General features: G+C 63.5%; 45 protein-coding genes and 2 pseudogenes (2 of these 47 cut by a window edge). 32 read left to right on the top strand and 15 right to left on the bottom strand.

Translation table 11 applies throughout. From position 1 onward, the window contains the following. A protein-coding gene (locus CO675_RS22425; protein WP_158231291.1) for a filamentous hemagglutinin family protein crosses the window boundary here: on the top strand, positions 1-7229 show its 3' portion. Its footprint begins 4792 nt before the window's first position; 7229 of the gene's 12021 nt are visible here — the last part of the coding sequence; the start codon falls outside the window, past its left edge; it ends in the stop codon at positions 7227-7229. An 88-nt stretch (positions 7230-7317) separates the two neighbouring features. Here CO675_RS22425 and CO675_RS22420 read toward each other — a convergent pair whose 3' ends face one another. Continuing rightward, positions 7318-7854, bottom strand: a complete 537-nt coding sequence (locus tag CO675_RS22420; RefSeq protein WP_198964704.1) for a tetratricopeptide repeat protein — start codon at positions 7852-7854, stop codon at positions 7318-7320. 13 nt (positions 7855-7867) lie between these two features. Further along, the gene (gene gspD, locus CO675_RS22415) at positions 7868-10246 is read right to left on the bottom strand and encodes a type II secretion system secretin GspD (RefSeq protein WP_198964703.1); all 2379 of its coding nucleotides are present in this window, start codon (positions 10244-10246) and stop codon (positions 7868-7870) included. 325 nt (positions 10247-10571) lie between these two features. Here gspD and CO675_RS22410 point away from each other — a divergent pair, with 325 nt between their 5' ends. From CO675_RS22410 to CO675_RS22365, 10 genes are read left to right on the top strand one after another with little or no spacing between them, the layout of a single operon-like run. Further along, positions 10572-12248 carry a GspE/PulE family protein gene (locus CO675_RS22410; protein WP_097674018.1) on the top strand — a complete coding sequence of 559 codons (1677 nt, stop codon included), beginning with the start codon at positions 10572-10574 and terminating at the stop codon, positions 12246-12248. 4 nt (positions 12249-12252) lie between these two features. Further along, entirely contained in the window at positions 12253-13464 is a 1212-nt protein-coding gene (locus CO675_RS22405; RefSeq protein ID WP_097674017.1) for a type II secretion system F family protein, read from the top strand. Between the two features lie 17 nt (positions 13465-13481). Continuing rightward, positions 13482-14003: a type II secretion system major pseudopilin GspG gene (gene gspG / locus CO675_RS22400; protein ID WP_097674016.1), complete on the top strand. Its 522-nt coding sequence runs from the start codon at positions 13482-13484 to the stop codon at positions 14001-14003. Positions 14004-14018: 15 nt separating this feature from the next. After that, positions 14019-14483 (top strand): type II secretion system protein, encoded by a 465-nt coding sequence (locus CO675_RS22395; protein ID WP_097674108.1) that lies wholly within the window; start codon positions 14019-14021, stop codon positions 14481-14483. Next, on the top strand, positions 14464-14868 hold the full coding sequence (locus CO675_RS22390; RefSeq protein ID WP_097674015.1) for a PulJ/GspJ family protein: 405 nt from the start codon (positions 14464-14466) through the stop codon (positions 14866-14868). The genes CO675_RS22395 and CO675_RS22390 overlap by 20 nt, the downstream gene beginning before the upstream one ends. After that, positions 14865-15572: a PulJ/GspJ family protein gene (locus CO675_RS22385; protein WP_097674014.1), complete on the top strand. Its 708-nt coding sequence runs from the start codon at positions 14865-14867 to the stop codon at positions 15570-15572. The genes CO675_RS22390 and CO675_RS22385 overlap by 4 nt, the downstream gene beginning before the upstream one ends. Then, the gene (locus CO675_RS22380; protein ID WP_097674013.1) at positions 15572-16486 is read left to right on the top strand and encodes a type II secretion system minor pseudopilin; all 915 of its coding nucleotides are present in this window, start codon (positions 15572-15574) and stop codon (positions 16484-16486) included. Before CO675_RS22385 ends, CO675_RS22380 begins: the two co-directional genes overlap by 1 nt. Then, positions 16486-17559, top strand: coding sequence for a PilN domain-containing protein (locus tag CO675_RS22375; protein ID WP_097674012.1), 1074 nt, complete (start codon positions 16486-16488; stop codon positions 17557-17559). Before CO675_RS22380 ends, CO675_RS22375 begins: the two co-directional genes overlap by 1 nt. After that, complete coding sequence (gene gspM, locus CO675_RS22370; RefSeq protein WP_245452863.1) at positions 17556-18119, top strand: type II secretion system protein GspM; 564 nt, start codon at positions 17556-17558, stop codon at positions 18117-18119. Before CO675_RS22375 ends, gspM begins: the two co-directional genes overlap by 4 nt. Continuing rightward, entirely contained in the window at positions 18119-18763 is a 645-nt protein-coding gene (locus CO675_RS22365) for a hypothetical protein (RefSeq protein WP_245452862.1), read from the top strand. The genes gspM and CO675_RS22365 overlap by 1 nt, the downstream gene beginning before the upstream one ends. 54 nt (positions 18764-18817) lie before the next feature. On the opposite strand, the gene CO675_RS22360 is transcribed toward CO675_RS22365, so the two are convergent. After that, complete coding sequence (locus CO675_RS22360) at positions 18818-19249, bottom strand: MAPEG family protein (protein WP_097674010.1); 432 nt, start codon at positions 19247-19249, stop codon at positions 18818-18820. A 165-nt stretch (positions 19250-19414) separates the two neighbouring features. Continuing rightward, positions 19415-20014, bottom strand: a complete 600-nt coding sequence (locus CO675_RS22355) for a prepilin peptidase (protein ID WP_245452861.1) — start codon at positions 20012-20014, stop codon at positions 19415-19417. A 126-nt stretch (positions 20015-20140) separates the two neighbouring features. On the opposite strand from CO675_RS22355, the gene CO675_RS22350 reads away from it, so the two are divergent. From CO675_RS22350 to CO675_RS22335, 4 genes are all read left to right on the top strand, one after another. Then, entirely contained in the window at positions 20141-20926 is a 786-nt protein-coding gene (locus CO675_RS22350; protein ID WP_097674008.1) for an EfeM/EfeO family lipoprotein, read from the top strand. After that, positions 20923-22299, top strand: a complete 1377-nt coding sequence (locus tag CO675_RS22345) for a cytochrome c peroxidase (protein WP_097674007.1) — start codon at positions 20923-20925, stop codon at positions 22297-22299. The genes CO675_RS22350 and CO675_RS22345 overlap by 4 nt, the downstream gene beginning before the upstream one ends. 238 nt (positions 22300-22537) lie before the next feature. Beyond that, entirely contained in the window at positions 22538-24595 is a 2058-nt protein-coding gene (locus CO675_RS22340) for an alkaline phosphatase family protein (protein WP_245452860.1), read from the top strand. A gap of 174 nt (positions 24596-24769) precedes the next feature. After that, a complete protein-coding gene (locus CO675_RS22335; RefSeq protein ID WP_245452859.1) occupies positions 24770-25414 on the top strand; it encodes a hypothetical protein in 645 nt (214 codons plus the stop codon). Positions 25415-25426: 12 nt separating this feature from the next. On the opposite strand, the gene CO675_RS22330 is transcribed toward CO675_RS22335, so the two are convergent. Further along, entirely contained in the window at positions 25427-26854 is a 1428-nt protein-coding gene (locus CO675_RS22330) for a cytochrome c peroxidase (RefSeq protein ID WP_097674005.1), read from the bottom strand. A 308-nt stretch (positions 26855-27162) separates the two neighbouring features. On the opposite strand from CO675_RS22330, the gene CO675_RS22325 reads away from it, so the two are divergent. After that, positions 27163-28932: an alkaline phosphatase family protein gene (locus CO675_RS22325; RefSeq protein ID WP_097674004.1), complete on the top strand. Its 1770-nt coding sequence runs from the start codon at positions 27163-27165 to the stop codon at positions 28930-28932. Between the two features lie 69 nt (positions 28933-29001). Here the strand turns inward: CO675_RS22325 and CO675_RS22320 are convergent, their stop codons facing one another. After that, positions 29002-34734, bottom strand: a complete 5733-nt coding sequence (locus CO675_RS22320) for a DUF5801 repeats-in-toxin domain-containing protein (protein ID WP_143279069.1) — start codon at positions 34732-34734, stop codon at positions 29002-29004. Positions 34735-35049: 315 nt separating this feature from the next. Here CO675_RS22320 and CO675_RS22315 point away from each other — a divergent pair, with 315 nt between their 5' ends. Both CO675_RS22315 and CO675_RS22310 read left to right on the top strand, forming a co-directional pair. After that, a complete protein-coding gene (locus CO675_RS22315; RefSeq protein ID WP_198964702.1) occupies positions 35050-35706 on the top strand; it encodes a FecR family protein in 657 nt (218 codons plus the stop codon). 73 nt (positions 35707-35779) lie between these two features. Then, positions 35780-36646, top strand: a complete 867-nt coding sequence (locus tag CO675_RS22310; protein WP_097674001.1) for a tetratricopeptide repeat protein — start codon at positions 35780-35782, stop codon at positions 36644-36646. Here the strand turns inward: CO675_RS22310 and CO675_RS22305 are convergent. The 4 genes from CO675_RS22305 to CO675_RS22290 are packed head-to-tail and all read right to left on the bottom strand — an operon-like array spanning position 36643 to position 40281. Next, a complete protein-coding gene (locus tag CO675_RS22305) occupies positions 36643-37509 on the bottom strand; it encodes an efflux RND transporter periplasmic adaptor subunit (RefSeq protein ID WP_097674000.1) in 867 nt (288 codons plus the stop codon). The genes CO675_RS22310 and CO675_RS22305 overlap by 4 nt on opposite strands. Beyond that, positions 37506-37712 carry a DUF1656 domain-containing protein gene (locus CO675_RS22300; RefSeq protein ID WP_097673999.1) on the bottom strand — a complete coding sequence of 69 codons (207 nt, stop codon included), beginning with the start codon at positions 37710-37712 and terminating at the stop codon, positions 37506-37508. Before CO675_RS22300 ends, CO675_RS22305 begins: the two co-directional genes overlap by 4 nt. Next, positions 37709-39760, bottom strand: coding sequence for an FUSC family protein (locus CO675_RS22295; protein ID WP_097673998.1), 2052 nt, complete (start codon positions 39758-39760; stop codon positions 37709-37711). Before CO675_RS22295 ends, CO675_RS22300 begins: the two co-directional genes overlap by 4 nt. A 2-nt stretch (positions 39761-39762) precedes the next feature. Beyond that, positions 39763-40281 (bottom strand): MarR family winged helix-turn-helix transcriptional regulator, encoded by a 519-nt coding sequence (locus tag CO675_RS22290; protein ID WP_097673997.1) that lies wholly within the window; start codon positions 40279-40281, stop codon positions 39763-39765. A gap of 90 nt (positions 40282-40371) precedes the next feature. Here CO675_RS22290 and CO675_RS22285 point away from each other — a divergent pair, with 90 nt between their 5' ends. The 4 genes and pseudogenes from CO675_RS22285 to CO675_RS22275 all read left to right on the top strand — a co-directional run bounded on the left by CO675_RS22285 (position 40372) and on the right by CO675_RS22275 (position 44504). Next, positions 40372-41640, top strand: coding sequence for an MFS transporter (locus CO675_RS22285; RefSeq protein WP_097673996.1), 1269 nt, complete (start codon positions 40372-40374; stop codon positions 41638-41640). Between the two features lie 378 nt (positions 41641-42018). Further along, a pseudogene (locus CO675_RS41495) lies at positions 42019-42176 on the top strand (ABC transporter ATP-binding protein); the annotation flags it as partial. A gap of 57 nt (positions 42177-42233) precedes the next feature. Next, a complete protein-coding gene (locus CO675_RS22280) occupies positions 42234-42500 on the top strand; it encodes a helix-turn-helix domain-containing protein (protein WP_097673995.1) in 267 nt (88 codons plus the stop codon). A gap of 450 nt (positions 42501-42950) precedes the next feature. Further along, positions 42951-44504 carry a porin gene (locus CO675_RS22275; protein WP_097674106.1) on the top strand — a complete coding sequence of 518 codons (1554 nt, stop codon included), beginning with the start codon at positions 42951-42953 and terminating at the stop codon, positions 44502-44504. A 158-nt stretch (positions 44505-44662) separates the two neighbouring features. Here CO675_RS22275 and CO675_RS22270 read toward each other — a convergent pair whose 3' ends face one another. Beyond that, complete coding sequence (locus CO675_RS22270) at positions 44663-45199, bottom strand: MarR family winged helix-turn-helix transcriptional regulator (RefSeq protein ID WP_158231290.1); 537 nt, start codon at positions 45197-45199, stop codon at positions 44663-44665. 414 nt (positions 45200-45613) lie between these two features. Between CO675_RS22270 and CO675_RS22265 the strand changes: the two genes are divergently transcribed. The 3 genes from CO675_RS22265 (at position 45614) to CO675_RS22255 (ending at position 46627) form a co-directional block, all read left to right on the top strand. Beyond that, positions 45614-45838, top strand: a complete 225-nt coding sequence (locus tag CO675_RS22265; protein ID WP_097673993.1) for an ABC transporter permease subunit — start codon at positions 45614-45616, stop codon at positions 45836-45838. Positions 45839-45933: 95 nt separating this feature from the next. After that, entirely contained in the window at positions 45934-46170 is a 237-nt protein-coding gene (locus tag CO675_RS22260) for a CopD family protein (protein ID WP_097673992.1), read from the top strand. Between the two features lie 247 nt (positions 46171-46417). Beyond that, the gene (locus CO675_RS22255; protein WP_097673991.1) at positions 46418-46627 is read left to right on the top strand and encodes a hypothetical protein; all 210 of its coding nucleotides are present in this window, start codon (positions 46418-46420) and stop codon (positions 46625-46627) included. An 83-nt stretch (positions 46628-46710) separates the two neighbouring features. On the opposite strand, the gene ppk2 is transcribed toward CO675_RS22255, so the two are convergent. Next, entirely contained in the window at positions 46711-47505 is a 795-nt protein-coding gene (gene ppk2, locus CO675_RS22250; RefSeq protein ID WP_097673990.1) for a polyphosphate kinase 2, read from the bottom strand. A gap of 115 nt (positions 47506-47620) precedes the next feature. Then, entirely contained in the window at positions 47621-47818 is a 198-nt protein-coding gene (locus CO675_RS22245; protein ID WP_349644030.1) for a hypothetical protein, read from the bottom strand. 238 nt (positions 47819-48056) lie between these two features. On the opposite strand from CO675_RS22245, the gene CO675_RS22240 reads away from it, so the two are divergent. The 3 genes and pseudogenes from CO675_RS22240 (at position 48057) to CO675_RS41875 (ending at position 51008) form a co-directional block, all read left to right on the top strand. After that, the gene (locus CO675_RS22240; RefSeq protein WP_097673989.1) at positions 48057-48740 is read left to right on the top strand and encodes a Spy/CpxP family protein refolding chaperone; all 684 of its coding nucleotides are present in this window, start codon (positions 48057-48059) and stop codon (positions 48738-48740) included. A 40-nt stretch (positions 48741-48780) separates the two neighbouring features. After that, positions 48781-50226: pseudogene (locus tag CO675_RS22235) on the top strand (DUF3141 domain-containing protein); the annotation flags it as partial. Between the two features lie 425 nt (positions 50227-50651). Next, complete coding sequence (locus CO675_RS41875) at positions 50652-51008, top strand: FtsX-like permease family protein (RefSeq protein WP_349644029.1); 357 nt, start codon at positions 50652-50654, stop codon at positions 51006-51008. Positions 51009-51076: 68 nt separating this feature from the next. On the opposite strand, the gene CO675_RS22225 is transcribed toward CO675_RS41875, so the two are convergent. Continuing rightward, entirely contained in the window at positions 51077-53374 is a 2298-nt protein-coding gene (locus tag CO675_RS22225; protein ID WP_097673988.1) for a heavy metal translocating P-type ATPase, read from the bottom strand. Further along, on the bottom strand, positions 53364-53486 hold the full coding sequence (locus CO675_RS41785) for a hypothetical protein (protein WP_283808117.1): 123 nt from the start codon (positions 53484-53486) through the stop codon (positions 53364-53366). The genes CO675_RS22225 and CO675_RS41785 overlap by 11 nt, the downstream gene beginning before the upstream one ends. Positions 53487-53683: 197 nt before the next feature. Here CO675_RS41785 and CO675_RS22220 point away from each other — a divergent pair, with 197 nt between their 5' ends. The 4 genes from CO675_RS22220 to CO675_RS22205 all read left to right on the top strand — a co-directional run. Further along, complete coding sequence (locus CO675_RS22220; protein WP_097673987.1) at positions 53684-54109, top strand: DUF3775 domain-containing protein; 426 nt, start codon at positions 53684-53686, stop codon at positions 54107-54109. Positions 54110-54844: 735 nt separating this feature from the next. Then, complete coding sequence (locus tag CO675_RS22215; protein ID WP_097674105.1) at positions 54845-56251, top strand: GH1 family beta-glucosidase; 1407 nt, start codon at positions 54845-54847, stop codon at positions 56249-56251. After that, positions 56248-57255, top strand: coding sequence for a glucokinase (glk, locus tag CO675_RS22210; RefSeq protein ID WP_097673986.1), 1008 nt, complete (start codon positions 56248-56250; stop codon positions 57253-57255). The genes CO675_RS22215 and glk overlap by 4 nt, the downstream gene beginning before the upstream one ends. After that, positions 57252-57671 carry the beginning of a 1-phosphofructokinase family hexose kinase gene (locus CO675_RS22205; protein WP_097673985.1) on the top strand. 519 nt of this gene lie beyond the right edge of the window, so only the first 420 of its 939 coding nucleotides appear in the window; it begins with the start codon at positions 57252-57254; the stop codon falls past the right edge of the window. The genes glk and CO675_RS22205 overlap by 4 nt, the downstream gene beginning before the upstream one ends.

Here is a 57671-nt window from a genome sequence, read left to right as displayed (position 1 = left end):
CATCCTCGCCGAACAGCATGTATGCGCCCGGCTTTGGCGATATCAGGTTTGTGAGCAAGGGCGACATCCGTTTCCTCGCCACCGGCGAGGGGCAGACGACGCGGCTCTCGACCGACTGGAATCTCGATCTTATTGCTGCCCAGCTCTATCCGGCCACGGGCGTTGTCGCGATCGTCACCGCCGGGCAGAACAATTCTACGGCTGCGCAGTCCGATCAGCCGCCCACGCTGACCATCGGCCGCAGCACCGATACCATACCGGACGCACCGCTGTCGGTGTTCGGCAGCCTCGCGCTCGCCGCGCCTGTCGTCGAGCAGGGCGGCATCGTCCGCGCGCCGTTCGGCGCCATTGTACTCGGCAACAACAATCCTTTCGACAACCGCATTCCGACGCAGCGGCTCGACGTGCTGCCGGGCAGCCTGACCTCGGTCTCGATGGCGGGCATATCGATTCCCTATGGCGGCACCATCGATGGCGTGACCTACAACTACAACGGCTCGAGTGTTCGTCCAAAAGGACTGACCAACCTGACCTCGGACGGCTCGCCGCTCTCCGGCATCATGCTGGACGGGCAATCCATCAACGTTCAGGGCGGCGCCACGCTTGACCTCTCCGGCGGCGGCAATCTGACCGGCGCGGGCTTCATCTCGGGCCGCGGCGGCTCGGTCAACGTGCTCAACACGCCGCTGATCAATGCCAATCCGGCGACGCCAGTCAGCAAGGCAAGCGACAAGGTCTATGCCATCCTGCCCGGTTACGCGTCCGGTTATGCGCCCGTCGCGCCCGAGAACGGCGCCGGCGATCCCGCGATCGGCCAGCAGATCACCATTCCCGCCGGCGTGCCGGGCCTGCCTGCCGGCACCTACACGCTGCTGCCGTCGAACTACGCGCTGCTGCCCGGAGCCTATCGCGTCGAACTTGGAGCGGTCACGCGCACGCCGATCAACGGCACGGTTGCGATCGGCAACGGCACCTACGCGATGTCCGTCCACACGGGCGTTGCCAATACCGGGATCAGCAGCTCGCTTGCGTCGCACGCGCTGATTACGGCTGGAACGGCGGTGCGCAAGTACTCGCAATACAATGAGCAGAGCTACAGCGACTTCCTGATCGCAAACACGACGCAGTTCGGCGGCGTGCGGCCACTGCTGCCTGCGGACGGCAAGACGCTGGTCGTCGCGTTCGAGATGCCGTCGACGACGCCGGCTGCCGAGGCATTATCGTTCGAGGGGACCGCATTGTTCCAACCCGGCCAAGGCGGCTTTGCCGGCCAGCTGGTCACCCGCGGCGTCGGTGAGATCTACGCCGATGCTCCGACCGCGGGCTTTGCCGGCGTATCGGTCCGCGCAGCAGACCTGGATACGATCGGCGCGCCGCGGTTGATCGTCAACGGCTACGACAGCATCGTCAACGGCACGGTGACCTATATCGGCGGGAGCGACATCTTCATCCGCGACGGCGTTATGCTGACGGCAAGTGAAGTGTTCCTGGTCGGCGGCAACATCACGATCGGCAACAACGTCACGCTCAGCACCATCGGGCAGGGGCCGGCGCCGTTCGACTCCACTTCCCTCGGCATGAGCTACACCACAGCCAGCGGCACCACGGTGCTGGCGCTGTCAAACGGCAACCTCAACTTTCTCGGGTCGAATGGAGGTTCGGGTTCGTTCACGATCGGCGCCAACTCACAGCTCTATTCCGAAGGCACGCTGGTGTTCGCCACCAACGGCGCTTCGAGCATCGATCCGTCCGCGCATTTCGGATCGCGCAACATCACGCTCGCGGTCGGCAGCATCAATATCGGCGACAGCGGCACGATCGCCGCGGCCGGCGCGCCGGCAGGATTCCTTTTCAATCAGGCCCTGTTCGATACGCTCGTGCACGGCGACCCCACCCATGCCGCGCCCGCGCTGGAGAGGATCACGCTGAGCGCGGCGAGCTCCGTCAACCTGTTCGGTTCGGCCGGACTCGATGCGACCGGCACCGGCATCGATCTCGTGCTGAATACGCCGGCGATCTATGGCTACGGGAGCGCCGGCGACACCGCGACGATCGCCGCGGGCAAGATCACCTGGAACGGCATCGCCGGCGCGACGCCGCCGGCGCTCGGGGCCGGCGGGCTCGGGAGCGGCCTCGGCACCCTCAATCTCGTCGCGGGCGAGATCGACCTCGGCAAGTTCGCCTCGCTGGATGCGACGGCTCCGAGCCGCGTCATCTATGGCTTCGGCAATGTCAATTTCACCGCCAGCTCGCAGATTGTCTCCGCCGGCAACAGTTCGCTGTATGTCTACCAGACGCCGAGCACAGCGGCCGGCGCGGTGTTCGGCCAGAGCGGCACCGGAGGCAATTTGACACTGTCGACGCCGTTGCTGACCGGCGTGCAGAAGTCGATCATGAAATATACCACCGGCGGTGCGCTTGATGTCACCGTGCCCGCGGGGCTCGCGCCCAGCACTGCGACCTCCACGGTCTCCGGCGCCGAGATCGATCTGACCGGCGACAGCGTCGCGATCGCCAGCACCATCCTGTTGCCGAGCGGCAAGCTGGTGGTGAACGCGACCAACAACATCACGCTCGGGGGCGGCGGCCGCATCGATCTCTCCGGCCAGCCCTCGATGATCCAGCGCGCAACCGTCTACGGCTTCGGCGGCACCGCGATCTTCAACAGCGGCCAGGGCAGATTCACGCAGGCGGCCGGCTCCGTGATCGATGTGTCCGCCACCAACGCCAGTGCGGGATCGATCAGCATCAGTGCGCGTAACGGCACCGTTTCGTTCGGTGGCCGTCTCGTCAGCAGCGCCACCGGCCGCAACATCAGCGGTGATTTCAGTGTCACCGCCGCGAGCATGAGCAGCGTCGACTTCGCCGCGCTCAATGCTCTCCTGACCGAAGGCGGCTTGTTCGACGCCCGCAGCTTTGACATCAGGACCGGTGACCTTGTGATCGGCGACGGCGTCAAGGCGCACAGCGTGACAGTGTCGGTCGACGGCGGCGGCCTGACTGTCGCCGGCACGATCGACGCCAGCGGCGCCGCACCCGGCACCATCCGCCTTTCGGCCGGCAACGGCCTCACGCTTGCATCGAGCGCGGTGCTCGACGTCTCCGGCACGGTGCTGCAGACGGATAGCTACGGCCAGCCGATCGAGGCCAAGAATCGCGGCCACATCGAGTTGACCGCCGCCCGCGGCACGCTGACGTTGATGCCAGGCGCAACCCTGGATCTCACGGTGCCGGATCCCAACGGCATCGCTTATGGCGACGTCGTGCTGAACGCGCCGCGCGTCGACGAGACATCGGGTAACATTGCGATCAACGCAGCCAGCTCGCTCACGATCAAGGGAGCGAACAGCATCGCGCTGAATGCGTTCTGGACCTACGACCTGCCTACTGGCAGCACCATCACCCAGGCGACGCTCGATGGCTACGATACGGCGAGCACGGCGTTCATCAACGCCGCGCTTGGCGATGCGCGCCTGTCGGCGAAATTCGCCGGCCTCTCCGCCTATGGCGCTGCATTCCATCTGCGTCCGGGTGTCGAGATCACCTCCAGCGGCGATCTCTCGACGTCAGGCGACATCGACCTCTCTAAATATCGCTACGGACCGAACGCGGATACCAACCCGGCGTCAGCGACTTACGGCGCCGGCGAGGCAATGGCTCTCGTGGTTCGCGCCGGCGGCAACCTCTCCATCAATGGAAGCATCTCGGATGGCTTCCAGATGGCGAGCGATACTCCGGCGCTCTATTCTCCAGTTGCCAACATCACCGTGAGTTCTGCCTTCAGGGTCGTCAAGACAAACTATCTCTTGAGCATTGGTCAGACCGTGCAAACGAGCGCCGCCTGGACCGTTCCAAAGAGCTGGGGACTGCTGCTCCCCTTCTATCCGAGAGACCTGAGCGGCCATCGCTATGCTCCCGGGCAGACCATTCCGGCGGGAACTATTCTTAACCTCGTGGTCATTCCGGTCACCGAGGCAGCTTCCGTCGGCGGCGTGTTCGCCGCGCCGTCGGGGCCCGCCATCCCGGCCGCACTCGGTACGTCGCCCTGGGCCGTCATGTTGGCCAGCGGTTCGCAATCGGCATCGCTGCGCCTGACGGCTGGAGCCGACCTCTCCGCTGCCGATCAGCGCGCCCTGCAACCGGCTCGCGCACTCAATGGCGGGGGCAATCTGACGCTCAATGATCCCGCCTATAGCGACTCGGTCAATGGCGTCTTCTTCAGTGTGGTTCGCACCGGCACCGGCAGCCTCGAGTTGCTCGCGGGCGGCAGCTTTAGCGAAGCGACGCCGTACGGCGTTTATACTGCCGGCACGCAAGCCGCCCCGGCTCTGGTCAACGGCAGCAATCCCTACGATTTGGTGGGCGCGATACGAAGCGGCGTGACGCATGCCTGGTATCCGGAGCACGGCGGCGATCTGCTGCTCGTGGCGCAGCAGGATGTCACGGGTTACATCGCGACCGCGGACAATACGTCCCACTATGTCGACACGGATCGGATCGGCAACTGGCTGCAAACCCAGGGCGGCGGCGGGCTGTCGCCGGATCCGACCGCGTGGTGGGTCAACTTCGGTACCTTCGTCAAGGCCGATCAGGCTGCATCGAGTGCCTCCCTCGTCGGCTTCCAGGGAATCGGCACGCTCGGTGGCGGCAACCTGACGGTGATCGCGGGCCGCAATGCCGGCGCATCCGACGGCAGCGGGGCAAATATCTCGACCGGCCTCGATCTTGCGGTCGCTTCGACCGGGCGGCTGTTGCCGAACGGGACGTTGTTGCAGACCGGCGGCGGCGACCTGACACTGAGCGTCGGAGGCGTTCTCAATCCCATCAATGCGCTCACCGCGTCGGGCGGCCTGGTGCCGGATTATTTCGGCTCGGTGGCCGATCTGCGCGGAAACGTCGACGTTCGTGCCGGGTCGGTCGGAGTCGTGGTCCAAAATGGGCGGAGCAGTGGCGTCTCGTCGGTCGATCCGCGCACGCTCGATCCATCCACATTCAAGGATTCGATGAAAACGCCGGGCCCGACATTCACGCCGGGCGACGGCAGCGTCAGTGTCACCACGCGCGGCGACCTCGTGATCAGCGGGGCGAGCGACGCCGGCATGGCGGCATCGGTCAATTTCAATGGCGGCCCCTACACCCAGGTCAACGGCGACGGAACGACCACGCTGATGAGTTCGGCCGGGCGGACCAATTTCACGCTGTGGACGTCGGCCACTGCCATCAGCCTTTATGCGGCGGGCGGCGATGTGGCGCCATTGGCGGGAGACCCCGCCGGCAGGCAGAACGCGAACGGCTTCTACCCGGGAACGCTGATCGTTGCAGCGGCCAACGGCGACATCCGCTTTGGCGGGGGTCTCTCGATCGAGATGATGCCGTCGCAGTATGGTCAACTCGAATTGCTGGCGGCAGGATCGATCTATGGGCAAGGCCAGGTGCTGTCGATGTCGGGCGCCGACATGAGCGCACTGGCGACGCCATTCCATCCGGTGCTCTACATCGGCTCGAGAAACACCAACGCGTCGCTGGACGCAGCCTACCGCAACAACAATTTCAATGCGATCGCCTTTGGCGAGGACACGCCCGTCTCCAATCTGCATCAGGGGGATACCCAGCCAGCGCTGGTCTATGCCGGCGTCGATATCGACGATCTTGGCCTCGGCGCGACACTGACCATGATCCGCAGTGGCTCCAGCGGCTTCAATCCTCTCCATCGCACCTGGTATCTCGCGGCCAAGCCGTTCGAAGTCATCGCCGGCCGCGATATCGTCGGCCTCGGTGCGACGCCGGATGTGTTCTTCAACACCGGCCCCATAGGGGTTTCGCTGATGCAGGCCGGCCGCGACATCATCTACCAGTCGGTCAACGTGGTCGGCCCGGGCCTGCTTCAGATCCAGGCCGGCCGCAACCTCTACCAGGGCTATTATGGTTCGCTGACCAGCGTCGGGGATGTCGTCAACCCTGCCAACAGCGCGGGTGGCGCCGACATCGCGGTGCTGACCGGCGTCGGCGCGAACGGCCCGGATTATGCCGATTTCGCCAAACGCTATTTCAATCCTGCCAATCAGCTGCCGAGTAATGGCACACCGCTTGCCGGCAGCGGCAAGGTGGTGCACGCCTATGGCGCTGAGTTGTTGGCATGGCTCCAGAAGCGTTACGGCTACGCCGGAAGCGCGGCCGACGCGCTCGCCTATTTCCTGGCGCTGCCGAGCGAGCAGCAGGGTGTCTTCGTCCGCCAGGTCTTCTATGAAGAACTGACCCTCGGCGGCCGCGAGTACAATGATGCGAACGGGCCGCGTTACAAGAGCTATCTGCGCGGCCGCGATGCGATCGCGATGCTGTTTCCCGACCAGGATGCGAACGGCAGGCCGCTCACTTACTCGGGCGGGCTTACGATGTTCAGCGGCTTCGCGAAGGACCCTTCCAACAATCCGTATCAGGCCGATACCGGCAACCACACCCAGTACGGTGGCGCGATCCAGGTCCTCAATCCGGGCGGGCGGACCATCCTCGGCGTGGAAAGCGTCACGCCTGGCGCGGGGTCCGGCCTGATCACGCAGGGACGCAACAGCCCGATCGACATTTATTCGCTCGGCAGCATCCTGCTTGGCCAGAGCCGCATCATGACGACTTTCGGCGGCAACATTCTCGCATGGTCCGCCACCGGCGATATCAACGCCGGCCGCGGCTCGAAGACCACAACGATCTTCACGCCGCCGCTGCTGAGCCAAGATAGCTACGGCAACGTCACACTCTCGCCGGCTGCGCCCTCGAGTGGCGCCGGCATCGCCGCGCTCGCGAGCATCCCCGGCACTCCGCCGAGCGACGTCGACCTGATCGCGCCGCTCGGCACCATCGATGCGGGCGAGGCCGGCATCCGTGTCTCGGGTAACGTCAACCTTGCCGCGCTGCAGGTGGTCAACGCCGCCAATATCCAGGTGCAGGGCACCTCGACCGGGATTCCGACGGTGCAGGGGCCGCCGGTCGGGGCGCTGACATCAGCGTCAAACACCGCCGCCGCCAGCCAGCAAGCCGCGGCGCCGCCGCCAAGGAACAATGACCAGCCGTCGGTCGTGATCGTGGAAGTGCTCGGCTATGGCGGCAGCGACGGAAGCCCGCCGCAGGATCCGGCGGAGCAGCAGCGCAAACCGCGCGAAAAGCAGAGCTACAACGAGAACAGCGCGTTCCAGGTCATCGGGCTCGGCGATCCGGCGGGCTCGTCCGGCAGGTGATGGCGTGCGAATGGGCCGCTTCCGGGACAACGAGCGCGCTCTCCCGGAATAGCCGGCGCCGCGCAGGCCGGGGGATAGCGATCGGCGATTACTTGACCGTCAGGCGCACGTCCGGCACCGGCCGCCCGGGGACCCATCCCAACGCAAACCGCTGGCCGGCGACGATCTCATTTCTCGAGAGCTTCAGTGCGACCGCATCGCGGAACCGAAGATAGGCATCGCGCTGCCGCCCGCCGGTGCGGGCCGCCGCCAGATTGAGCCATTTGTAGGCCAGCACGTAATCGTTCGGAACACCGTGGCCCTTGTCGTACATCAGGCCGAGCATGGCTTGCGCGAACGGGTCGCCCTGCACGGCGCCGCGATAGTAGAGGTCGGCGGCGGCATCATAGGCCTGCGGGACGCCGAAGCCGTGCTCGTACATGAATCCGAGCAGGCCGAGGGCTCTTGGGTTGTCACGGTCGGCGGCCGGCGCGAGCTCCCGGGACGCCCTGACGTAATCGCCGCGATGGAAGGCGGCCGTTCCGCGCGCAACGCTATCGGCGTTCGCGGCGGACGCGGTGATGCCCCAGAGCGCGACCGCAAGCGAAGCGCAGAGGGCGGTCCGTTGCGCGCGCACGCGGTGCATCGTGGTGTCCGGGTCAGTGGTAGGCGGTGGTGATCGGCGCATTGGTCGATGTCGTTGCGATGTTGCCGCGCAGTTTCGATCGCAGCTCCTCGGCCACCATCTGGGCGTCGGAACCGTTGCGGATGATCTGCGGGCGAATGAAGATGATCAGCTCGGTGCGCTGGGTGCCGTTGCTTTGATGTCCGAAGGCATCACCGAGGCCGGGAATCTGGTCAAGCACCGGAAGCGCATTGCGGCTGCCGCTCTGCTGTTCGCTGATCAGGCCCGCCAGCAGCACGGTCTGGCCATTGGCCACCGCGATCTGGCTCTTGACCCTCCGCTCCGACACCGTCGGGGTCAGGCTGTTCGCGCTGGTCTGCGGAACGTTGCTGATCTCCTGCTCGACATCGAGCCGCACGGTGCCGTTGACGCTGACCCGCGGCGAGACCCGCAGGATGATGCCGGTGTTGCGATAGTCGATGGTGTTGACCACCGTGTTGCTCCCGGTCAGCACCGTCGCGCTGCCGGTCGACACCGGGACGACGTCGCCGACCTGCAAGGTCGCGACCTGGTTGTTGATCACGACCAGCGACGGATTGGAGAGCACCTTGACGCTGGTGACGGCATGCAGCGCATCCAGGATCAGGCTCGGCTGCGTCTCCGATCCGATCAGGAAGTTGAAACCCGGGAAGGCGCGGTTGATGAAGGCATTGGTGACCGAGCCGGCGACGGAGGCGACCCCGGTGGTCGCGTCCGTGGTGGTCGCGGGCGCGGTGGTGGCCTGGGTGCCCGTGAACGAGCCGACGTTCGGCTTCAGGCCGAGGTTCCTGCTGGTGAGATAGGTCTGCACACCATAGGACAAGGTGTTGTTGAGCGTGACCTCGGCGATCGTCGCGTCGATCGCGACCTGGAGCTGCGGCTCGTCGATCTGCTGCAGCGTCGCCTCGATGATGCGGTAGTTGGCCTGGTCGGCATAGATCAGCAGATTGTTGTTCACGATATCGGGCGTGATCCGCACGTCCTGCATGACGGGTTGGCCGTTGCCCGAGCCCGAGCTGGCGCCGCGTCCGCTGTCCAGCGCGGCATTGTTGCCCTGGCCCTGATTGGGATTGTTCGCTTGCCCGCCGGCGCCAAATCCCTGGCCGAGGCCCTGGCCCGTCGCACCTGTCCCTGACGTGCCGCGCGAGGCAAAGCTGTTCGAATTCGAGCCCAGATTGCCGTTCGCCGACAGACGATCGGCGACGCTCGATGTCGACGAGGTGCCGGAGCCGGGCGCGAGCTGGCTGTCGGCGCTGTCGAGCAGATTGCCGGACGATCCGCCGAGGAACATGTCGGTCAAGACCCGCGCGATCTGGCGCGCGTCGCCGTATTTGACGCGATAGACATGGACCGAGGTGCGCGCGGTGTCGTTGCGGTCGAGACGCTTGATCCAGGTCGCTGCCGTGTGCAGCATGTCCGGCTTCTTGGTCACCACCAGCACCGCGTTGAGGCGTGCGATCGGCATGAACTTGATGACGTTCTGGCTGAGGCCGTTCTCGCCGGAATCGACGATCTTCTCCAGCTCCGCGATGACAGGCGCGGGCGAGCCGCTCGAGATCGGGAAGATGCCGACCGATTGGCCGCGCATCCAGTCGACGTCGAAGCTGAGCACGGTGTCGACCGCGGTGCGGCGCTCGGCGCCGGTGCCCTGGATCAGAAGCAGATTGCGCGTCGTGTCGGCGCGGATCGAGCCCGCCCGGGTGGCGAAGCTGTCGGTCAGCTTCAGCAGGGTCTGGGCCGACACATATTGCAGGGGGACCACCGAGATGCCGAAGCCGGGCTCGGGATTGGCCGCCGCCGCATCGACGCGGCCGCCGCCGACGGCGTCGCCGAGCGGCGTCAGGCGATAGCCCGCAGTATCTTTCAGCAACACCACGCCGCTCAGGCGCAGCGCGTTCTCAAGCACGAAGACCATGTCGGATTTCGGCACCGGGCGGACCGACACCAGGCTCACCGTGCCCTGCACCCGTGGGTCGATGGTGTATCCGACATGCAGGATGTCGCCGAGCACGACCTTGGCAACGGTCGCAACCGGCGTGCTCTCGAAATTCAGATCGAAGCCATTGCCGCTCGACGCCGGCTGCGGCCGCGCGTCGGCGACCCCGGTTACTTCGCTTCCCTCGTACATCGCCGCGCGGACGCTGCCGCCCTGGCCACTGCCCGCCGCCGCCAACCCGCTCACCGGTTGCGGCTGGCGCGGCAAGAGATCGAGCGATCGCACCTTGTCGGTGACATCGACCTGGGACGCGTCCACGCTCTCGCCGACCGTCGCGGAATTGCAGGACGCCAGCAACCCCAGTGACGTCAGGGCAAAAATGGCTGCCAGGCCGCCACGGATCGTCGGGCAGCGGCCCACTGTGCCTACGCGTTGCATGAAGGCCCTTCGCTCTGACTAACTGAAATTTTCGACGGCGTGCGACGATCGGTCCTACCCCGGTGGGACTCTTAGCGATCGAACATGACAGAAATAAATTGGTTACATGATTGTCGTTCGCGACCTGCCCATCGCATCGCATCAAATCTGTGCAGCCGGCGCGCCGCCGTGTCCGCGATGCCACGTCAAGGTTTCTTGAGTGAGGCGAGCCATGTGACTTCGCACAGCTGTCACACTTCGGATCGATAACCGCACAATTGCCGGGAGCCGAATGCTGTGGCGGATGGCACGGACTGATCCGGGATAGTGTGGCGGGATATCGAGAATGGCCAACGACCTGTCCGTTCGGTTCGTGGATTATCTTCGTCAGAACAATCATTTGGCGCCTGTCGACGGATCGCCTGAGCGGACCGCGCAGGGCGCCGACGTCAGGCAATTGAAGCTGTGGGAGGTCACCAGCCTCTCGCCGACCGAATTCGCCGATGAGGCCGCGCGCTTCTTCGCGCTCGGCCGCCTGACGCTTCAGGAGATGACCTCGGCCGAACCGCTGGTCGCGGCGTTCTCGCCGCGCTTCCTGCGCGAGACCATGGTCTATCCGTGCCGGGTGGCCGATGGAAGCACTGTCCTCGCAGTCGTCGACCCGACCGACCAGGCGACGCTGCGGGCGGCGCAGATCGTGCTTGGCGCCGGCATCAACGTGAAGGTTGCATCGTCGGAAGACGTCGCCATCGCGCTGAACAACTCTTCCAGCACTGAGGAGGCCGAGACCGCCGATACGGCGGCGGCGCTGCCTCGCGAAGACGACATCGAGAGCCTGCGCGATCTCGCCAGCGGTGCGCCGGTGGTGCGCGCGGTCAACGATCTGATCGAGAAGGCCGTCGAGCTGCGCGCCAGCGACATCCATATCGAGCCGTTTGCCGCCGGCCTGATGGTGCGGTTGCGCATCGACGGCCTGCTGCGGCCGGTCGCGGCGCTGTCGGGGGTGCTGCCACAGGCGGTGGTGTCCCGCATCAAGATCATCGCCAACCTCAACATCGCCGAGCGCCGCCTGCCGCAGGACGGTGCGGCGCGGCTGCGGGCCGGGCGCACCGACATCGATATCCGCGTCGCGATCATGCCGATGCAGCACGGCGAATCCGCTGTCATCCGCATCCTGCCCAAGGATCGCGGCCTGCTGGTCGTCGAGAAGTTGGGATTCTCGGAGCCCGACGAAGCCAAGCTGCGGCGGCTGTTGAAGTTGCCATACGGCATGGTAGTGATCACGGGACCGACCGGCAGCGGTAAGACCACGACGCTGGCGACGATCCTCTCGATCCTCAATGAGCCCAGCCGCAAGATTCTGACGATCGAGGACCCGGTCGAATACGAGATCCCCGGCGTCAACCAGTCCCAGGTCAAGCCGGCGATCGGGCTGACCTTCGCCACCGCGCTACGCTCCTTCGTTCGCCAGGACCCTGATGTGATCATGGTCGGTGAAGTCAGAGATTCCGAGACCGCGCATGTCGCGGTGCATGCGGCGCTGACCGGGCATCTCGTGCTGACGACGCTGCACACAGAGACGGCGGCTGCCGCCGTGCCGCGCCTGCTCGACCTCGGGGTCGAAGGCTACCTGCTGCGTTCGGTGTTGCGCGGCGTGATCGCGCAGCGGCTGGTCCGGCAATTGTGCGAGCGCTGCAAGTCGCCACGGCCGCTGGCAACGGCTGATTTCACCGAGGATCCCCGGCTCGCCGCGCTCGGATTCCGGGAAGGCGAGATCATTCACGAGCCATGCGGTTGCGAACGTTGCGGCGGGACCGGCTATCGCGGTCGTCTCGGTGTGTTCGAGCTGCTCGAACTGTCCAATGAACTGCGCGAACTGATCGGAGAGCGAACCGACGGACTGAAGATCGATACCATGGCGATCAAGGCGGGCATGACCACGATGCTCGATGACGGGGTCGCCAAATGCCGCGCCGGATTGACCTCGCCCGCCGAGATCCTCCGCGTTACGACGGTGCGGTGACGCCGTGCCGAATTATCGCTATCGCGCTTTGACCCAGGCCGGCGAAATCGTCAACGGCACGATCTCGGCGCCGACGGCGTCCGAGGTGGCGCGGCGGATCGAATATCTCAAGCTGCTGCCGATCGAAACCACGGAGGACAAGCGCGCGTCCGGCACAGCCGGTGGCCGCAGCCTGTTCGGCGGGCCGAGTGCTGCCGAGGTCACCACGTTCACGCGCGATCTCGCGCTGCTGCTCAAGGCCGGTGCGCGGCTCGACGATGCCCTGGAGCTGCTGTCCGGCGATGCCGATGTCGGCCGGATGCGTCCGGTGGTGGCAAAGATCCGCGCCGCGCTGCTCACCGGCGAGAGCTTTGCCGACGCGGTGGCGGATCATCCGACCCTGTTCCAGCCGATGTACATCGCCCTGGTCCGGGTCGGGGAAATCTCCGGCACGCTCGATTCGGTGCTCGAGATGCTGGGGACCGAGCGCGCGCGCTCCGAGCAGATGCGGCGCAAGCTGACCGACGCGATGCAGTATCCGGCCTTCGTGCTGGTCGCGGCATCCGGCGTGATGCTGTTCTTCCTGCTGTTCGTGCTGCCGCAATTCTCGACCGTGCTCGGCGATTTCGGTGGCAAGTCGGACACCGCGCTCGCCAGCTTCATCGCGGTGTCGGATTTCCTGCGCGCCAACGCCACGGCGGCAAGCCTGATCAGTGCGGCAACGATTGCGCTCGCATGGTGGCTGCTGCGGCAGGCGCGCGTGCGCGCCGCGCTGGTCAACGGGATCTCGCGGGTGCCGGGCATCAGCAGCGCCTTGCAGTTCTATCGCGCCAGCCTGTTCTGCCGCAATCTCGGCGTTCTGCTCGGCAGCGGCGTCAACCTCACGGCCGCGTTGCGCATCCTCGTCGACATCATGGCGGTGACCGGCAGCGAGGCGAACTGGACCGCCGCCGCCGACCGCGTCCGCCATGGCGGAAAATTGTCGGACGCGCTCGCCGTGGCGGACAGCCTGCCGCCGATGGCGGTCCGTATGCTGCGGCTCGGTGAAGAGACCGGGCAGCTGCCGGTGCTGGCCGGGCGGGTCGCGGAATTCTACGAAGCAAAATTGCAGCGCAGCCTGGACCGTGTCGTCGGCATCGTCGGTCCACTGGCGATCATTACGATCAGCACCGTCGTCGGTGGACTGATCGTATCGGTCATGACGGCGCTGCTGTCGGTCACGCAGCTAGTCGGTTAGAGCAGGGGTCATCGGTCATGATATCTCGCAACACGATCATCGAGGCATTTTCTTCCAAACGGGCGAGACGCGATCGCACGGAGCCGCAAAAGCAAAGGCGTTCGGGGCAGGAGGGCTTCACGCTGGTCGAGATGCTGGTCGTGATCGCGATCATCGGCCTCATCATGGGGCTGATCGGGCCGCGCGTGCTCAACTATCTCAGCGAATCCAAGGTCAAGACCGCGCGCATCCAGTTGCAGAGCTTCTCCAGCGCGCTCGACCTGTTCTACCTCGACGCCGGGCGCTTCCCGTCGACGGCGGAGGGGCTTGCCGCGCTGGTCCGGCGCACGCCGGGCGTCGCCGCCTGGAACGGTCCGTATCTGAAGGGCGGCAACGTCCCGAACGATCCCTGGAACCATCCTTATCTCTATCGCTCGCCGGGCGAGCACGGGCCGTATGACATCGTCTCCTATGGCTCCGATGGTCAGGAGGGCGGCAGCGGCACCTCGGCCGACATCTCGCTTGAAAAGACCACAGCCGCCAACAACGACCAACAATAAGGATGCATGGCGAGCATGAATGAGGCATCGCAGCGCGGTTTCACCCTGCTCGAGATGGTGTGCGTCCTTGCCATCATCGCGCTGCTGGCGGCCGTGCTGCTCCCGTTCATTCCGCACCAGACCTCGCGCTCGCGCTTGCAGGCCTATGCGTTGCAGACCGCAACGCTGCTGAAGGCCGATCGCAATGCCGCCATCGAGCGCAGCACCAGCGTTGCGACGCTGGTCGATGCGGCGAGCCGGGTGATCCACTCTGGCGCGTCGCGCATGACGGTGCGAATCCCCGATGACGTGCGGTTCGATGCGGTGCTGCCGCAAAGCTGTCAGCGCCGGGCGGCGCTGTCGACCATCCGTTTCTTCGCCAATGGCGGTTCCTGCGGCGGCTCCATCGCACTGACGCGGCTCGACGCGGGATATGAGGTCCGCGTCAACTGGCTCACCGGAAGGGTAGAGATCGTTGCTCGTGACGTCGCCACCAACTAACCGCCGGAATGCAGGCTTCACCATCATCGAGGTGCTGGTGGCGCTGGCGCTGGTGGCTATCTCGATCGTTGCGATCGGCGCTGTCATGGGCGTCAAGACGCGCGGCGTGCGGGCCATCGAGCAGCACGTCGCGCTGATGCAGGCGGTGCGCACCTTGATGACGGTCGGCATTCCGCCGCGCACCGAACTGCAGTCGGGGACGTCGACGGGGCAGGCGGAGGGCTACCGCTGGACCATCGAGGTCAGTCCGCTCGGCGGCGACTGGACGGTGCCCGAGGGCAACGTGCCCTGGGCGCCGGAACTGGTGCGCATTCGCGTCAAGTCTCCGGGCGGCGCATTGTCCGACATTCGCACCGTGCGCCTGATGCCGAGGTCTTCGGAATGAGGCGGGCAAAGCTGACACAGCGAAGGGGCGAGCACGGCTTCACGCTGATCGAGACCATCGTCGCGCTGGCGCTGATGGGGCTGCTGCTGTCGGCGCTCGCCAGCATCACGGCGCAATGGCTGCCGAGCTGGAACCGGGGGCTCGACCGGATCCAGCGCAGCGAATTGATCGGGATCGCGCTGGAGCGGATCGGCGCTGACCTCGCAGCGGCGGAGTTCGTTGCCGCCAACCGCGACACCCACAAGCCGCTGTTCGACGGATCGGAACTGTCCGTGATGTTCGTGCGCACGTCGGTGGGGCCGAATGCAGGGCCGGGGCTCGACCTGGTGCGCCTCGGTGAAACCCGGGATCGCGGCGAGTTCGTCACGGTCCGTTCGCAGGCGCGCTTCACGCCGCTGGCCGACGGGGTGTCGCTGTCGGAGCAGGTGCATCTCGGCAGCCCCGTCGTGCTGCTGCGCGCGCCCTATCGCCTGTCGTTCGCCTATGCGGGTCCCGACCGTGCCTGGAAGAGCGTGTGGAAGGATGCCAACAAGCTGCCGGCGATGATCCGGTTGACCGTGCGTGATGCCGCGAGCCAGCGCGTCCTGTCGGTGTCGACCATCGCGCCGGTCCATGTCCAGATTCCGGGCGACTGCACCAAGCCGGACGGCAATTGCGGCGACAAGCAGGGTTCCGACGGTCCTGCCGATCAGGGGAAGACGTGATGGGCGGCTCCGGCAATCTCGGCCGATCGCCGGCCAACCGCGGCTTCGTCATCGTTGCGGTGCTCTGGATCCTGCTGGCGTTGTCGTCGCTGGCGATCATCTTCTCGGCCTATCTTGCCGCCTCGGCGCGGGCGCTGGCGGCCAGCGATCTGTCGTTGCAGACCGAGGCGCTGGTGTCGGCCGGGCTCGAACTCACCGCCTATCAGTTGACGCTGACGGATGAGAAGACGAGGCCGCAGCACGGGGCGTTTCATTTCGGGCTGGACGACGCCAGCGTCGCTGTCACTTTCGTGTCGGAGGCCGGCCGCGTCGACCTGAACTATGCGTCGAAGGAGATGCTGATCGGCCTCTTCGTGGTGCTCGGCGCCCGAAAGGACGCAGCCAGCGAATACGCCGACCGGATTGTCGGCTGGCGAACCCGCCCCGTGCCAAACAGCGAGAACGTGGAGGCCGCGCGCTACAACGCGCTCGGTTATTCGCCGCGGCAGGGGCTGTTCACCCATGTCAATGAGCTGGCGTTGGTCGCCGGCATCCCCGAAGCCTTCGTCGATCGTGTGTTGCCGTTCGTGACGGTGTTCAACGGCAGTCCGGATGTCGATCCGGCGATCGCTGCGCCGGAAGTCGCTCTTGCAGCGGAGGCATCGGGGAAGCAGCAGGACAGCTTCGGCTCGCCTGCTCCCCCGCCGAACGGCGGCCTCGCTGTCGGATCGCAGGCGCCGAACCCGCAAACTGCGGCATCGACGGCGCAGAGCCCCTGCTACCGGATCGCAGTCTCGATCCGGTTCCGCAACGGTCACCGCACCACGTCCGAAGCGGTGATCGCGCTCGGCGACAAGGTCGAGCCCTATCGTGTGTTGTCCTGGCAGAACGATGTCGAGCCGCGCAGTATGGTTCTGCCGCAGAGGAGAAGTTGATGGCAATGCTCGCCGAGGCACGGCAATGGTTCGAGCAATGGATCGGCGCGGTCGCGACCGCCGTCGACGGCGTTGCGGGCAGGTTCATGCGCCGGCGCAGCATCGAGCTCGACGAGAATGCCGACGGCACGTTCACGGCCCGCGCCACCGTAGCGAGGGATGGCTCGCCGTCAGCTCCGGTTTCGTTCCGGCTCGATCACGACGCGCCGCAGCCTGCTTTATCGGCAGAGTGGAAGACGGCATTCGACGGCAGCCGCATCGAGGTGCGGTTGCGATCGGATTACGTCGTCAGCCGCGTGCTCGATTTCCCGAGCCAGGCGGGCGACTTCCTCGATGGCATGATCCGCGCGCAGGTTGACCGGCTGACGCCGTGGACTGCCGCCGACGCGGTGTTTGGCTGGGGTTCGCCGCAGCCGATCGCCAATGACCGGATCGAAGTTGCGTTCAGTGCGACCGCGGCGACCAGGGTCGATCCGCTGGTCCGCATGGCCAGGATGCTCGGCTCAGCCACCGTCGCGGTCTCGGCGCCGGCGGTTGGGGGCGACGGCGCCCCGCTGCAGGTGACGCTGCTCGACAAATCGTTGCGCGGCCTTGGCGGACCTGCGATACCGCGCCTGTTGCGCATCGGCCTGGTTTCGACGGTGGCCGCGGCCGTGGTGTCCCTGCTGCTCAACGTCTATCTCGGCGGATGGCTGCAATCCGAGCAGGAGGACCTGCAACACCGCATCTCGCAACGCCGCGCGGCGCTGCGTCTCGATGCCAATGGCGACTCGTCCGGCATCGGCCTGCTCGCCAAGCGCAAGCAGACGACGCCGTCGAGCGTCATGGTTCTGGAAGCGATCTCGCGCGTGCTGCCCGACACCACCTATGTGACGGAGCTCCGCATCGAGGGCAACAAGGTGCAGGTGGTGGGACTTACCCAGGATGCGCCATCCCTGATCCGCCTGCTGGAGCAGTCGCCGCAATTCACCCGCGCGACGTTCTTCGCGCCGACGACGCGCGCCGCGAATGAATCGGCGGAGCGGTTCCACGTCGAGGCCAATCTATCAGCCTCGTTTGGGTCCGGCTCATGAGCGCAGCATCCCGATCGCTGACCGCCGTCAGCACCTCGCCGCTGGTCGCAACCGCGAGCTATCTCGGCCTGTTCGTGCTGCTGCTGTTCGTCGTCATCTCCTCGCTCTCTGACATCATAGGCCTGCGCAGCGATGTTGCGGCGTCGGCGGGAATGCTCGAGCAGCTCGAGGGACGGTCCAAGGCGAATACCGCGCCCGGCCAGCCTGCGATGCCGACCGGTTCCGCCTATCTCGAGGGGGCGACCGTCACGGTTGCCGGCGCCACCTTGCTGCAACGCGTGTCTGGTGCGGTGATCAAGGCCGGCGGCAACGTGCTGTCGACGCAGCTCGACGTTCCCAACGCGCCGGCCAGGGCCGGCTTCATCAGCATGGTCGCGAGCAGCGAGATCGAACAGGCGCAATTGCAGCAGGTGCTCTACGATCTCGAAGCCGGCATGCCCTTCCTGTTCATCGATCAACTGGTGGTGCAACCCGTCGCCGACGAGGCGGCCAAAGGCGCCGATCCCGGCAAGCTGCGCGTGCTGCTCGGCGTATCCGGACAATGGCGAGGAGCCAAATGATGCGTCGCTTCGCTGCAACCATCGTGCTGTTGGCGGTGTCGGCCTATTCGGCGCCGGCTGCGGTGCCTGACCCATCCGGCGATGCGCTAGACGCCGGGATGCTGGATGATACCCGCCTGGGCGGACCGGTGTTGAGTTCGCCGCCGCCGTCCGAACCGGTCACGTCGGTCCGGGTGGCGCCTGCGCCGGCGCCGACGCCCCGGCCGCTCAGCGCAAATCCGCTGTGGGGCATTCCGCTCAAGACGCTGTCCAACACCCGCGACCGCCCGGTGTTTTCGCCGTCGCGGCGGCCGCCGCCTGCCGTCGTCGCGGAACCGGAAGTCAGCAAGCCGCTGCCGCCGCCGCCGCGCAAGGTCGCGCTCGAGCCGCCGCCGCTGTCGCTGGTCGGCACGATCGCGGGAGATGATGAAAGCTTCGGGATCTTTCTCGATCAAGCGAACAAGACCGCATTGCGGTTGAAGCTCGGCGACGATTTCCAGGGATGGAAGCTGCGAGCCATCAGCGGCCGCGAAGTCACGATGCAGAAAGACGAGCACGATGCCGTGCTCTCATTGCCCCAGCCGGGCACCGAGGAGAGCGGCGATGTCCGCCTCGTTCCGGTCAGCAGCGACAGGAAGCCGTTGGCTGCGCGGATCCAGAGGTGACTGTGCGTTGGCTGGGGTTGAGCCAGAAGGCGATGGCGGTTGTGAGTCTTGACCCTAGTTCGAACCGAACCGCAAAAGACTGAGTGCGAACATGACCCACATGACAATCAGCACGAAGTTGCTGGCGGCGAACGGGACCAGTCGGTGCATGACCCTGTTGTAGGTCAGATGGATAATGCTGTGGCCAATCCGCAGCACGACATAGGCCCACGCCAGAGACAGGAAGACTGCATTGACCCTGTTGGTCGCGTAGAGCGCCAGCGACAGGACGTGAAACAGCACCGGCACTTCGAGGGTGCTCATATAGTTGCGATTGGGAAGCGAAACGTCCGCCGGCACCCTCGCCGATTCGCCGAGCTTGTAATCGTCCGGCGTGGTTTCGCCGCGAAGCGCGGACTGGATCCGCTTGATCGGCATCATGCCCAGCGGGATGAAGGTGAGCAGCGCCATCACGATCATCGGCCAGAAGATATATTCCTGTGCCATCCCCTCTCTGCCCGCGTAACATCGCAAACCTATTGCGATTTCTCGCAGATGTCATCCACGAACTCGCGTGGGAGTAGAACAGCGCCATACGCCATTTCCCATGATCCACGCCTCTCGTGAATTAGGACAGCCGCGCTTGACCAAGCCACTGATTGAGTTTGGATCCTAGCTCAATCCCAGCCAGCCCTGCAGGGCCGGCGTCAGGAGAAGTCCGAGCGCCAGAAACGGACCGAACGGCATCGACGTCTGGCGCTTCATCTCGTGTCCCGCGAGTTGCAGGCTGCCGGCAACAGCAAGTGCGGCGAGTGCCGCGATCAGCAGCAAAGTCGGAATCCCGAAAGCGCCGACCCAGATCGTCGCGGCGGCGAGGAACTTGACGTCGCCGAGTCCCAAGCCGTCAACATGCCGCAAGGCGAAGTAAAGGCGTTGCAACAGAAAGAACAGGGCGCCGATGAGGGCGGCGATCGCTATCGCACTGAACGCGGCTGTCATGCTTTCAGTGATGACGACATGTGCGAGCCCGAGCGCCGCGATTGCGAGATTCAGCCAATCGGGAATGATGCCGTGGCGCAGGTCGATCAGCGCGACGGTGCAGCACAGCACGCAAAGCGCGCCGTAGGATGCAATGAAATAAAGAGCTTCGCGGTCGATTGGCATCGTGGCGGGACAAGTGTGACGCGTGAACACACTGTGTTGCAACAACTCGCGCGCGTTGAACAGTGCATTTTCAATCGAGCAACGTGTTTGCGGGATCGTGATCGTCAACAACGATCGCGAAGCAGAAAAGATGCGACAAAAAGTCTGCGCTGTCACAAATCCGCATAGGATACCGACAATAGTTCGCCCCGATTACGTGCCGCGAGCCCTTCGCGGCAGACGAGTGGGTTGACTATGCACAGGATGCGAGTGGCGGCGTGCCTGGCTTTGCTGGCAGCGTCGGCAGGCGTGCGTGCCGCGAATGCGGGCGCGCTCGAGGACGGCGCCGAGCGCTATCGGCCGTATTTGATCGAGGGTGTTGCCAATGCGCTGGCGGGCGCGCGTGGGTTGCGCGAGCGCGCCGCTGCGGCGGATTTGCCCGGCGCCAGGAAGGCCTGGCTGTCGGCGCGTGCCGGCTGGGAGCGCTCGGAGGTGTTCACTGCAGGCTTCGTGCCCGAGCTCGACGCGCAGATCGACGCCTGGCCGAACGCGGACAGCGGGTTCCACGCCATCGAAGCCAAGTTGTTCGGAGCTGGTAGCTCCGACGTTGCCACCGATGCGACGGGCCTGGTCGAGCACCTGAACGATCTTCACGGCAAGCTCAAGGATATCAAGCTGACGCCGCAGGGGCTGCTGGATGGCACGGTGCGGCTCGCCTACGAAGTCGGTGAGAGCAAAGCCGATGGCGGCGAATCGCGCATCTCAGGCACGTCGCTGGACGACATGCGCAACAATATCGCCGGCATCGACTTCGCCTATCACACGATTTTCTCTGCCGCGCTCAATACCGTCGACGGCAAGCTCGACGAGATGGTGACCAACCGGATCGAGCGGCTCGAGGCGATTGTCGCCACGCCCGACCTGCCGCATGTCAATATCGCCGATCTGCGCCAGACCAGCGAGGAACTGGTCGTCGCGCTGCAGAGCGCCTCGGCAAAGCTCGGGCTGCAGCGCCCGACGCTGGAGGCGCAGGCGCGATGAGATCGCTTCACCTGCGTCCGACTGCGCTGCTTTCAGCGGTCATCGCCCTTGCACTGCTCGGGCGCACGGCGGCGTTTCCGGTCGACGGCGACAAGACCGTGCTGCCGGTTGCGACCGAGCTGAACGAGGATGCGCTCGACAAGCCGCGGGAGGTGTTCCAATCCGAGCGCACCGGAGCCAAGTCGTATCTGGTGAATCTCGGCGATCTCGCCTTCAATTCGCCGGGGCTGCTTGGCGAGGTGGCGCGGCAGGCCGGCGTGAGCTGCGGCACCTGCCACGTCAATGGCGCGAACAACGCCAAGTTCTTCATGCCGAAGATGTCGAGCCGGCCCGGCACGTTCGACACCACGGGCCCGCTGTTCAATCCGAAGGCCAACAACCTGTCGTTCGATCCGGTGCGGATTCCGAGCCTGCGCGGCGCCCGCTACCTTGCGCCCTACGGCGCCGATGGCCGGTTCGCCTCGCTGCGTGACTTCGTCCATAACGTCATCACCAATGAGTTTGCCGGACCCGAGCCGTCACCGGCCACGCTCGATGCCATCGTGGCCTATCTTCACGACATCGACTTCCTGCCCAATCCGAGCCTTGGTCCTGCCGGGCGGCTGGCCGGCAAGATCACCGACGCGGAGCGCCGCGGCGAAGCGCTGTTCGCCAGGCCGTTCCCGCACGATCCGGCGCTGAGCTGCGCGGGGTGCCATGTGCCGTCGTCCGGCTTCGTCGATCACCAGCAGCATGATGTCGGTTCGGGCGGCCTGTTCAAGACGCCGACCCTGCGCAATGCCGACTTCAACGCGCCGTATTTCCATGACGGCCGCTTCGATAACTTCAACCAGGTCGTCGATTACTTCGATCGGACCTTTCAGCTCGATCTCTCGGCGCAGGACAAGGGCGACCTCGTCGCCTATCTCACGGCGGTCGGCGATGGCGTGCAGCCTTATGAGCGCGACGGTGCAGGTGCAACGCTGAAGGAGATCAACGATTTCTCGACGGTGCTGGCGACCGCAATTCCTGCCGGCGACAAGGACATCGTCGCACTCGCCGTCGATACGATCGGCCGCGAGCTCCGAGAGTTGACCGAGCAATATCCCGATCGCAAGAACACCAGCGTGTCGGGCGGCGAGCAGCAGCGCGTGCTTGCGCGCAACGGGCTGAAGGAGCTCGTGCTCACGCTGCGGCGCATAGAGATGGCCGTTGCCGCGGGCCGCGCCGCCGATGCTGCAGCCGAGTTCAGGAACTATCGCAATCTGATGGCAGCTGCCGTGCCTGCGTTGCTGGCGAGCGCCGAGCCGTGGTCTTTGCTCAATCAAGATGTGCATGATCAGCATTACGCTGCGCTGCGCGAGGTGATGCGCTCCAGGCACGTCTCGCATTGATTGAGCCGAACTGCAGGGTGTTTGCGGTCCGCGTCGCTGCGTGGAGCGCTGCATCTGCATTCGTTCTTCAGTTGAAGAATGGAATCGTGGAGATGCAGCGTGCAGCAGCGGATGTCTCCACAGAAAATATTTGAACGTTTCGAAATTTGTCGCGCGCTTTCACGCAAGCGAAAACCATGCGTCATACTGTCGCACTAAGCAGTGTGTGTTGCTAACCGCAAACACCCTGAGGTCGACAATGAGTTTGAACTACAAAAAGCACTGGCGAACCAGCACCGCGCTCTGCATCGCGTCAACGGTGCTCGTCGCAACGGCCGCATATGCCGCTCACTATCCGGGCGGACACAGTGATTGGGACAAGCGTCCGCATCACAATCACCAGGCGCATCAGGAAGCTGATCGCGTCAAGCATGACCACGATCACGACGACAAGGATCACGGCGGCAAGGGCAAGACCGCTTCGCCGATCAAGCACGTCATCATCCTGATCGGTGAGAACCGCGGCCTCGATCACACCTTCGGTATCTACAAGCCGAAGGGCAAGGGGCAGACCATTTCCAACCTGCTGTCGAAGGGCATCGTCAACGAGGATGGAACGCCGGGACCGAACTTCGCGCAAGCGCAGCAGTATTCGGTTGCGGGCCAGCCGTCGTTCTACATCGGCGCGCCAGCGATCGCGAAGTCGCCCTACAACGCGACCAATCTGATGCCGCAGCCGAACACCAACGGTACGCCGACCGCGCAGAGCGACACCGGCGCCCCGTTCAAGACGATCGCTGAGGCCAGTGTCGAGAAGGACATGGACCCGGCCGATCTCGACATCCTGACTACCGGCTTCAGCGGCCTGCCGACCGGCGTGCTGGATACCCGCATTCCCGGCGCCGGCGGTCTGAACGGACCGTTCCAGCTGCAGGGCGAGCAGATCAGCGACGACGACTACACCGGCGACTCGACCCATCGCTTCTATCAGGATTGGCAGCAGGAAGATTGCAACGCCGCCAACGCCACCAAGAAGAACAATTCGGGCTGCCAGAACGACCTGTTCCCGTTCGTGATGGCGACCTATTCGGCATCCAACAAGAGCATGGCCAACTCGATGGGCTTCTACAATGCCCAGCAGGGTCAGGCTCCGGTCCTGAAAATGCTCGCCGACCGCTTCACGCTGAGCGACAACTTCCACCAGTCGTTCCACGGTGGCACCGGCGCGAACCACTTCATGCTCGGCACCGGCGATGCGGCGTTCTGGAGCGACGGCAAGGGCAATCCGGTGACGCCGCCGGCCAACCTGATCGCCAATCCGAATCCGGTCGCGGGTTCGGTCAACCGCTACACCGTCGACGGCAACTGGAGCAACTGCTCGGACGTGTTCCAGCCCGGCGTGAAGCCGATCGTCACCTACCTCAACAATCTGCCGTACGCGGCGGAGCCGAACTGCAAGCCGAACCACTACTACATGCTCAACAACGTCAATCCGGGCTATCTGCCGAACGGCGCGCTGTCCGGCGGCAACAACGTCCCGCCGTCGTCGGTTCGCACGATCGGTGACGCTCTGATCGAGAAGAACATCACCTGGGCGTTCTATGGTGGTGCGTTCAACGACGCCGTGGCGCTTTCCAATGCCGCGGTTGCCGCCAATCCGACCAACCCCAACCTCAGCGCCGCTGCGGTCGCCGATCCGGCGCACGCGCTCGGTGTTGCCTACTGCCAGATCTGCAATCCGTTCCAGTATGCGACCTCGATCATGGCCAATCCGGCCGTGCGCCAGGCTCACATGAAGGACACCGCGGATCTGATCACGGCGATCCAGCACAACACGCTGCCCGCGGTGTCGTTCGGCAAGCCGGACGGCCTGCTCGACGGTCATCCGCAGAGCTCGAAGGTTGATCTGTTCGAGGCCTACGTCCTGAACGTGCTCAACGCGCTGGACAACAATCCGGAGCTGAAGGCCGACACCGCGGTCTTCATCACCTGGGACGAAGCCGGCGGCTATTGGGACTCCGGTTATACGCAGTCGATCGACTTCTTCGGCGACGGACCGCGTATTCCGACCCTGATCCTGTCGCCCTATTCGACGGGCGGCAAGGTCAACCACAACTACGCCGACCACGTTTCGCTGCTGAAGTTCATTGAGCGCAACTGGGCTCTCGAGCCGCTCACGCACCGCAGCCGCGACAACCTGCCGAACCCGACCTACTCGAAGAACAACGAGTATGTCCCGACCAACAGCCCGGCGCTGTCTGACCTGTTCGACGCGTTCGACTTCAGCAAGCCGGTCAATCTGTCCTACACCGAGTGATCGAGCTCTCGTCCACGACGAGGTCTTGAGTCCATCCGAAGCCGGCGCCGATCGAACCATTGGTTCGGTCGGCGCTGTCATGTTCCGACTGCCCGCCTGCTGACCGATCGGGGATATCCCATGAAGCGCGACGAGACGACGTGCAAAAAGATGTGGAAGGGAGGCAGGAATGCCATGGCCTGCCTGTTCGCGATGGCCGTCGTGGCCAATGCACCGGTACCGGCCGCGGCGCAGCAGTTTTCCGCCGACCTGCTAGCGCGGAAGGACGATACGGTAACGGCGATGGGGACGCTGCGGGTCTCGGACCGAAAGGCGCGGATCGATCCAGCCGCGCTGCCCGATGGCTTCTTTCTGCTCGATACGGCCAAGCCCGCCGCCTATTTCGTCCGCCCGGCCGCGCACGTCTACATGAAGGCCATGCAATCGAGCCCGCTCACCCAGCTGTTCATCCCGGTCGACCCGAGCGATCCCTGCCGGCAATGGCTGGCGATGGCGCAGCTTTCTGCGGCGGTCGATCTCGCGACATGGCACTGCCAGCGCGATGGAGAAGAGGCAATCGCGGGGCGCAACACCGATATCTATCGCGTAGCGGCACCGTCCGGCTTGAGCTTTACCGGCTGGGTCGACCGCGCGCGCAGGTTTCCGGTGCAGATCAGGACCGCGGATGGGACGGTGATCGCGGCCGATCGCATCCGCGACGAGCCGCAGCCGGCACAAATCTTTGAAATCCCCGCGGGTCTGCGCAAGTTCGATCCGCAAGCGCTGATCCGCCGGATTCAGCAGAGCGACGTATGGGTCGAGCCGTCGACCTCGCAGTGAGCGCTTCACGCGCTACTGCGATTGCCGGCTTGTCACCGGCAGCATCCGACCAAGCGCGGTGTAGTGCGACTGATGCACATTGCTGTTGAACAGCGACCAGGGCTCGGCCCTCTTCAGGGCGACCGGAACGTCGAAATTCACCAGCTGCGAAAATCTGCGGTACTCAGCCATCGCTTCGTCGATCCGGCCGGCCCCGACTTCGAGATCGATACGGCGCAAGGTCAGGACGAGATCCTTCAGGATCGCACGCGCGGCGAGCCGCTCGTCCTTGCCGCCGATCGAGGTGGTCCTGATGTCGGGGATGTGCTCGGTCAATTCGCGCAGTTCGGCGCCCACTCCGGTCACGGCCAGCGACACCACTGAGGTGTCGGCGGCCGGGATCGCGACTTCGAGCACGCTCGAGAGCTCCAGCACTTCCTTCATCCGGAGCACGACGCCGTCCTTGTCGAACGCACGTTCGCCGTCGCCGACCGCATTCAGATAGGCCACAAGGTCCTGCGTGTCCTGGGTCGACAATTCGAGGTCGAACAGGCGATCGAAGTGGCCGACCACTTCTTCATACGTGTCGTACCGCCCGTCGTGAAAGTACGGCGCGTTGAAATTGGCGTTGAGCAGGGTAGGGGTCTTGACCAGTCCGCCGGAGCCGACGTCGTGACGCAGCTGGTCGTTGAAGGTGCCGGCCGGAACGTGACAGCCGGCACAGCTCAGCTCGGCCTGCTTCGGGAATGGCTTGAAGAACAGCGCCTCGCCGCGCCGTTCCTCGACGCTGGCCTGCGCGGCAAGCCGGCCGCCGGGCGCAATCTTCGGATTGGGGAGGAAATCGATGTCGTTGATATAGGCGACGAGGCCGTCGAGAACCGCATCGCTCGGCCGCGGCCCGGAAAACTCATTGACGATGACATTATATACGAAGTCGCGCAGCGAGGTCATGCGCCCGTCATGTCCGTAGGGGGCGAGGAAGCGGGCGCCGCGCAGGCTCGGAATCCTGACGGGATCGAGGATGCTGTTGAACGTCTTGGCGTTGAAGACAAGACTGGTCGTGTCGAAGGTGCCGGGGCGGGAGGATACACCTGGAACGAACAATTTCGGGTTCGATGTGCCGTTGACGTGACAGGTGCCGCAGCTCATCTCGGCCTGACGCGCCTTGCCGCCGAAGATGGAAGGCGAATTGAACGCGAGATCGCCGAGATTGACCAGATAGGACTTTCGCCCGCCCATCGCCTCGGAATGAAAGAGTTCGCGCGGCCGCGCCAGCGCTTCCTCGGAAAACTCAGTGCCGGCCGGCAGCACGGTCTGGTCGCCGCCGAGCGGGAATGCCATCGCGCGCAACGGGAGGAACGTGACGACGAGCGTCAGCAGTGCGACTGATGCCGTGACGCCAAGATCGGCCGATGCCGCGCGACGTTTTGCGGAGCCGAACGCCAGAATATCCCAAGCCATTGCGAGAAAACCGCCCCTGTCACAATGCATTTGCGCTGCCCGACGCCGGAAGATGTCACGAACGTGACAGTTTCCTGTCGGCAGGATCAATGACCATCTGTTTGGATAGACGACTGTTGATTGCGGTTTGATGACGATCGGTCAACGAAACACAAACCGGCCTGCGTGTGACAGAACGAAAAACGTGTCGGCGCATGCGCTCTTTCTCACGCGTTTGTGCGCGCGTCGAAAAACGGTCATCCCGGCGAAATGTGTTTTGCATAGCGTGTAACTCCATTTCTATTTCTTTCTGAAATCAGGAGAGCACTATGCGGCTTTGGGGAGCCATTCCGGCGCTCGCGATTGTTGCTGGCGCCGTTGCCATCTCACCGGTGGCAAAGGCCGAGAATTTGGTCGAAAAGATCATTGACGAGTTCAAGCACGAGGTCAGGGACGAGTTGCGTGACCTGCGCGACCGCGGCCATGAAGGTGTGCATCAGTACAAGCACATCGTCGTCATCTACCAGGAGAACCACAGCTTCGATAACCTCTATGGACACTGGGGCGATGTCGGCCGTGACCGGATCAACGGTACCTCCGACGCCGATCAGGCGCATACGCTGCAGGTCCGGCAGGACAACCAGACCGTCTATGGCTGCCTGTTGCAGAATGACGTCAACCTGACCTCTCCGTCGCCGCAGCCGACGACTTGCACCGACAACACGGGCTCGGTCGCGATCCTCAGCGCCTTCAAGAACAAGCCGTTCGAGATCAACGACTTCATCCCGATCTCGGCGACCACCTGTCCGAAGCCGCTCGGCGCTTTCGCGGCGCACGGCTTCCTCAACGGCACCGGTTCGCCCGGCGGCTGCACCGAGGATATCGTGCATCGCTTCTACAGCGAGCAGTACCAGCTCAACGGTGGCCGGCAGAACCGCTACATGACCGGCAGCGACGCCGCCGGTCTTGTCATGGGCTACTACGACACCAAGAAGCTGCCGATCTACACCTATCTGCACGGCCACGGCGCGCCGAACTACGTGATCGCCGACAGCTTCTTCCAGGGCGCGTTCGGCGGTTCGTTCCTCAACCACCAGTTCCTGGTCGCGGCGGCGGCGCCACCATTCGTCGGTGCCTTGAACGACGGCAGCGCCAACGACTTCCACGCGATCGTCGACGCCAACGGCATGCCGACCAGCACGCCGCTCTACACGCCGGTCTCGACGGTGAAGGACGCGCAGCTGACCGCAAAATGCAACCAGCCCGGCCTGCCGGCTGGTCTTGCCTGCGGCGACTACGCGGTCAACACCACGCAGCCGACCTATCAGCCCTATTCGCCGGGCACCCCGGACATCAAGCGCCTGCCGCCGCTGCACACGCCGAACATCGGCGATCGGCTGTCGGCCAAGCATGTCGACTGGGCCTGGTATTCAGGTGGCTGGTCGAACGCCAATGGCGATGTCGGCGCGTCCGGCTGGACTAACGGCAACGGCACGACCTGCACCGATCCGAACCACCTTTCCACCGCGGTGTTCCCGAACTGCCCCGATGTGGATTTCCAGTTCCACCATCAGGCGCTCAACTACTTCGCCAGCTACGCGCCGGGAACGCAGGCCCGCAGGGATCACCTGAAGGACGAGGCGGAGTTCATCCAGGCGGCCAGGAACGGCCGGCTGAAACAGGTCAGCTTCATCAAGCCGATCGGCGAGGAGAACGAGCATCCGGGCTACACCAGCGAATCCGAAGGCAGCCAGCATCTCGTCGATCTCGTCAAGGCGATCGTCGAAGGGCCGAATGGCAGGGACACGCTGATCGTCATCACCTATGACGAGTTCGGCGGACAGTGGGACCACGTTCCGCCCCCGCCGCACAACCGCCATGGTGCCGAGGCCCGTGCTGCGGACCAGTGGGGTCCGGGCACCCGCGTTCCGGCGCTGCTGATCGCCAAGCGCTTCAACAAGTCGGGCGTCGCGCATGAGGACTTCGACACCACGTCGATCCTCCGGCTGCTCGAGAAGCGCTTCGATCTCGATCCGCTGGTGACGCGCCCGGTGCGCAGCCTCTCGGCGGCGCTGAAGGCCGGCGAAGGCTGGCACTGACACGAGAAATAATCCTGGCCCGCGTCGACAATTGACGCGGGCCAGGACCTTCATCAGGCTTCAGGGCCCTTACATGATCAGGTCGTGTTGCACGTGTGTAATCTGGTCTAGAATGATGCCGCCGCCGGTCATTGCGGAGCTTACCGGACTCGGCGCGAAGATAGGAGCAGGCGCCCCGGTCGTGAGCCCCAGAATATCGACCTGAAGGCTGGTTGCGGCCGAATCGCCGTCCTTGTCCGTGGCGAGCACGTCGAACAGCAGATCGGTGCTCGGGATGGTCGTCTTCTCATTATAGGTGATGTCGTTGACCGTGAAGGTGGTGTTTCCGCTTGTCGCCTGGCTGTAGTCGACCCCTACGAGATTGAACGCCTTTCCAACGTACAGCGTGTAGGTCGAGGTCGCGCTGTCGAAGGCCGAGGTGTTGATCAGCGAGGCGTCCGAGGTTTCCTGCACCACGACGGTGGCGTTGCCGCTATGTGGTTTTGGAACGTCGATGCTGAAGTCGTGCACGTCGGTGCTGCCGTCCAGAACCTTGAAGACCACGCCTGCCGTGCCGTTGCCTTGCCACTGGGTCAGCATGAAGCTGATCTGCGGTTGCTCGTTGGAGAACGACAGGTTCAACTGCTCGTTGGGATCCATGCTCAGCCCGGTATCGCCGACCGCGATGCCATTGTTCGACGCCTTGACATCGAGGGGATGGCCGCTGTTGTCGGATCCGGTGATCAGAAGCTTTCCGTCCGGAGCGGTCAGGGACGGTGTGCCGCCGCCCGAGGCGCCGAACGTAGAGCCGGTCACGGTCACCTGCTTGAGCACATCGACGCTTACGAGATCGAATGAATAGGTCCCATCCGGGTTGACCAGCAGCTTGAAGTAGGGATCGGCCAGCGCGCCGCCCGAATCCGCAAGGTAGGCGTCCATTTCGACGCCACCGCTCACCGCATGGGTCGTATAGTAGAAGCTATAGTCATCGCCATTTCCGGTGACATGCACCGAATTGATGCCGCCGCCGAGGCTTGACGTAGCCAGATTGTAGCCGGTGGTGCCGACTGCGCCGTTGTGGATCGCAACGGACATTCCGGCGTCACCATCCGCGCCGAAATTGATATTGTACTTGCCGTTGACGATCTGATTGTCCTGACCGGAAATGTCGGTATCCGGGAAGCCGCCAATTGTCGGGCCGTCGTCCGTGATCGTCAATTGCTTGCCGAGATCAAGGCTCGCGCTCTGGAAGTCGCCATCCTTGTCGGTGATGGTTGCAACCAAGTTGACAGTCCCGGCGGCAAGCGCCACGCCTTCACCGGTATCGGGGCTGCTGCCGAGGGGCTGCGTCACCGCGCGATATTCGGTGAAGGTCACGAGCCCGGTCGCCGGGTCGACCTCGATGGTGAATGCCAGCGTGCCGGTGGTTGTCCCGACATGACCTTCGATGGTGTTGCCGTTCAGGACCAGCACGTCGGCGAGGCCAGTGTGCGAGTCGACCAAGCCGGACAGGGTTCCTTCACCGCCGGGAATCGTCAGCGCATAGCCGATCGAGGCGCCGTCCGCACCTTGAACCGACGTGAAGGCCGTCGAGAAGTCGGCTGACGTCGTCGTCAACGAGGCGTCCGGTGCGGTACCTGCCGTGTTGTCGTCCAGCGCCGTCGCGGTCAGATGCGTCTCGCTCAAGGTGAGCGATGGCGTCGCGCCGTTTGCCGCGATGCTCGGGCCGTCGTCGGTGACGGTCAGTTGTTTGCCGAGGTCGAGGCTCGCGGTCTGGAAGTCGCCGTCCTTGTCCGTGATGGTTGCAACCAGGTTGACCAGGCTCGCCCCGAGCGTCACGCCTTCGCCCGTGTCCGGGCTGGTGCCGAACGGCTGCCTCACCGCGCGATACTCGGTGAAGGTGACAAGCCCGGTCGCTGGATCGATCTCGATGGTGAACGCCAGCGTGCCGTTGATTGTGCCGACATGGCCCTCGATCGTGTCGCCGTTGAGAACCAGCAGATCGGCGAGCCCGGTGTGCGAATCCACCAGCCCCGATGCGGTGCCGCTGCCGCCGGTGATTGTGAGGGCGTAGCTGATGGTTGCGCCGTCGGCGCCTTGAACCGAGGTAAACGCGGTCGAGAAATCGGCCGATGTCGTCGTCAGCGACGCGTTCGGCACCGACCCCGCGATATTGTCATCGAACACTGTTGCCGTCAGATGCGTCTCGCTCAGCGACAGCGACGGCGTGGTTCCGCTTGCCTTGATGCTCGGGCCGTCATCCGTGATGGTCAGTTGGGTGCCGAGGTCGAGGCTCGCGCTCTGGAAGTCGCCATCCTTGTCCGTGATCGTTGCAGTCAGGCCTACGATACCCGCCGCCAGCGTCACGCCTTCGCCGGTATCGGGGCTGGTGCCGAGCGGCTGTATCACCGCCCGGTACTCGGTGAAGGTCACGAGCCCGGTCGCCGGATCAACCGTGATGGTGAACGCCAGCGTGCCGTTGATTGCGCCGACGTGGCCCTCGATCGTGTTACCGTTCAGGACCAGCACGTCTCCGAGGCCGGTATGCGAGTCGGTCAGGCCCGAAGCAGTACCGTTGCCGCCGGCGATCGTCAGCGCGTAGGCGATCGTCGCCCCGTCCGCACCTTGAACCGAGGTGAACGCCGTCGAGAAGTCGGCGGATGTCGTCGTCAGCGACGCGTTCGGCGCGGAACCTGCGATGTTGTCGTCGAGCACCGTCGCCGTCAGATGGGTCTCGCTCAGCGACAGCGATGGGGTGGCGCCGTTGGCCTTGATGCTCGGGCCGTCGTCCGCAATCGTCAGCTGGATGCCGAGATCGAGGCTCGCGCTTTGGAAGTTGCCGTCATTATCGATGATGGTCGCGACCAGGTTCACGAGCCCGGCGCCCAGCGTGATGCCTTCGCCGCTGTCCGGGCTGGTGGCAAGCGGCTGCGTCACCGCCCGATATTCGGTGAAGGTCACGAGTCCGGTGGCCGGATCAACCGCGATGGTGAATGCCAGCGTGCCGCCAATCCCTCCGACATGTCCTTCGACCGTGTTGCCGTTCAGAACCAGCACGTCTCCGAGGCCGGTATGCGAGTCGGTCAGGCCCGAAGCAGCACCGTTACCGCCGGTGATCGTCAGCACGTAGCCGATCGTCGCGCCGTTCGCACCTTGAACCGACGTGAAGGCCGTCGAGAAGTTGGCAGAGGTCGTCGTCAATGCCGCGTTCGGCGCCGAGCCTGCGATGTTGTCGTCGAATGCCGTTGCCGTCAGGTGCGTCTCGCTCAGCGTCAGGGCAGGGGAGGAGCCATTGGTGCTGATGCTCGGGTTATCGCCCGTGATCGAGAGCTGCTTTCCGAGATCAAGGCTGGCGCTCTCACGGTCTCCGTCGTTGTCGGTGATGGTGGCAATCAGGCCGACAATTCCGGCGCTCAACGTGCTGGCTTCTGCGTCGGCCTGCTGCTTCACGGCACGGTACTCCGTGAAGGTCACCTGCCCGGTGAATGGATCAAGCGTAATGCTGAACGCCAGCGTGCCCGCGGTCGTGCCGACATGGCCTTCGATGGTATTACCGTTCAGAACCAATACGTCGGCAAGGCCGGTATGGGCGTCGATCAGACCCGAAGCGGCGCCGTTGCCGCCGGTGATCGTCAGTGCATAACTGATCGTCGCGCCGTCCGCGCCCTGGACCGAGCTGAACGCGGTCGCGAAATCGGCTGACGTCGTCGTCAGGCTCGCATTCGGGGCGGAGCCCGGAATGTTGTCGTCCAGCGCCGTTGCGGTCAGGTGGCTCTCACTGAGTGTCAGCGACGGCGTCATGCCATTGGCCCTGATCGCCGGACCGTCGTCGCTGATGCTCAGCCGGCTGCCGAGATCGATGCTCGCGCTCTGGAAGTCGCCGTCCCTGTCTGTGATGGTTGCAATCAAGCTGACGATTCCACCCGCCAGGGCCACGGCTTCGCCGCTGTCCGGATTGGTGCCGAACGGCTGCTTCACCGCTCGGTATTCGGTAAAGGTCACGAGCCCGGTGAACGGGTCGACCGAGATCGTGAACGCCAGTGTGCCGCCGACCGTACCGACATGGCCTTCGATCGTGTTGCCGTTCAGAATTAGCACGTCGGCAAGGCCGGTATGCGAGTCGATCAGGCCCGAGGCTGTGCCAGTACCGCCGGTGATCGCCAACGCATAGCTAACCGTCGCGCCATCCGCGCCTTGAACCGGGCTGAATGCGGTCGAGAAGCCGGCAGACGTCGTCGTCAACGCCGCATCCGGCGCAGAGCCGGCGATGTTGTCGTCCAGTACCGTTGCCGTCAGATGTGTCTCGCTCAGCAACAGTGGAGGGCCGATTCCGTTGGTGCTGATGCTCGGGTCATCTTCGACGACAACCAATTTGGTGCCGAGATCGAGGGCCAATGCCAGGGACTGGTCGCCCTTCACCACGGACGCAACGAGGAATATGACCCCCGCCGCCAGCGACACCGTATCGCTGTCGTCCGTGCTGGTGCCGGGTGGCCGTGACGCCGCCCGGTACTCGGTGAACGTCACAAACGCGGTCGCCGGATCGAGCACAATGGTGAATGCGATCGTCCCGTCAGTCGCGCCGACGCGGCCTTCGATGGTGTTGCCGTTCAGAACCAGGACGTCTGGCAGGCCGGTGTGCGAATCGATAACCCCGGACGCCGCGCCGTTGCCGCCGGCGATCGTCAATGCGTAGCTGACCGTCGCGCCCGCCGCGTCCTGTGGGTTGGCGAACATCAGCGCGAAGCTGCCTGACGTCGTCGTCAGCGCCTCGTTTGGCGATGAGCCGGCGATGTGGTCGTCGAGCGCCGTCGCCGTCAGATGCGTCTCGCTCAACGTCAGGGGCGACGGCTCTCCGAAGGTCAGCCTGAGCGGCTCCGGCGGGAAGACGACGATGAACGGGAGGATAGTCTCCGGTAGCGGCCCGAGTTGATTTGGCACCAGAGGCGGGTCTGGCTCGGAAAAATTGATCGGCTGCAGCAGCGACGACCCATCCTGGGTTGGCATGCCGGACCCTTTGGCCCAAATTCCCTTCGCGTAGTTGCCAAGCGTCTGCTGCTGGGCGTCCCGCAATTCCTCCATGTGCGCCGGGCTGTTCGTGACCTGGTTCACCCCGACCGACGACCCTCTGGGGCTCAAGATGACCGTCACGCCGGGATCGTCGACGACGATGTGTCTGGGGATCGCCTCCTTGGTCACCAGCTCGAACACACCGTGGTGGAGGTCCTTGTAGTTGATGGTGTCGTCATCCAGGAACGTGACGTTCGGCTCCGCAGCCCGCGCGTTCTCCAGGAGCGAGAACGTCAGCGCGGCGAACGACAGCATGCCAAGGCCGCTGGCCCGAATGGTGCCAACAGGCGTGTCCGCGGTGAGGACGTCTGATCCCGTCAGCCGGCTACCGATGAAACGGAAGATGCTTTTGGTTTTCGCGAACAGGCCCAAGCTGCCGCAGCGGTCCTGCGCAAAACTGCCCAACTCCAGCCGGGTGCCCGCCGGCAGATTGAGCACGGTGCCGTCAAGCAAGCGGATTTCGGCCCGGCCGCCGGCTGCGACTTCGATGACGTCACCCTGGTGAATGGGATCGCCGGGCATCATCAGGCTGGCAACGCCGCGCGCACGCGCGACGGTGCTGCGGCCGATCGCCGTCTGAACGATGCCAACCACTCGGGGCAGGCGGCCTAAAACGGCCGTGCTCGCGCCCCCGAACGCGACGCCGGACGCAACTGACATTGGCTTTTCGCCTGCTGAACAGTTCAGGCAGAGGGTGGTGCCGCAGTTTTTTTGGTCTGGCTTGCTCGCGCCACGAGGTAAAAATCCCCGCACCGGCAGCCATAGGCTTGTCCGCCGAAACGTCCTGATTGAAACTAAATTCGGTAGTGCAAATCGAATTTCAGTGCTGCACCAGCGACTGCGGAAAAGGCAGAACTGCTGTCCTTAATCGCCGGGTGCAACCCCACTAAAATGATAGTATAATTACGGAGCAAATTGTCCACATATTAATTTTTATTCGAGCTACGTCAGGCCTTTAGGTCTGTTTGCAGCAACTCGTTTGGCACTCAGGTCCTGCGGTCTCGGCCCGGCGGTCCATGTTTCCACCGCGCCGCGACACGACAAGGTCTTCTCGAAAGGGAGGGGATCGTGCGTATCCGTTTCATTGTTCAATTGCTCGCTGGCATCGTTTTCACGCTCGTCACATTGGCGTCTGGCCCGGTGCAAGCGCAGACCGAGCCGGCCCAACCCGCGATTCAGAATTCCTCAGCGAACTTCATCGGGAAAGTCGTGGCGGCCACCGGTGCGGTCACGATCGAACATCCGAACTCGGTCGTGGTTCAGGCCGCGCTGTCTGATCAATTGCCCCAGGCGAAGGTCGGCGACTCCGTCTATATGGGCGACGTGGTGCAGACCGGAGCCGATGGACGGGTCGCGATCAACTTCACCGACGGCACCTCGTTCAATCTGTCGAGCAACGCCAAGATGACGATGACCGAGTTCGTGTACGACCCCAACGGCAAGTCGAATTCGACCTTGTTCAAATTGGCCAATGGCACGTTCACCTTCGTTGCCGGCAATATCGCGAAGACCGGCGACATGAAGATCGACACGCCCGCTGCGACGATGGGAATTCGAGGCACCACGCCACGCATCGAGATCTCCGACGATGGAACGGTCAGGTTCGCGACGCTCGTTGAAGAGGGCAAGAGCAAGCTCCTGAGAAAGCCTGCGACACGCGTGACGCCCCAACCGGAGCAAAATATCTATCACAAGTTCAATCCGCACATCTGTCGAGGATGCTAGGCGAGCACGCGTTGATCTCGAGCGGCCACTCGCGGAGATCGGCGACCGCGCGTCGTCAAAACCGGAGCCCGACATGAAGCCTCGTGCAGGTATCGGTGCGAGTGGTGGCCTGGCGGCGGTCTTCATCCTGCTGTCGCTGGAATCGCCGGCGGTCGCGCAAGGCCCGAAGCCGAAGGGCGGTTACCTCAGGGACATCGGATTGTGCAGCGGCCTCAACCATGCGCCCGCCGACGCGCGCATCGACGCGTGCACGACCCTGATCGGCGCGGAGCAGGACATGACGCCTGTCGGCCTTGCGATCGCCTACAACAACCGCGGCAACGCCTATGCGGCCAAGGGAAACTACGATCGCGCCATCGGGGATTTTGATCGATCGATCGAACTCAATCCTACCTACACCAAGCCGTTCAACAACCGCGGCGTGGTTTACTTCAAGAAGCGCGACTACGATCGCGCGACCGAGGCTTTCGATCAGGCCATCAAGCTCAACCCGAACTACGGCGAGGCCTTTGCCAACCGCGCGCGCGTCTTTCTGAGGAAAAATGACTATGCCCGCGCGGCGCAGGATTACGATCAGGCGATTCGCCTCGAGCCGGACCTGGATGGCGTGTGGAACGGGCGCTGCTGGAGCCGGGCCATCCTCGGCGCGCTGCAGGCGGCGCTGGAGGATTGCAACAAGGCCCTTCAATCGGGGCCGACCAACGCCGCGACCTACGACTCGCGCGGCCTGATCTACCTGAAGACGGGCGAGCTAGGCGCAGCGATCGACGACTACAGCTCCGCCCTTCGCATCGATCCGAAGCTCGCAAGCGCACTCTATGGACGCGGGCTGGCGAAGCTGAAACGGGGCGACAAGGCCGGCGGCAATGTCGACATCGCGGCGGCCAAGGCGATCCAGGGCAGCATCGGCGACGACTTCACGCGCTATGGCGTGCACTAGTCCATGATCTCGACCGTCGCCGAACGGCCGGCGACCAGCGCGATGCGGTCCGGCAGCTTATCCAGCGTGATGCGCACGGGAACGCGCTGCGCGAGCCGAACCCAGCTGAAGGTCGGATTGACGTTTGCGAGCAGGTTCGCGCCGTCCGTTCGATCACGGTCCGCGATGCCGGCCGCAATGCTCTCGACATGTCCGGTGAGCCGGACCGGCTCACCCATCAGGCGGATCTGCGCCTTGTCGCCGACGCGAATGCGCGCGAGCTTGGTCTCCTCGAAATAACCCTCGACATGCAGCGTGTCGGTGTCGACCAGCGCCATCACGCCCTTGCCCGCGGTGACGTAGGCGCCGGGCCGCAGATCCATATTGGTGATGGTGCCGTTGACCGACGCATGCACCTCGCTGCGATCGAGGTTGAGCTGCGCCACCGCGCGATCGGCGACCGACTGATCATAGGCGGCCTTGGCCTGAAGCTGCGTGGCCAGGACCTGCTCCTGCTTCTGCTGCGACACCGCATCGGTGGTCAGCGCGCTGTAGCGCTTGAGGTCGGCCTCGGCCTGATCCAGCGTCGCGCGATGGCCGGCGACCGCCGCGTCGGCCTGCTGCAACGCCAGGGCAAAGCGCGCGCGATCGATCCGGAACAGGATATCTCCGCGATGCACTTGCTGATTGTCCTTGACCAGCACGTCGGTGACGAAGCCGGAGACGTCGGGAGCAACCTGCACCACATCGGCGCGGACCCTGCCGTCGCGAGTCCAAGGCGACTCCATGTAGTAGACCCACAGCGCGCGGCCGACGGCGAACGCGGCAACGAGCGCGATCGCGGTCAATGCAACCCGGCCGAGCCAGGCGAAATTCCCTTTCATGGCAGAAACTCCGAAAGATAGACGACGACGCCGAGCAGGCATACGTACAGGGCGAAATTGAACAGCGCGCGATGCCAGACCAGCCGGTAGAGCCCGAAGCGCTGCATGATCCGGCTCGCCACCGCGCTCAGCGCATAGGCAACGATCAGCCACAGCAGCAGCGCCGGGACCAGGACACCGTAGATGTCGAGTTCATATCTCATGCAGCAAAGCTCTCCTCGGGCTGCGATCGATACGCAGGTGCATCCGGAAACAGGCCGCGGCGGATGCCGACGAGGCCGAGCAATGCATCGTCCCGCGCGCGCTCATTGGGATCCTTGACGACCGCGGTCAGCGCCGCATCGATGCAAGACAGCAACTCGGCCGGCATGGCCTCGTCGGCATGGGCGCGAAATGCCGCCGCGAGGTCGTCCAGCATGTCGTCGATGGTACGCACGGTCGATGCGGCGAGGCCGTAACGGGCTCGCCTGAGATCGATGATGTTGAGCCCGATGCGCAGCTGGACCAGGCTGTCGGCGTCGCGGCGGTCGCTCTCGGAGATGAAGGCGATGCGCTGCACCAGAAGTCCCAGCCGATGCAGCATCAGGCCGGCAAACTGCGCACGGTCGCCGCGGCCGCGCCGCTCGGCCGCGACCGCCAGCGTCTGCCAGCCCGACGTCATCAGTCGCTTGGCGATCCATTCGGCGCCGACGCCGCGCGCGACCCGCGTCACGATCTCGGCGATGACGACGCCGAGGAAGAAGGCGACCGACGTGTTGGCGAAACTGGCAAAATCGGCGCTGTAGGTCGATTGCAGCGCCAGCAGCGTCGCGGTGTTGGCGGCGAGCGCCATGCCGATCGGTGCGGTTTTCGGCCGCGCGATCAGGAAGCCGTATGTCAGGAAGGTCGGCGCCAGCGCGGCGATCAGGACCTCGACATGGGAGATGCCCGGCACCAGCGCGAATTGATAGATCGCGACGACGACGATCGCGACCAGCGAGAACAGGCCGAAGGCCCGGATGCTGCGCGCCGGCTCGTCTTGCGCGGCGAAAAAGGAGCAGGCGACCGCCGCCATCATCGGCGCCGAGGCGCCGTCGGCCCAGCCGGTCGCAATCCACAGCCCGCAGCAGATCAGGATGGCGACCGCCGCGCCTGCGGCCGACCACAGCGCCATGCCGTGGTCGCGATGACGGACCGGCGCGGCGCCGGATTCCGGGTGGAACGCCAGCGGGACGCTGGACATATCGCGGCCCGCGGCAATCGCATCGCCGATTGCGCGGCAGTCGGCCGAGATGTCGACAAGCTCGCGGAGCCGGAGCAGCAGGCTGATCGTGATGATGCGCTCGCGCGGTGCGAGCCCGTCGAGGGCAGCTTGCCGCGCGGCGATCGCAGCGCGGATCTGTTCACCGGATTGCCGCTGGCGATCCTCGTCCACGATCCATGCGGCGAGATCGCCGATCAGGTGCCGCAGCTCCGGCTGCCTTTGCAGCGCCGCTTCGCCGAGCCCGGCAAGCCGGTCTTCGATCGACGTGATGATCGGCAACAGCATCAGCATGCGCATCCGGACCTCGCCGAGGCCGCGCACGGTGCCGGCGTCGGCCAGCCGGTCATAGGCGACATGGGTCATTAGCGTATCGATCTCGACGATGTCGGTCGCAAGGCGAAGGCGCTGGGCCCGGCGCGTCTCGCTGGTCCCGTGATCGAGCAGCACGTCACTGGACAGGCGGCGCGCATCCGACAGCCAGCTCCTGACGCGTCCGCCCACCGCCGGTGCGACGCTGCGCGGGAACACCACCGTCGACACCAGGCTGGCACAGATGATGCCGAGCGAGATCTCCTCGACCCGCGCCAGCGCGACATCGAAGATGCTGCCCGGGTCGGCGACCGACGGGAAGCCGATCAGCGCGACGGTATATCCGCCCAGCATGAAGACATAGCTGCGCGGCGTGCCGTCGAGCAGCGACAGATAAAGGCAGAGCCCGACCCAGAGCGCGATCGCGAGGCACAGCAGCTCCGGCGCATTGATCAGGTTCGGCACCAGCGCCACCGTCATGGTCGCGCCGACCAGGGTGCCGATCACGCGGAAGAACGCTTTCGAGCTGGTCGCGCCGGCCAGCGGCTGCGACGTGATATAGACCGTCGCCATCGCCCAATAGGGCCGCGGCAGATCGATCGCCAATGCGATGACAAGCGCCAGCATCGACGCGGCGAAGGTCTTCAACGCGAAGATGAGGTCCGCGTGGCGGACCAGGAACGGCTCTTCCGCGCGCATGCCTATTTCGCCTCTGGAGCGGTCTTATCAGGAGCGGTCTTATCAGGAGCGGTCTTGGCCGCAGCGCTCTTGGCGTCGTGCAGGCGGCTCGCCCGCGCCTCGATGCGCTGCAGCGTCTCGAAGGTTACCGCAAGTTCCTCGCTGCCGATATCCTTCAGCACGCTGGCGCGCACGCGGCGCAGCACCCGGTTGGTCTCCTCGACCTTGGCTTCGCCGGCCGCGGTGAGATGCAGCGTCTTGGCGCGCCGATCGGTCGGGTCCTCGCGACGCTCGACCAGGCCTTCGGATTGCAGCAGATCGATCAGCCGCACCAGCGAAGGCCCCTCGATCCCCAACTCGTCGGCGAGCACGCCTTGGCGGACGTTCTCCCCCTGCCGTGACAGCACCAGCAGCGGAATCGCCGTCGCGTAGGACAGGCCGTGATCGGACAGCGCCTGATCCGACTCGCGTCGCCAGATCCGCGCGAGCCTGGTGATCAGGCGGCCGATCTCGGCGTGGATATGGGATTGCGAAGGAGGCATGCAAATTAGATAGGATACAAACTATTAGGCTGCAACTATATAGCCTGGAACATTCCTGGTGATCACGCAAATGAGATCGGGGAAGCGGCAATGGGCACGAGCTCCACGGCAGGAGCGGGCGAGGAATTCCGGGGCGACAGCAGCCTGGCGCTGGTCCCAACCTTCATCGTCGTCGCCGTGGATGCGACGGGATTGGGGATCATCCTGCCGTTGCTGCCGTTCTACTCGCAGCGGCTTGGCGCGACACCGTTCGTGATCGGCGCGCTGATCTCGGTCTATGCGCTCTGTCAGCTGATCGCCGGCCCGATCGTCGGCGTGCTGTCCGACCGCTACGGTCGCCGCAAGGTGCTGGTGGTGAGCCAGATCGGCACCTGTGTCGGCTTCGTCCTGCTGGCCATCGCGGGCAATCTGACGCTGGTGTTCCTGGCCCGCATCATCGACGGGCTGACGTCCGGCAACATCTCGGTGGCGCACGCCTATGCGGCCGAGCACAGCGCGCCGCAGGCCCGCAAGCAGGCGCTCGGCATGACCAGCGGCGCGATCGGGACCGGTCTATTGGTCGGCCCCGCGCTGTCAGGCCTCCTTGTCCACTACGGCGACACCGCTCCAGTATGGGCTGCCGCAGCGTTGTCGCTGATCAGCATCGTTGCCACGATCGTCCTGCTGTCGCCGGATCATCCGGCCGCGGAGCCGCTCTATCAGCAGCGGGTGCCGGAGCCGACGCCGGCGCGCACGATCGTCGGGATACGCTATGCGTGGCGCGTGCTCGGTCTGCTCATCGTGTTCTTCTTCGTCAATTCGATGTTCCTGTCGCAGATCGGCCTGTTCCTGTCGGCGCGGTTCAGCTGGAACGGGCATGCCTTCGGCGCCCGCGAGCTCGGCGCCGTATTCGCCTATGCCGGCTTCATCAACATGGTCGTGCAATGCCTCCTGATCACCCGCGCGAATATCTTCGCGTCTGATCGGGTCATTGTCCTGGCGGCATTTGCCTGCATGGCGATCGGGTTTTCTGGACTGGCGCTCGCAGAGCGGATCAGCCTGCTCGTGGCCTTCCTGACGCTGATCATCGTCGGCATGATGTTCGCCCGCAGCACGCTGACCGCCGAACTGTCGCGCAGCACGGCGATCAACCGGCAGGGCATGATCATGGGTCTCAACCAATCGCTGATGTCGGGCGCCAACATCTGCGCTCCGCTGCTGAGCGGCGCTCTGATCGGTCACCAGCTGTACGTCAGCTGGACGCTCGTGATGGCGGCGATCGCAATGCTCGGCGTGGTCCTGGCCGGGCACCTCCTTCCGCCGGGACAGCCAGTGCCGGAGCTCGGTAGGCCGGAAAGCAGCGGGCAGATGCCGCGTTGACGACGCGCTCCAACCGCCGAACAAATCCCGCGATGGCCAATGACAGGCGACCGCGTGCCAACCGCTCGACGCAGCGCACGGAACTCAGGTCATGCGGATCGAAGCCGGTTCCGCAATATGCGCAACGGCGCTGTTCGGTCGCATGGACAATCGGGCGTCGATCGCGGTGCAGAATCTTTGCAATGAGACTGTGGCAATCTATCGCGCCGTCCGGCGCAATCCTCCGTTTGCACCTCTGCGGAAACTGTACAAATAGGTCGAGGATGCGCTCGGCTTGTTTCCTTCCTGCGCCTGCTCGCGATCGTCGCGCGTACGTGCAGCGGATGCACGGAGGAAGTGTGCCGACTGCCGAACCCGGTTGCCACCGGCGCGCCCGCGATCGGGTCGTCAGGTGGCGGAGAGCCGACAGTGCTCAAGGCGATCTGCGGCTATCGCGCCGCAAGGGATGCATGATCACGGCGACGGACCTCGACCGGATGATGATGTTCCAGGAGTTCGACCAACTTCTGCCGTGGAAGGCGGTCGGCGAGAACGTCACGAATACTCAGTCGCATTGAGGGGACAACGCAGCGTCCAGGAGGAGCTCGAAGAGAATGCTTACGGACGTACGGCAGATCAAGGCGGCGCGCGCTCTCCTCCGCTGGAGGCAGGATCGGCTTGCGCAAGAAGCTGGCTTGGCACTTGCGACGATCCGGCGACTGGAGCGTCTTGAAGGCCGGATCGAAGCGAACTTCGATACAGTCGAAAGGATTCGCGAGGCGCTCGAGAACGCCGGAATCGAATTCGTGGGTGCGCCAAACCTCGGTGTCCATGTTTCGTCGGTACGACCAGAAGGCGTTGCCAAGCCTGAGGCGGGCTGAAGTATTTTCGATACGACGAGCGGCGATCCGGATCCGCTGCACTCGCTCCATTTCAACGCAATCCATTTGTTCAACTCACGTCCCGCGCTGTGAAGATGCAGGGATGGCGTTCGCGTGCGCGACAAACTTGCGCAGGGCGGATAGCGGAAAAGCTATCCTTGTAGTGTTACTGATACTTCATGTATGGAATATAAATATCGTTTTATAACAGTGTGTTGGAAGTATCACGAGGTGACATTGAATGCGTGTGACAAGCATTTGTCGCATTGTCGCGTCTCACGAACTGTTGTTCTCATCGATCCTGCGTGGTGAGGGGCTTCGCGGAGATTGGAGATCGGTCACCGATCATCTGTCTCACGCCGAAGCGACGCGGATTGGTTGGGGATGAAGATCGGGGGCGACATCAGCTCGATCGCAAATCTCCTCAAACGAGAAAAGGCAGGAGGTTTTATGCAGTTTTCCAAGAGTGTTATTCTGGCTTCGGCAGCGTCGTTCATTGGATTGGCCGGCGCGCAAGCAGCCGACCTTCCGGTGAAGGCCAAGGCGGTCGAATACGTGAAGGTGTGTTCGCTGTACGGCCCGGGCTTCTACTACATCCCGGGCAGCGATACGTGCATCAAGCTGGGCGGCTATTTGCGCGTCGACGTTCTCGCCAACACGAACTCCGACAACACGGGCAACACCTCAGGTGCCGGCGGTGCGAACAATCGTTTCACCAACGGCTACACCTGGCGCTCTCGTCAGGATCTGAACATCGACACCCGCACCGCGACCGACTACGGCGTGGTTCGCACCTTCTTCGATGCGACCTTCAGCTGGACCACGGATAGCTATGCCGGGCAGGGCAACGGCGCGACCGTCTACTCGCCGATCGGCACGACCCAGGCTCCCAACAACGCCAATGGTGGTGCTGTCGCGAATGGTACGGTCGGCGTCTACTACGCCTTCATCCAGTTTGCCGGCTTCACCATGGGTAAGGCGGTCTCGCAGTTCTCGACGCCTTGGGCCAACTACCCGGGCAACAACTACGACGGTCTCGTCGGCGGCGGCGGCACGATCACCGGTGTGAACCAGTTCACCTACACCGCGCAGTTCGGCAACGGCGTGTCGATGGCGCTGTCGGCGCAGGATCAGTCGGCCTACTTCCAGGCCGGCGTGAACAATCTGGGCGCAGCTCCCGGCGCACTCGGCCCGTTCGGTCTCAGCAACTACGCCGGCACGATCGCTCCCGACCTTGTTGCGATGTTGCGCGTCGACCAGGCCTGGGGTCTGTTCCAGGCGTCGTTCGCGGCGCATAACAACCATGCGGCCTACTACGGTGCCACTGAAAACACCGGTCATCCGGACGACAAGTGGGGCTGGGCGGGTCAGTTGGGCCTGTCGATCAAGAATATCCCGACCGGACCGGGCGACACGATCAACATCCAGGGCGTCTATACCAACGGCGCAACCCGTTACAACATCCAGGACCTTGCCGGTTCGGCGGGTGCCAACACGGTCTTTGGCGGCACCAATCTGGCGGGTGCCTATCAGAGCGTCGCGTTCGGCATGGCGCCTGACTCGGTGTTCGTCGCCGGCGGTCAGCAGCAGCTGATCACGACCTGGGGCATGCGCGGCGCGTACACCCACAATTGGGATGCCTACTGGAACACGGCCATCTACGGCGCCTACGCCGGCGTCCGCTACAATGGTACGGCCAAGTCCTACATCTGCGGCCCGACGGGCTCCGGTGTGGGTGGTTCGTTCGGCGCCGCCTTCGGCACCGCCGGCCTGACCTCCTGCAACCCCGACTACAATATCGCGCAGCTCGGCCTGATCACCCGGTGGACCCCGGTCAAGAATCTGACCTTCTCGGCAGACCTGACCTACACGCACGTGGATCAGAAGTTCGCCGGCACGATCGCCTATCCGGGCAGTGCAGGCATCGGCAAGCCCGGCACCGTGTACGAGCTGAAGGACCAGGACACCGTGCTCCTGCTCCTTCGTGCTCAGCGCAACTGGTAACGATTCATCCAACAGAAGGGAGATCGCTCTGAACCTGTAAAGCTTGTTACCTCCAAGGAAGGCCTCCGGTATGCCCATCGGAGGCCTTCGCATTTTTGATCACCGCGCCGCTTCGGTTCGGATTCGATCAGGAGCGAAAATGCGCTGGTCGCGGCGACCTATTCCTTCGAACGCGATTGCGCGGCGAGCCGCCGGCGAGGCGGCTTGGGCTGAGGTTGCCGTCTTCTCTTGGGAGCGATTCGCCGCTTGCCGTTCAATTGAAGGTTGGCGGACACGACCCGTTCAAATCCTGTCAGATCCGTCAGCAGGCTTGCGATGTCCTTGCGCGGCACATCCAGGAACAATGCCGAGAGCGAGCGCGTCTGCTCCGCCCGTAGCCGGCGAAGGACGGCCTTGCCGGCCTTGGTCAGCAGAACGACCTGAACGCGGCGATCCGCCTCCGCGGTTACGCGCTGGACGTGACCGATCCTGACGAGTTCGTTGACCAGGGCCGTGACATTGCTTTGCGGCACCATCAGAGCGTTGGCGAGCTGGCTCAACGCCATGCCCCGCCTTGATGCCGACAGCGCTTCCAGAACATGCAGGCGCGCAAGGCTGTATTCGAATCGATCCCTGAGCCGCCGATTGATCTCTCTTGCGATTTGTGACGAGCAGCCGAGCAGCCGCAACCAAAGCTTGGTCTCGTCGTCGTTCATCCGCGAGCTGGCCATCGACCTGTCTGTGCCGCGACGCATAAGTGTGTCGAATTAACCAAGAAACCCCAACGATTTCGGTGCCAATGGGACATATAAGATTGTCACGTGGGACTCATAAGACGGTAATAAATGCTATTCTGAGACTCATAAGAACGTAATAGAATTCGGCCGCCTCTACCTTCGGGTGCAGTTCAGCCCGGCGAAGAGCGCCCAAAATCCCTGGCCCTCTTTTTTCGCCGAAGCAGCCGCCCCATCAACTGGACGAGGCCCGGAGCCGATTAGAGGAGAAATCGGTCGGGAGGAGCCTTGGGCACCCAGTCTTGCCAATGCTCCGATTTCTTGCAGCAACGTAGTCGCCGTCGATGCGAGGTGCCTATTCGGACCTCAACCCGGAAAGCTGGACGCAGGATCCGCGTGGCGCATCACGATCCTGCTCAGACCGGCTGCTATCAGCGTCGCTGCGTCTCTGGCAGGAGCGCGACCGAAGCCTATTTCGTCGTGCTCGGACCGGTCCTTGCTGCCCATCTTTTTCTCGTTTGGCTAACCCGGACGCCATTCGGCGCGGTCATCTCGGCGATCAAAAGCGACGAAACCAGAACACGTTTCTTCGGCTACGACGTCACGCGCATGAAGCATTAGCTTTCGCTTTCTGAAAAAGGCTTCGAGCGGCGTTGCAGAGGAGGATCGGAGCGCCGCTTGGCCGCATGTGAACCGAACGCTACAGATCATGGGGTATGGAGCCCAAAACGCAACATCTGAAGCTCGGCCTGCTCGGCCTAATGCTGTGTCTTGCGGCGTCCAACCGATTCTGGCTTGTTCCGGCCTTGGCGAAAGCGCCAGCCATCGGCCAGTCGGAGTTCGTGCTCAGGAGGCTTCGCCGTCACATTGCCGCCGAGCAAATCCTCGGCCTTCTCATCGTGGGAATTGTCAGTCTGCTGGGGACATTATCCCCGGCGGTTCAAGGCTCGTGAGCCATCCCAGCACATCTTGAGCCGGTCCCGATCGACCCACATCCGTCCGGAGCACTCTTTTTTGCTCCCACGATACATTGATTTGACGCAACGGAGAGGCCCAGACTGAGCGTCTTCGCTGAGAATTCCGCATCGTGCTTGCGTTGGAGACGATAGAAATCCGCCGCGAGAAGCGACTGATCTAGATCAACGGCAGCGCGCGGTGCCGGGGCAGGATGATTCCAGTAAATTCAGTCAGGAGTCGCCGATGATGGAATATTGGATGTATGGCTACGGTCCAGGCCATTGGCTGTGGTTCATCGTGATGATCGCGGTGGTTATTTACCCGGTGGGCCGTATTCTCAGCCGCATTGGCTTCTCACCGCTATGGTCGATCGTGATGTTCATCCCGCTGGTCAATCTGATTGCGCTTTGGATCCTTGCATTCACAGAATGGCCAGGCGGAAAAGCAGAGTAGGCCCGCGGATATGCAACTTTGAGGCGCCAGCTTCATGGGAGATCGATCGGGCTGTCACGGATACCTTGCATTTCGGGCGTGGTCTATCGCGCGAGTTGCTCGCGGCCAGCATGCGCCGCATCGTGAGGGAATACAATGCTCTGGTCAGGCGATGCGAGATGCTTGTCGGTTTCGGGGCACGCCAGGCGGGAGATTAGGTCGCGGATGACGTTGAGCCGCGCAGCCCGTTTGTCGTCGGCGCGGACCACGATCCATGGCGATTCCCCGCTTGACGTCGTTGCCAGCATCCGGTCACGCGCGACGGTGTAGTCCTTCCAGTGCTTCAGCGCGACGGCATCGATCGGACTCGTCTTCCATTGCTTCAGCGGGTCGGTCTTGCGATCTCGCAGTCGCGTCTTTTGCTCGTCTTTGCTGATGTCCAGATAATATTTCATGATCTGAATTCCGGAACCGATCAGCATATGCTCGAAGGGCAGCACCGCTCCAAGGAAGTCCTCGTACTCCTGGTCGGTGCAGAATCCCATCACATGCTCGACCCCGGCGCGGTTGTACCAGCTTCGGTTGAACAGGATCATTTCCTGCGCGGAAGGAAGATAAGGTACATATCTCTGGAAGTACCACGACGCACGATCATGGTCGGATGGCTTTCCGAGTGCCACGACGCGGGTCTCGCGTGGACTCAGATGCTGGACGATGCGCTTGATCGTGCCGTCCTTGCCGGCAGCGTCCCGACCCTCGAAAATGACCAGGACCCTGTGGCCGTGCTTGATGATGTGTCGCTGAACCTTGACGAGTTCGACCTGCAGGCTGTGCAGCGCGGCGCGATAAGCCTCGCCGCTTGCGTGATGTGCGGTTCGCGTTTTGGATGATTTCGGCATTTGCTGACACCTGATGGCGCGCGCTTGGAGGATAGCTTGCGCAGGGCCTCCGTGTCAGTCGGGCTCGATGTACGACGACCCGCTAGGATTCGCCGCACGAACAGGCCCCCGAAGCCTATTGCTGCTTCTCGCCCATGTGGTGAGTTTCGGCCTTTAGTCCACCCGAGTAGTGACGATCTCCCGACTCACCCTTGGTCGAGACGCCAACCGTCTCCTTCTTGCCCATATGGTGAGGGATCTCGGTCTTCGGTCCGCCTCGATAATGATGGCCGTTCTTTTCGGTGTCGGAGCTGGTCTGCGCAATCGCGGGCAACGCGATGAGCGACTAGGCAGTAGCAGCGGCAATGATCTTGCGGGTTTTCATATTCGGTTCTCCATTGTGACACGTGGCCGCGCTGTGAACAATTCCACATCCTGAGAGTATCTATGACGATAGGAATCGGAGGCAATTTAGTTGGCTCCGCTCTTTCTAGGATTGACTTGCATCAATCGATAAGCGGTGGAAATCGGGACTCATTGCAACCGATCAACCGAGCTGCGGGAGAAGTTCCATGAAGCGTCTGACAATGGCCGTTGCATTGTTGCTTGCAACGGTAAGCACGTCGTCCCGGGCGCAATCGCCCGCCGATCACGAAGCTCATCATCCCGACCAGAAGAGCCGGCCTGCCGCCACACAGCCTCAGTCGCCTCTCGGCCAGCCCGGAATGATGGGGCAGGACATGGTAGGCGGCAGGGGGATGATGGATGGCAACATGACCAATATGATGCGGATGATGGGCCGGCAAGGCGCTGAAGCCGGCTGCGCCGGTATGAGCGGCATGGCCACTATCGATCGCGTCGAGGGCCGGATTGCCTTTCTACGCACCGAGCTCAAGATCACCGACGGTCAGACCAGCGCGTGGAACACCTTCGCCGACGCGCTACGCGCGAACGCGAAGAGCCTTGCGGAGGTTCGCGCGTCGATGATGCCTCAGCAGGGGGCTGCACCGCAGGGCCTCGTTGATCGTCTCACGCTTCAAGAGAACTGGCTGGCGGCCCGCCTGGAGGGCACCCGCGTGATCAAATCGGCGCTGACAAACCTCGTTGGTACCTTGTCTGACGAGCAGAAGAAGACGGCCGATGAACTCCTCGCGCCTCATATGGGCATGATGTCGATGATGGTCGGCATGCGGCCGGCGCAGATGGGACTGGGTCAGATGCAGCCGGGAATGATGACGCAGGGGCAAGGTCGGTAGGGCTCCAGCTTTCCCGTACAGTAGAGAGTAGAGGTCTGCCATGACCAGCGCCTTACTCCACAAGCCAATCCGCGAGCGAGGGTCGCAAGTGGGCCCTCCGGTCAACCCGCGGGCAAAGTCCGGCGAACTGGCCGCCGGTGCTGCACCGACGACCGCGATCGGAGTGTGGCCTGGGGGCTGGCCATCCGACGCATTGGCTCTGGATGACGTCCTGGCCTATCAGCAGGACTTTTGGGAGCGCGTGATCCTGTTCTGGGACACGCTGCGCCAACGCGCCGACAACATGATCACGCATGAGCGCGCGGGTAAACCGCCGCTGCTCGATTTCGACTACGAAGTGATCCTCGACGCGCGTCGCTTCGATCGGCCGGTCAACTATGCCCTCCTGCGCATCACCCGGTACGGCGACAAGTGCCTGGGGGATTGTCTCGATCCGGCGAAGCCGCCGGTCATGATCGTTGACCCGCGGGCGGGACATGGCCCCGGCATTGGCGGGTTCAAGCGCGAATCCGAAGTCGGGATCGCTATGCATGAAGGCTATCCGGTCTATTTCGTCGTGTTCTTTCCTGAGCCCGCGCCAGGCCAGAGCATAGTAGACGTGCTCCACACGCTGCGCCGGTTTGTGAACGAAGTCGCCAAACGTCACCAGGGCAAGCCGCCGGTCCTTTATGGCAACTGCCAGGCTGGCTGGGCGATCGCGATCCTGGCCGCCGATTGCCAAGGTCTTGCCGGTCCCGCCGTCTTGAACGGTTCGCCATCGTCCTATTGGGCCGGAGAATCCGGGGTCAATCCGGCGCGAGTGTCCGGAGGCTTGTTGGGCGGCGGGTGGCTCACGCACCTGACTGCCGATCTCGGCGACGGCCGGTTCGACGGCGCCTGGCTGGTGCAGAATTTCGAGAACCTGAAGCCGGAAGGCGTATGGGAGAAATACGCCAACCTGTTCTCTCATTTGGACAAGGAGCAGGAGCGGTTTCTCGAATTCGAGCGCTGATGGAGCGGGTTCTATTTCTTGAGTCGCGAGGAGTTGCTGGCGATCGTCGAGAATCTGTTCATCGGCAATAGCCTCGAACAGGGCAAGCTGCGGATCTGCCCGAACTGCGTCGTCGATCTGAGGCGCATTCGTAATCCACTCGTCATCTTCGCCTCATACGGCGACAACATCACGCCGCCGCATCAGGCGCTCGGCTGGATCCCGGCCGTCTACGCCGGTACAGAAGATTTGAAGCGTGGCGGCCAGCGTATCGTCTATCTCATCAACCCCCACGTGGGGCATCTCGGCATCTTCGTGTCAGCAAGCGTCGCGCGGCTTGAGCATCGCGCGATCCTTGACAGCCTGAAGAAGATCGAGGCGCTTCCGCCGGGTCTCCATGAAATGAAGATCGACATCCCGACCGGCGATCCGGATTCCGGACATGACGCCTATTTGGTGCAATTCGCGGAGCGCCGCGTCGAGGACCTGAAATTTCCCGAGAGCCGTCCCGCGTTCATACCAAGCGGGTCTGGTGAGAGGCCGCCTTAGCTGGCGGCCTCTTTTCATACCGCTGATGGCCGGAATTCTTCCGGTACGTGACTTGCGCCAAACGGCTGTGTCCAGTCGACGCCTGTTATCTTCACCGCGTCGATCGGTAGTCCTGCCGGCCATAGGCCAGCGCGGCAGGACGATCAGCCCGTATCTGCTCGCAATGCGTGGCGGTCTTTAGATCGGCAGCTTTTGGCTGCCGGGGTCTCGGCAGATCTCATCCGCGTTAGCTGCGCACTTCTGGTAGATGGCGCACACCTCCTCCGTGCCAATCCTTAGGGAATCGACCCGAATTCCGACATGCCTGGTGCTATCCAGCCACCAACCAAACGACTTCTCGGTGCGCAATCTGAGCCAAATCGCAGAAATCGGCCGAAGGCAGCAGCCGGACCATGGCCGTGCCGCTCGCAGCCGTTGCCTCGATCTCCCTACTCGTCGGTGGAATCGGGATCATGAACATCCTCCTAGTGTCGGTCACTGAGAGAACTCGCGAAATCGGACTTCGTATGGCGATCGGTGCACGTCGAATCTACGTCCTGCTTCAGTTTCTCGCGGAGGCAGTTTTTCTCAGCGTCCGTGGCGGACTTGAACTACGGCCGCTGCGGACGTCTCACAGGAAATATCAGACGGACGCGAGCGTCAGCAGCAATGCGTTCAATGGATTGCGGGCACGGCTCCGGAGCTCTTTGGCAATCGTGGCCTTGCGCTCGCACGCAACGAGATTGGCCCGAATTTCCTCAGCCTTGTAGCAGCCTCGACTGCCGATCCAAGTTTCGCGCGGGCGTCCGGGATTGCCGGCATCGAGGAAAGCAGGCGTTCAGGCCGTGGTGTGCGCCGACACGGCTTCGTAGATGTCCTCCTCCTGCGCCGTATGCATGCGCACCAGCGTCTCGATCGCCTCGATGATCCGCTGGGCATCGCGAATGAGATAGCGATCGATCTTTTCCGTCGGCAGGTCCTCCACCACACGCGCCAGCAGGCGCGCCAGATGCAGTATCTCGCGGTGCGCCCGGCTCATGGCGGAAAGACCATGGCTCTCCTTGAGAATTCCGGCAAGCTGCGGATAGACATTGCCTTCGTCGTCGCGCTCATGCGCAACAACCTGCTCCTGAACCAGTCTGTTGGCCTCCGCGATCAGCGCCGCGCCATTTTGCGGCGTGGCATCGTCGAGTGTATCGACGATCGATCGCAGCCGGTCGAGGTTGGCGATCAGCGAAACGTGGTTACGATGCAGCTCACGTCCGGTCGCGGCGGTCATGTGCCGTGCGGCTTGGCCGTAGGCGGGAGTCAGCGCGCGCAGTGCGTTGAGGATTACTGCGACATCGATCACCTCCTGAACGATGGCCGCCGGCACCGGCATCAACCAGCCGAGCATGGCGCCCAGCATCGCGAGCGTTGAGAGGCCCATCCCGGCGACGATGCTTTCGACCGCGATCCGCCGCGCCCGTCGCGCGATCACGATCGCCTCGCCGACCCGATCGAGGCGGTCGGCGAGGATCACGACATCGGCCGCTTCCGACGAGGCGCTGGCGCCGCGGGCGCCAAGCGCGATACCGACATCGGCCGACGCCAGCGCCGGCGCGTCGTTGATGCCGTCGCCGACCATGATAGTTGGATTGAGCCGCTGCTCGGAACGAACGGCATCGACCTTGTCGGAGGGCACGCGGTCAGCCAGGACCGCGTCAAGGTCGAGCGCGGCGCCGATCGCTTGCGCTGCGGCGGCACGGTCGCCGGTGACCATGACCATGCGGGCGACGCCTGCCTCGCGCATCATCCGGATCGCCCGCGGCGTATCGGCACGAAGTTCGTCGGCGAGAAGCAATGCGCCGATCGGTCGCCCCTCAACCGCGACAAAAACCGTAAGCGCCGAGCGCCACGAGGCGCGCCGGACCGCCCGCGAAGCCCATTCACTGACATGGCCGCAGGGGAAAATCATGTCGCGCGAACCTGCGGCGACCCGCCGTCCGTCGATCACACCCTGCAACCCCGAGCCCATGGATTCCCGCACCTCGCCCGGCACCTTAAGCCGCAAGGCCCGCTCGGCGCCCGCCTCGACAATGGCGCGGGCGACAACGTGATGCGATGCCTGCTCTAGCGAAGCGCCGAGCATCAATACCTCGTCGGCATTCTCACCCGGCGCAACCTCGATCGAAAGCAACCGTGCGCCGCCGACCGTCAGCGTGCCGGTCTTGTCGAACAACACGGTATGGGCACGCGCCAGCGCCTCCAGCGGTCCGCCGCCCTTGACCAGGATGCCGCGCCGAGCCGCTTGCGCCACACCGGCGATGAACGCGACCGGAGCTGCCAGGATCAATGGACACGGCGTCGCCGCCACCAGCACCGCGAGAGAGCGGATCAGATCGCCCGAGATCAGCCAGGCAATGGTGGCGAGCACCAGCGTCACCGGAAGGAAAACCAGCGCGTAGCGGTCTGCAAGGCGCACGAATGGCGCTTTAGCGGTCTGCGCCGCGGTCACCAGGCGTATGATGCCAGCATAGGTGCTTTCGCCTGCGGCCGCCGACACCGCCAGTTCAAACGCTTCGCCTCCGTTCACGGAGCCGGAGAAGACCGCCGCGCCGCGCACCTTCACCACCGGAATCGGCTCACCCGTCAGCGCCGATTCATCGATCGTCGCCGCGGTCGATGTGACGACGCCATCGACCGGAACGACTTCGCCCGCCCGTACCAGTAGCTGGTCGCCGACGGCAACATCCGATATCGGAATCTCCTCGATGCGATCCCCGATCCGGCGATGAGCCTCACGGGGCGCGCGATCGACCAGCGAGCGCAGGTCATGCTCGGCCCGGGCAACCGCAATCTCCTCCAGCACATTGCCGCCGGAATACATCAGTGCGACCACAGCGCCGGCAAGCGGCTGGCCGAGCGCGAGCGCCCCACTCATCGACACCAGCGCGATCGCATCGACTCCAAAACGGCCCGCCAGAACATCCCGCACGATCGAGACCACAAGTCCTGCGATCACTGGTACGGTTGCCAGCGTCCAGCAGAGATCGGCGAGGTCAGATCGGCCGGCGGCGCGTGCGGCGATGCCCGTCGCCAATCCGGCGACGGCGACGGTAACGAGTGCCCACCGCAGGATGCGCTCAAGTGACATCGACCCAGTCCATGCTGATGCCGCCTCGCACCTTCTCGCCGAAGGCGCGCTTGTCGCGGTTGAGCGAAATCAAGGGCCTGCTGGAAATTACCGACTGAACTGTTTCACGCACGCGCTCAAGTCCGGCATGAACCCCACCCGTTGCTAGGCAGGTTGCCGCAGGCTCCGTGTGCCCAAAATTGCCTGAGCTCCCTCGGTATCGAGGCGCATTGCCGCGTAGCCGAATTGCTGATCACTTGATCTCGGTCAATTCAAGACTGGCTTTAAGCGCTCAGAAAAGATTGATCCCTTGAACTTTATGAGGCAGCGATGGTCAAACTCTCAACCCTTCCAACTCTATCGATCTCACCGGAAAAGTCGTTCTTCATCATAGCCAAGGCTCGCCAGTTCGAGGCTAAAGACGGCGTCACCGACCCGGGCTCGGGCTCAAATGCGAGTGATGACGGCATGCGCTCAGTGCTGGAGGACCGAAAGGATGATCCAGTTCGTGCCGAGCTCGTCAGCTTTATCCACGATTTGAATGAGGACGAGCAGATCGATCTTGTAGCGCTCAGCTGGCTTGGACGCGGCGACGGAGGCATCGAAAATTGGAATGAACTCCGCGCCGAGGCTGCGCGCGCCCACAACAAGCGAACCGCCTCCTATCTACTGGGAATGCCCTTGCTCTCCGACCATCTGGAAGAAGCACTTTCGGTATTCGGTCATTCGGCGGAAGAATTCGAAGTGCCGGTCTGACGGGCAATCCGATTCAGGTGAGGAAATCATGCCCTATCGCACGAACGCGGCAAAGGCTGGCGATAACCAGCCGCTCTGGCAGATCTGTCTCACGCCCAAAACGGCACACCTTCGCCGTAGCGCCGCATAATTAGCTCAGTGAAACGCGAACAACGTCACTCGCCGAATGCGCCCAGCAGCATGTTGACTTGACCGTTCCCCCACATAGGCAAAAGCAACCTGGAAAAACTCCGCCCGGATTTTTCAGTAAGGCGAAAGAATATTGGTTCGGCTGCTTCTATGGTCGCGCTGCTCTGAGCGCGCAAATAGCAGAAACTGGTGTCCGGCGATATCTCATCGATGAACCTTCCCGTTGCCGTTGCTCCCTGCAGGCTCTCGTTCACGAATTCGAAGCGGAAGCGCTCCGGTGAGGCAAGGCACTCAGCAGGAAGGGCATTCCTGACATGTTTGACAAAGCGGAAAGTTCGAGGTCGTCACTGAACGGAATCAGGTTTTCCGCCCGCTTCAATCGCTGCCAAAGGGAAACGACAGATTGCAACCTTGCATCGACGCGATCAGGGAGAGGAAAGGGATTTCGACAAGACATGGCTGGAGGTCGCACCTGCAATATGAGCTTCGAGCCTGACTAATCTAGGGAGGCTGGTCAGCTTGACCTTGATCTTCGTCAACAACCTGGGTCGTCAACATCCGCAGTCTATTGAAACTTGGCATGGACAAAACAGGCAGGTGATGGTGATGGCTGGTAATATCCTGAAAGCTCATGCGCGAACGCCGGTGGCGCCCAAGCCTGAGTTCCTGTGGGGAGTGTCGACCTCAAGCTTTCAGATCGAAGGAGCAGCGCACATCGAGGGGCGCGGCGACAGCATCTGGGATGCCTATTGTCGGATACAGGGCCGGGTCAAGGGTGGCGACACTGGCGATCAGGCTTGCGATCACTATCATCGATACACTGAGGATGTCGCCCTGATGCGCGATCTGGGCGTCAACGCTTACCGGTTTTCCATCTCGTGGCCACGCGTTCTACCGAGAGGCCGCGGCGTCAGCAACGAGCCTGGATTGGCGTTTTATGACAGGTTGATTGATGCACTGCTGGCCGCCGATATCGAGCCATGGATCTGTCTTTATCACTGGGACCTGCCGCAAGCCCTTGATGATCTCGGGGGCTGGCAGAACCGGGATATCGCAGGATGGTTTGCCGACTATGCGACACTTGTGGCTCGGCGCTACGGCGATCGGGTCAAGCGATTTGCCACTTTTAACGAGCCCTGCGTCTTTACGCTGTTCGGATACGGACTGGGCTGGAATGCACCCGGGATCGCCGACAAGGCTGCCCTGCACAAGGCGATCCATCATGTCAATCTAAGCCACGGCGCGGCCGTCGACGTACTGCGGGCCTCGGTTCCAGATGCCTCGCTCGGCGCCATCCACAATCGGCAACCTTGCTTTCCAAGGAGCGCAAGCCCGGAGGATGCCAATGCGGCGCAACGCTTTGCCGAGTATTGGAATGATGCCTTCCCCTATCCACAGCAGTTCGGATGTTATCCGTCCGCCCTGGCCGATGCGATCGAGCCGTACCAAAGACCGGGCGACATGGCGCAAATCGCCCGGTCCGTGGACTGGTTCGGGCTGAATCACTATTCACCGCACTACATCAAGGCAGACTCGAATTTGATCGGCGCTACCTTTGGCGCGCCGCCGGACGACGTGCCGCGAACTTCGATTGGATGGCCGATCGTGCCTGGAGCCTTCCGTGACACCTTGCTGGATATCCATCACCGTTTCGGTCTGCCTATCTATGTGTTGGAAAACGGAACGGCCGCGGAAGACAAATTGGACATCGCCGGCGGCATCCAGGATGCCGGACGGATCGCCTATCTGCAGGCCTATACCGATGCGATGCAGGAAGCGATCTCGGCCGGAGCGGACGTCCGCGGGTATTTTGTGTGGTCGTTACTCGACAATTTCGAATGGGCATCGGGCTACTCGCAGCGATTCGGTCTTGTTTATGTCGACTTCGATACACAGAGGCGCATTCCGAAGGCGTCAGCGCGGTGGTATTCCGATCTCATTGCGGCCCCACGGGAATCGCCGATTTCCTCCGCCACCGCGAATTCCGTGAATGCGATAGCGGCAAAGGGATGAGCAGCAGCCAAACAGACAAAGGCGATCGAGTTCTTCTCGCTGATATTGGCGGGACGAATGTGCGCCTCGCGCTCATGGAGCGCGGTGAAATCGGGCAGATCGAACACTTGAAGGTCGCCGGTTTTTCCGGCGTGAGCGACGCGATTGCGTCGATGCTGAGCCGTCACGCTGGGCGGCCGCCCGCATCGGCAGTCTTGGGCGTTGCAGGACCGGTCGAGAATGACCGCTGCATTGTCACCAACAGCCGATGGGTCATCGATGGGCCTGACTTGCAGAAGATATTTGCCTTCGGGTCTGTCCATCTTCTCAACGATTTCGAAGCTCTGGCGTGGTCGCTCCCGGCACTCCAGCCATCTGATCTCTTTCCGGTCGGGAAGCATCAATCGACGATTGGCACGCCCATGCTGGTGGTTGGACCCGGCACGGGCTTTGGTGCCGCCTGTCTGCTTCGACGCGACGCGGCGCCGTTTGCGATCGTCACCGAAGCGGGCCATTCGACATTGCCTGCAACCTCAGAGCGCGAAGAGCGCGTCATCGGCCACCTACGCCGGCGCTTTGGGCACGTGTCGGTGGAACGGGCTCTTTCCGGGTCCGGCCTTGAGAATCTCTATCAGGCGCTGGCCAGCATCGATGGTGCGGCAGCGCCGAACCGCGATCCCGCAGCGATCACCCAAGCTGCGCTGGACGGCAGTTGCAGCATCAGCCGGGCCGTGCTTGACATGTTTTGTTCCTTGCTGGGCAGCGTCGCCGGAGATCTCGCGCTGACATTCTGCGCCCAAGGAGGCGTCTATATCGCGGGCGGCATCGTGCCCCACTTCGTCGATCACCTCTTGGAATCGAACTTTCGGCAACGATTTGAGAGCAAAGGACGCTACGAATCCTATCTTCGGAATATTCCGACCGGCGTCATTGTCCGGCCCGATGTCAGCTTCATCGGGCTCAAGGCATTCGTTGAGCGAAACATAGCGGCCGCTGGCGTATCCGCGGCCGGAAGAAACCCATGACCGAAATTGTAACGGTTACGCCTAACCCGGCGGTCGACCTGTCGACAACGGTCGAAAAGATCGTTCCGGTTCTCAAGCTTCGGGGTACGTCACAACGGCGCGATCCTGGAGGCGGCGGCATCAACGTGGCGCGCGTTATCACGCGCCTGGGGGGAAATGCCAGCGCGATTTATCCCGTGGGCGGCGCGACGGGAGCAATGCTCCGCAAATTGCTCGACCAAGAAGGCGTGGCAAGTCATACCTTTTCAATCGCGGGTGAAACGCGCGAGGATTTCTTTGTTAACGAAATCAGCACCGGTCAGCCATACCGGTTCATCCTGCCGGGGCCGCAACTCGGTGAATTCGAATGGAAGGAATGCCTGAAGCTGGTTTCCGAGATCGAGCCCTTTCCCCGTTTCGTGGTTGCGAGCGGCAGC

This window comes from Bradyrhizobium sp. C9 (assembly GCF_002532045.1).
Classification (GTDB): domain Bacteria; phylum Pseudomonadota; class Alphaproteobacteria; order Rhizobiales; family Xanthobacteraceae; genus Bradyrhizobium.
The sequence above is the reverse complement of the archived record's forward strand: the minus strand, read 5'-3'. Positions and strand labels throughout refer to the sequence as shown.

Excerpts from the sequence above, each read along its gene's own strand:
- CO675_RS22420 (WP_198964704.1), bottom strand. The coding sequence starts at position 7,854 with ATGCACCGCGTGCGCGCGCAACGGACCGCCCTCTGCGCTTCGCTTGCG.
- gspD (WP_198964703.1), bottom strand. The coding sequence starts at position 10,246 with ATGCAACGCGTAGGCACAGTGGGCCGCTGCCCGACGATCCGTGGCGGC.
- CO675_RS22410 (WP_097674018.1), top strand. The coding sequence starts at position 10,572 with ATGGCCAACGACCTGTCCGTTCGGTTCGTGGATTATCTTCGTCAGAAC.
- gspG (WP_097674016.1), top strand. The coding sequence starts at position 13,482 with ATGATATCTCGCAACACGATCATCGAGGCATTTTCTTCCAAACGGGCG.
- CO675_RS22395 (WP_097674108.1), top strand. The coding sequence starts at position 14,019 with ATGAATGAGGCATCGCAGCGCGGTTTCACCCTGCTCGAGATGGTGTGC.
- CO675_RS22385 (WP_097674014.1), top strand. The coding sequence starts at position 14,865 with ATGAGGCGGGCAAAGCTGACACAGCGAAGGGGCGAGCACGGCTTCACG.
- CO675_RS22380 (WP_097674013.1), top strand. The coding sequence starts at position 15,572 with ATGGGCGGCTCCGGCAATCTCGGCCGATCGCCGGCCAACCGCGGCTTC.
- CO675_RS22375 (WP_097674012.1), top strand. The coding sequence starts at position 16,486 with ATGGCAATGCTCGCCGAGGCACGGCAATGGTTCGAGCAATGGATCGGC.
- gspM (WP_245452863.1), top strand. The coding sequence starts at position 17,556 with ATGAGCGCAGCATCCCGATCGCTGACCGCCGTCAGCACCTCGCCGCTG.
- CO675_RS22365 (WP_245452862.1), top strand. The coding sequence starts at position 18,119 with ATGCGTCGCTTCGCTGCAACCATCGTGCTGTTGGCGGTGTCGGCCTAT.
- CO675_RS22360 (WP_097674010.1), bottom strand. The coding sequence starts at position 19,249 with ATGGCACAGGAATATATCTTCTGGCCGATGATCGTGATGGCGCTGCTC.
- CO675_RS22350 (WP_097674008.1), top strand. The coding sequence starts at position 20,141 with ATGCACAGGATGCGAGTGGCGGCGTGCCTGGCTTTGCTGGCAGCGTCG.
- CO675_RS22345 (WP_097674007.1), top strand. The coding sequence starts at position 20,923 with ATGAGATCGCTTCACCTGCGTCCGACTGCGCTGCTTTCAGCGGTCATC.
- CO675_RS22340 (WP_245452860.1), top strand. The coding sequence starts at position 22,538 with ATGAGTTTGAACTACAAAAAGCACTGGCGAACCAGCACCGCGCTCTGC.
- CO675_RS22335 (WP_245452859.1), top strand. The coding sequence starts at position 24,770 with ATGGCCTGCCTGTTCGCGATGGCCGTCGTGGCCAATGCACCGGTACCG.
- CO675_RS22330 (WP_097674005.1), bottom strand. The coding sequence starts at position 26,854 with ATGGCTTGGGATATTCTGGCGTTCGGCTCCGCAAAACGTCGCGCGGCA.
- CO675_RS22325 (WP_097674004.1), top strand. The coding sequence starts at position 27,163 with ATGCGGCTTTGGGGAGCCATTCCGGCGCTCGCGATTGTTGCTGGCGCC.
- CO675_RS22310 (WP_097674001.1), top strand. The coding sequence starts at position 35,780 with ATGAAGCCTCGTGCAGGTATCGGTGCGAGTGGTGGCCTGGCGGCGGTC.
- CO675_RS22305 (WP_097674000.1), bottom strand. The coding sequence starts at position 37,509 with ATGAAAGGGAATTTCGCCTGGCTCGGCCGGGTTGCATTGACCGCGATC.
- CO675_RS22300 (WP_097673999.1), bottom strand. The coding sequence starts at position 37,712 with ATGAGATATGAACTCGACATCTACGGTGTCCTGGTCCCGGCGCTGCTG.
- CO675_RS22295 (WP_097673998.1), bottom strand. The coding sequence starts at position 39,760 with ATGCGCGCGGAAGAGCCGTTCCTGGTCCGCCACGCGGACCTCATCTTC.
- CO675_RS22290 (WP_097673997.1), bottom strand. The coding sequence starts at position 40,281 with ATGCCTCCTTCGCAATCCCATATCCACGCCGAGATCGGCCGCCTGATC.
- CO675_RS22285 (WP_097673996.1), top strand. The coding sequence starts at position 40,372 with ATGGGCACGAGCTCCACGGCAGGAGCGGGCGAGGAATTCCGGGGCGAC.
- CO675_RS22280 (WP_097673995.1), top strand. The coding sequence starts at position 42,234 with ATGCTTACGGACGTACGGCAGATCAAGGCGGCGCGCGCTCTCCTCCGC.
- CO675_RS22275 (WP_097674106.1), top strand. The coding sequence starts at position 42,951 with ATGCAGTTTTCCAAGAGTGTTATTCTGGCTTCGGCAGCGTCGTTCATT.
- CO675_RS22270 (WP_158231290.1), bottom strand. The coding sequence starts at position 45,199 with ATGAACGACGACGAGACCAAGCTTTGGTTGCGGCTGCTCGGCTGCTCG.
- CO675_RS22260 (WP_097673992.1), top strand. The coding sequence starts at position 45,934 with ATGGAGCCCAAAACGCAACATCTGAAGCTCGGCCTGCTCGGCCTAATG.
- CO675_RS22255 (WP_097673991.1), top strand. The coding sequence starts at position 46,418 with ATGATGGAATATTGGATGTATGGCTACGGTCCAGGCCATTGGCTGTGG.
- ppk2 (WP_097673990.1), bottom strand. The coding sequence starts at position 47,505 with ATGCCGAAATCATCCAAAACGCGAACCGCACATCACGCAAGCGGCGAG.
- CO675_RS22240 (WP_097673989.1), top strand. The coding sequence starts at position 48,057 with ATGAAGCGTCTGACAATGGCCGTTGCATTGTTGCTTGCAACGGTAAGC.
- CO675_RS41875 (WP_349644029.1), top strand. The coding sequence starts at position 50,652 with ATGGCCGTGCCGCTCGCAGCCGTTGCCTCGATCTCCCTACTCGTCGGT.
- CO675_RS22225 (WP_097673988.1), bottom strand. The coding sequence starts at position 53,374 with ATGTCACTTGAGCGCATCCTGCGGTGGGCACTCGTTACCGTCGCCGTC.
- CO675_RS22220 (WP_097673987.1), top strand. The coding sequence starts at position 53,684 with ATGGTCAAACTCTCAACCCTTCCAACTCTATCGATCTCACCGGAAAAG.
- CO675_RS22215 (WP_097674105.1), top strand. The coding sequence starts at position 54,845 with ATGGCTGGTAATATCCTGAAAGCTCATGCGCGAACGCCGGTGGCGCCC.
- glk (WP_097673986.1), top strand. The coding sequence starts at position 56,248 with ATGAGCAGCAGCCAAACAGACAAAGGCGATCGAGTTCTTCTCGCTGAT.